Source organism: Paenibacillus sp. FSL H8-0537 (assembly GCF_038051995.1).
GTDB lineage: Bacteria > Bacillota > Bacilli > Paenibacillales > Paenibacillaceae > Pristimantibacillus.
In genome coordinates this window covers 2850405-2908075 of record NZ_CP150290.1, presented here as the reverse complement: position 1 = coordinate 2908075, position 57671 = coordinate 2850405, and the positions used below count along the sequence as shown (strand labels likewise).

The 57671-nt window shown below is 49.5% G+C and carries 50 protein-coding genes and 2 pseudogenes (2 of these 52 cut by a window edge); 7 read left to right on the top strand and 45 right to left on the bottom strand.

What is annotated here, in order from left to right:
* The 15 genes from MHB80_RS12270 to MHB80_RS12200 all read right to left on the bottom strand — a co-directional run.
* Nucleotides 1-388, bottom strand: the 5' end (the start) of a protein-coding gene (locus tag MHB80_RS12270; RefSeq protein ID WP_341282397.1) for a hypothetical protein. Its footprint begins 650 nt before the window's first position; the window shows 388 of its 1038 coding nt (coding positions 1-388); it begins with the start codon at nt 386-388; its stop codon lies beyond the left edge, outside the window.
* Between the two features lie 46 nt (nt 389-434).
* On the bottom strand, nt 435-1388 hold the full coding sequence (locus MHB80_RS12265) for a class I SAM-dependent methyltransferase (RefSeq protein ID WP_341282396.1): 954 nt from the start codon (nt 1386-1388) through the stop codon (nt 435-437).
* Between the two features lie 5 nt (nt 1389-1393).
* Nucleotides 1394-2242: an FkbM family methyltransferase gene (locus tag MHB80_RS12260; RefSeq protein WP_341282395.1), complete on the bottom strand. Its 849-nt coding sequence runs from the start codon at nt 2240-2242 to the stop codon at nt 1394-1396.
* A 40-nt stretch (nt 2243-2282) separates the two neighbouring features.
* The gene (locus tag MHB80_RS12255; RefSeq protein ID WP_341282394.1) at nt 2283-3095 is read right to left on the bottom strand and encodes an ABC-2 family transporter protein; all 813 of its coding nucleotides are present in this window, start codon (nt 3093-3095) and stop codon (nt 2283-2285) included.
* A 4-nt stretch (nt 3096-3099) separates the two neighbouring features.
* Nucleotides 3100-3909 (bottom strand): ABC-2 family transporter protein, encoded by an 810-nt coding sequence (locus MHB80_RS12250; RefSeq protein ID WP_341282393.1) that lies wholly within the window; start codon nt 3907-3909, stop codon nt 3100-3102.
* Entirely contained in the window at nt 3887-4891 is a 1005-nt protein-coding gene (locus tag MHB80_RS12245) for an ATP-binding cassette domain-containing protein (RefSeq protein ID WP_341282392.1), read from the bottom strand. The genes MHB80_RS12250 and MHB80_RS12245 overlap by 23 nt, the downstream gene beginning before the upstream one ends.
* A gap of 32 nt (nt 4892-4923) precedes the next feature.
* The gene (locus MHB80_RS12240; RefSeq protein ID WP_341282391.1) at nt 4924-6102 is read right to left on the bottom strand and encodes a radical SAM protein; all 1179 of its coding nucleotides are present in this window, start codon (nt 6100-6102) and stop codon (nt 4924-4926) included.
* Nucleotides 6103-6144: 42 nt separating this feature from the next.
* Nucleotides 6145-7233 carry a radical SAM protein gene (locus MHB80_RS12235; RefSeq protein WP_341282390.1) on the bottom strand — a complete coding sequence of 363 codons (1089 nt, stop codon included), beginning with the start codon at nt 7231-7233 and terminating at the stop codon, nt 6145-6147.
* A gap of 27 nt (nt 7234-7260) precedes the next feature.
* A complete protein-coding gene (locus MHB80_RS12230; RefSeq protein ID WP_341282389.1) occupies nt 7261-8376 on the bottom strand; it encodes a UDP-glucuronosyltransferase in 1116 nt (371 codons plus the stop codon).
* Nucleotides 8377-8420: 44 nt separating this feature from the next.
* Nucleotides 8421-9779, bottom strand: coding sequence for a hypothetical protein (locus MHB80_RS12225; protein WP_341282388.1), 1359 nt, complete (start codon nt 9777-9779; stop codon nt 8421-8423).
* Nucleotides 9776-10027: an acyl carrier protein gene (locus MHB80_RS12220; protein ID WP_341282387.1), complete on the bottom strand. Its 252-nt coding sequence runs from the start codon at nt 10025-10027 to the stop codon at nt 9776-9778. Before MHB80_RS12220 ends, MHB80_RS12225 begins: the two co-directional genes overlap by 4 nt.
* 13 nt (nt 10028-10040) lie before the next feature.
* Entirely contained in the window at nt 10041-11012 is a 972-nt protein-coding gene (locus MHB80_RS12215) for an NAD-dependent epimerase/dehydratase family protein (RefSeq protein ID WP_341282386.1), read from the bottom strand.
* A gap of 536 nt (nt 11013-11548) precedes the next feature.
* Nucleotides 11549-12604: a hypothetical protein gene (locus tag MHB80_RS12210; protein WP_341282385.1), complete on the bottom strand. Its 1056-nt coding sequence runs from the start codon at nt 12602-12604 to the stop codon at nt 11549-11551.
* A gap of 92 nt (nt 12605-12696) precedes the next feature.
* On the bottom strand, nt 12697-14187 hold the full coding sequence (locus tag MHB80_RS12205; protein WP_341282384.1) for a class I adenylate-forming enzyme family protein: 1491 nt from the start codon (nt 14185-14187) through the stop codon (nt 12697-12699).
* 40 nt (nt 14188-14227) lie between these two features.
* Nucleotides 14228-14473: a phosphopantetheine-binding protein gene (locus MHB80_RS12200; RefSeq protein ID WP_341282383.1), complete on the bottom strand. Its 246-nt coding sequence runs from the start codon at nt 14471-14473 to the stop codon at nt 14228-14230.
* Nucleotides 14474-14691: 218 nt separating this feature from the next.
* Between MHB80_RS12200 and MHB80_RS12195 the strand changes: the two are divergent.
* The 4 genes and pseudogenes from MHB80_RS12195 to MHB80_RS12180 all read left to right on the top strand — a co-directional run.
* Nucleotides 14692-14847: pseudogene (locus tag MHB80_RS12195) on the top strand (IS256 family transposase); the annotation flags it as partial.
* A 368-nt stretch (nt 14848-15215) separates the two neighbouring features.
* Nucleotides 15216-15587 carry a hypothetical protein gene (locus MHB80_RS12190; protein ID WP_341282382.1) on the top strand — a complete coding sequence of 124 codons (372 nt, stop codon included), beginning with the start codon at nt 15216-15218 and terminating at the stop codon, nt 15585-15587.
* Nucleotides 15584-16852: a DNA polymerase IV gene (locus tag MHB80_RS12185; RefSeq protein ID WP_341282381.1), complete on the top strand. Its 1269-nt coding sequence runs from the start codon at nt 15584-15586 to the stop codon at nt 16850-16852. Before MHB80_RS12190 ends, MHB80_RS12185 begins: the two co-directional genes overlap by 4 nt.
* Nucleotides 16849-17184, top strand: a complete 336-nt coding sequence (locus MHB80_RS12180) for a YolD-like family protein (RefSeq protein ID WP_341282380.1) — start codon at nt 16849-16851, stop codon at nt 17182-17184. The genes MHB80_RS12185 and MHB80_RS12180 overlap by 4 nt, the downstream gene beginning before the upstream one ends.
* An 8-nt stretch (nt 17185-17192) precedes the next feature.
* On the opposite strand, the gene MHB80_RS12175 is transcribed toward MHB80_RS12180, so the two are convergent.
* From MHB80_RS12175 to MHB80_RS12135, 9 genes and pseudogenes are all read right to left on the bottom strand, one after another.
* Nucleotides 17193-18782: an alkaline phosphatase family protein gene (locus MHB80_RS12175; protein ID WP_341282379.1), complete on the bottom strand. Its 1590-nt coding sequence runs from the start codon at nt 18780-18782 to the stop codon at nt 17193-17195.
* A gap of 219 nt (nt 18783-19001) precedes the next feature.
* A pseudogene (locus tag MHB80_RS12170) lies at nt 19002-19085 on the bottom strand (carbohydrate ABC transporter permease); the annotation flags it as partial.
* Nucleotides 19086-19259: 174 nt separating this feature from the next.
* A complete protein-coding gene (locus MHB80_RS12165) occupies nt 19260-20594 on the bottom strand; it encodes a DUF2515 domain-containing protein (protein WP_341282378.1) in 1335 nt (444 codons plus the stop codon).
* 392 nt (nt 20595-20986) lie between these two features.
* The gene (locus MHB80_RS12160; protein WP_341282377.1) at nt 20987-26326 is read right to left on the bottom strand and encodes a pectinesterase family protein; all 5340 of its coding nucleotides are present in this window, start codon (nt 26324-26326) and stop codon (nt 20987-20989) included.
* Between the two features lie 335 nt (nt 26327-26661).
* Nucleotides 26662-26949, bottom strand: coding sequence for a stage VI sporulation protein F (locus tag MHB80_RS12155; protein WP_341282376.1), 288 nt, complete (start codon nt 26947-26949; stop codon nt 26662-26664).
* A 71-nt stretch (nt 26950-27020) separates the two neighbouring features.
* Entirely contained in the window at nt 27021-29072 is a 2052-nt protein-coding gene (gene recG, locus MHB80_RS12150) for an ATP-dependent DNA helicase RecG (protein ID WP_341282948.1), read from the bottom strand.
* A gap of 12 nt (nt 29073-29084) precedes the next feature.
* Complete coding sequence (locus MHB80_RS12145) at nt 29085-29939, bottom strand: DegV family protein (RefSeq protein WP_341282375.1); 855 nt, start codon at nt 29937-29939, stop codon at nt 29085-29087.
* 55 nt (nt 29940-29994) lie between these two features.
* Nucleotides 29995-31755 (bottom strand): DAK2 domain-containing protein, encoded by a 1761-nt coding sequence (locus MHB80_RS12140; RefSeq protein WP_341282947.1) that lies wholly within the window; start codon nt 31753-31755, stop codon nt 29995-29997.
* Nucleotides 31756-31812: 57 nt separating this feature from the next.
* A complete protein-coding gene (locus MHB80_RS12135; protein ID WP_341282374.1) occupies nt 31813-32172 on the bottom strand; it encodes an Asp23/Gls24 family envelope stress response protein in 360 nt (119 codons plus the stop codon).
* A 456-nt stretch (nt 32173-32628) separates the two neighbouring features.
* Between MHB80_RS12135 and rpmB the strand changes: the two genes are divergently transcribed.
* On the top strand, nt 32629-32817 hold the full coding sequence (gene rpmB, locus MHB80_RS12130; protein WP_046230617.1) for a 50S ribosomal protein L28: 189 nt from the start codon (nt 32629-32631) through the stop codon (nt 32815-32817).
* A 107-nt stretch (nt 32818-32924) separates the two neighbouring features.
* Here the strand turns inward: rpmB and spoVM are convergent, their stop codons facing one another.
* The 12 genes from spoVM to coaBC form a co-directional block, all read right to left on the bottom strand.
* A complete protein-coding gene (gene spoVM, locus MHB80_RS12125) occupies nt 32925-33005 on the bottom strand; it encodes a stage V sporulation protein SpoVM (RefSeq protein ID WP_040711006.1) in 81 nt (26 codons plus the stop codon).
* A gap of 284 nt (nt 33006-33289) precedes the next feature.
* Nucleotides 33290-33571, bottom strand: coding sequence for a hypothetical protein (locus tag MHB80_RS12120; protein ID WP_341282373.1), 282 nt, complete (start codon nt 33569-33571; stop codon nt 33290-33292).
* 40 nt (nt 33572-33611) lie between these two features.
* Nucleotides 33612-34256: a ribulose-phosphate 3-epimerase gene (rpe, locus tag MHB80_RS12115; RefSeq protein WP_341282372.1), complete on the bottom strand. Its 645-nt coding sequence runs from the start codon at nt 34254-34256 to the stop codon at nt 33612-33614.
* A gap of 7 nt (nt 34257-34263) precedes the next feature.
* A complete protein-coding gene (rsgA, locus tag MHB80_RS12110; RefSeq protein WP_341282946.1) occupies nt 34264-35205 on the bottom strand; it encodes a ribosome small subunit-dependent GTPase A in 942 nt (313 codons plus the stop codon).
* Nucleotides 35189-37381, bottom strand: a complete 2193-nt coding sequence (gene pknB / locus MHB80_RS12105) for a Stk1 family PASTA domain-containing Ser/Thr kinase (protein ID WP_341282371.1) — start codon at nt 37379-37381, stop codon at nt 35189-35191. The genes rsgA and pknB overlap by 17 nt, the downstream gene beginning before the upstream one ends.
* Entirely contained in the window at nt 37368-38150 is a 783-nt protein-coding gene (locus tag MHB80_RS12100) for a Stp1/IreP family PP2C-type Ser/Thr phosphatase (protein WP_341282370.1), read from the bottom strand. Before MHB80_RS12100 ends, pknB begins: the two co-directional genes overlap by 14 nt.
* Nucleotides 38151-38156: 6 nt before the next feature.
* Nucleotides 38157-39203, bottom strand: a complete 1047-nt coding sequence (gene rlmN / locus MHB80_RS12095; protein WP_341282369.1) for a 23S rRNA (adenine(2503)-C(2))-methyltransferase RlmN — start codon at nt 39201-39203, stop codon at nt 38157-38159.
* A gap of 104 nt (nt 39204-39307) precedes the next feature.
* On the bottom strand, nt 39308-40912 hold the full coding sequence (gene rsmB / locus MHB80_RS12090) for a 16S rRNA (cytosine(967)-C(5))-methyltransferase RsmB (RefSeq protein WP_341282368.1): 1605 nt from the start codon (nt 40910-40912) through the stop codon (nt 39308-39310).
* On the bottom strand, nt 40909-41886 hold the full coding sequence (gene fmt / locus MHB80_RS12085; RefSeq protein WP_341282367.1) for a methionyl-tRNA formyltransferase: 978 nt from the start codon (nt 41884-41886) through the stop codon (nt 40909-40911). Before fmt ends, rsmB begins: the two co-directional genes overlap by 4 nt.
* 4 nt (nt 41887-41890) lie before the next feature.
* On the bottom strand, nt 41891-42376 hold the full coding sequence (gene def, locus MHB80_RS12080; protein ID WP_341282366.1) for a peptide deformylase: 486 nt from the start codon (nt 42374-42376) through the stop codon (nt 41891-41893).
* Nucleotides 42377-42403: 27 nt separating this feature from the next.
* Nucleotides 42404-44899 (bottom strand): primosomal protein N', encoded by a 2496-nt coding sequence (priA, locus tag MHB80_RS12075; RefSeq protein WP_341282365.1) that lies wholly within the window; start codon nt 44897-44899, stop codon nt 42404-42406.
* Nucleotides 44896-46119 carry a bifunctional phosphopantothenoylcysteine decarboxylase/phosphopantothenate--cysteine ligase CoaBC gene (coaBC, locus tag MHB80_RS12070; protein ID WP_341282364.1) on the bottom strand — a complete coding sequence of 408 codons (1224 nt, stop codon included), beginning with the start codon at nt 46117-46119 and terminating at the stop codon, nt 44896-44898. Before coaBC ends, priA begins: the two co-directional genes overlap by 4 nt.
* Before the next feature lie 340 nt (nt 46120-46459).
* Between coaBC and MHB80_RS12065 the strand changes: the two genes are divergently transcribed.
* Nucleotides 46460-47359, top strand: a complete 900-nt coding sequence (locus MHB80_RS12065; RefSeq protein WP_341282363.1) for a J domain-containing protein — start codon at nt 46460-46462, stop codon at nt 47357-47359.
* A 107-nt stretch (nt 47360-47466) separates the two neighbouring features.
* Here the strand turns inward: MHB80_RS12065 and MHB80_RS12060 are convergent, their stop codons facing one another.
* Nucleotides 47467-48447: a peptidoglycan-binding domain-containing protein gene (locus MHB80_RS12060; RefSeq protein ID WP_341282362.1), complete on the bottom strand. Its 981-nt coding sequence runs from the start codon at nt 48445-48447 to the stop codon at nt 47467-47469.
* Nucleotides 48448-49532: 1085 nt separating this feature from the next.
* Between MHB80_RS12060 and MHB80_RS12055 the strand changes: the two genes are divergently transcribed.
* Nucleotides 49533-49922 carry a GNAT family N-acetyltransferase gene (locus tag MHB80_RS12055; RefSeq protein ID WP_341282361.1) on the top strand — a complete coding sequence of 130 codons (390 nt, stop codon included), beginning with the start codon at nt 49533-49535 and terminating at the stop codon, nt 49920-49922.
* 52 nt (nt 49923-49974) lie between these two features.
* On the opposite strand, the gene MHB80_RS12050 is transcribed toward MHB80_RS12055, so the two are convergent.
* The 8 genes from MHB80_RS12050 to MHB80_RS12015 all read right to left on the bottom strand — a co-directional run.
* Nucleotides 49975-50682: a FadR/GntR family transcriptional regulator gene (locus tag MHB80_RS12050; RefSeq protein ID WP_341282360.1), complete on the bottom strand. Its 708-nt coding sequence runs from the start codon at nt 50680-50682 to the stop codon at nt 49975-49977.
* Between the two features lie 48 nt (nt 50683-50730).
* Nucleotides 50731-51459, bottom strand: a complete 729-nt coding sequence (locus tag MHB80_RS12045) for an LUD domain-containing protein (RefSeq protein WP_341282359.1) — start codon at nt 51457-51459, stop codon at nt 50731-50733.
* A complete protein-coding gene (locus MHB80_RS12040; RefSeq protein WP_341282358.1) occupies nt 51452-52978 on the bottom strand; it encodes a LutB/LldF family L-lactate oxidation iron-sulfur protein in 1527 nt (508 codons plus the stop codon). Before MHB80_RS12040 ends, MHB80_RS12045 begins: the two co-directional genes overlap by 8 nt.
* Nucleotides 52975-53703 carry a (Fe-S)-binding protein gene (locus tag MHB80_RS12035; protein WP_341282357.1) on the bottom strand — a complete coding sequence of 243 codons (729 nt, stop codon included), beginning with the start codon at nt 53701-53703 and terminating at the stop codon, nt 52975-52977. Before MHB80_RS12035 ends, MHB80_RS12040 begins: the two co-directional genes overlap by 4 nt.
* Nucleotides 53704-53865: 162 nt before the next feature.
* Nucleotides 53866-54624, bottom strand: a complete 759-nt coding sequence (locus tag MHB80_RS12030) for a DeoR/GlpR family DNA-binding transcription regulator (protein WP_341282356.1) — start codon at nt 54622-54624, stop codon at nt 53866-53868.
* A gap of 26 nt (nt 54625-54650) precedes the next feature.
* Entirely contained in the window at nt 54651-56117 is a 1467-nt protein-coding gene (locus MHB80_RS12025) for a rhamnulokinase family protein (protein ID WP_341282355.1), read from the bottom strand.
* On the bottom strand, nt 56114-57334 hold the full coding sequence (gene rhaI / locus MHB80_RS12020; protein WP_341282354.1) for an L-rhamnose isomerase: 1221 nt from the start codon (nt 57332-57334) through the stop codon (nt 56114-56116). The genes MHB80_RS12025 and rhaI overlap by 4 nt, the downstream gene beginning before the upstream one ends.
* Nucleotides 57335-57366: 32 nt before the next feature.
* Nucleotides 57367-57671: the 3' portion of a sensory rhodopsin transducer gene (locus tag MHB80_RS12015; protein ID WP_341282353.1), read on the bottom strand. The gene runs 67 nt beyond the window's last position; only the last 305 of its 372 coding nucleotides appear in the window; its start codon lies off the right edge, out of view — the gene reads right to left on this strand; it ends in the stop codon at nt 57367-57369.

Genomic DNA, 57671 nt, shown 5'->3' with positions numbered 1-57671 from the left:
AAAAGTCTCTCCCATGTTGATAAAATAAATCAATAAAAATGGAAATCGGATTACCACTAGAAATAGAGTTTATTATCTCATCTTGTAAAGTATCTAATGCAGGAGATTTTCTCCGAATAGAGATACCCATTTCCTCAAGTATCTTATCTCCATCCTCGAGATCCAACACTTCTAACTTGAAATATCCTCTTGTTTTTATTTTTTGTTTATCAAATCTATAAATACTAATGACATTATTCAAAATCGGCAGCTCATCTTTTTTAAAATAATTTGCAAGCGTTAATAGCAAATTGTAGTCGCAATTAAAATAAGGAAAATTATGATGAGGAAACATTTTCATCATTCCGTCGAATGGTTGAAAGGTATCTAGAGAAACAATTTCTTCCATAAAGTATTTCTCCTATACTAAAATTATTGTCGATATTAAAGCTATGTTACCTCTTAACAAGGTTCATCATACGGTATTGCCGCGTTCCAGCCTTCATCTCTTCATATTTCTTCGAGCCGGGCAATGCGATGAAATCATTGATATCTCCAATATTCGTGCTCGCGTTGGCGTTGTTCGCAATCCCTTGTGTGCCAGTACGTTGCTTTGCGTTCTCATCACACGATAGAAGGACATTCGAAGTCACATCCTGATTGCGGATTACAGACAGGCCTGCTTCCTCTAACAGCCTCACGTTCTGCGCTACCTGATCTTCCAGCATCAGCTCCGTATACAGAAATACACCGCCATATCTCATTATCCGGTACACCTCTTCATAGAAGCGTGATCGATTCGGATAGGCATGCGCGGATTCCATATTCAATACAACATCGAAACTCTCGTCTGCAAACGGTATATTCTCCGCATCGCCGACGATATAGAAAGATTCAACGAATCGGGATTTGGCACTGCAATACGCAATATTCGCCGGGCAGATGTCGAGACCGACAATAGACAGAGGCTTGAAATATTTATGCAAAGCTGCTATGTTCCCTCCCCTGCCGCATCCGATGTCGATAACCTGCTGCTCCCGAATCGCCGTCCTGCCCACTGCCTCGAGCAGCAGCTTGACTGAATTTCTATTCCATACATCGTCGGGCTCGATCACCGCATGTTGCTCATTCCCGTACGAGACGTAACCATAGTTTAAAAAGGTTGCGAATCGGCCTATACCGGAAAGCGCAAGGGAGTTCGAAATCTCGCTATAATCTCGAATTTCGCCCTCTTTACGATTCCAATCGGAAGGGTGGACAAACTGCTCACACCGGTCGAGCATCGATACATAACGATTATCGATCGTATATGCCGCATCGCAGTTGCGGCATTGCAGCAATGCATCCGACTGGGCCAGCTCGCCCTTGCAGCTGGAGCATACCAACCTTGCATGCAGATGCTGTAACATGACTATCACCCAGCTGACGTATGCATTTGATTCAACGCGTACACATTGTAGTAATTTGGGATATTCAAATCTTCGTAGTAATCGATCACGGCATGGAAGCCGTTGGTTCGGAAGATGTTCTCGAGCCTGCTGATCTGCTCTCCGTCCAGTCCGTGTACCTCCATTACAATTTGCTTGATTTTGCCCCAATCTTCCGGATGGATGCCTTCCAGCACCTCGAACTCACTTTTCTCCACGTCGATTTTGAGCAGATCAATTTGGTTCAGATCGTAATAGCGGATCATTTCGGAGATCGTAGTTAGCTTGCATCGATAGATTTGTTCATTCAGAAGCTTCGGCGACATAAGATGATCGACAAAGCGGTTTAGCATTCGCGGGTCAGCGAAATTATCTTCGTAATGGTTGATTAACCCGTATCGGAGATCTTGATCGTGGTTCTCCCGGTATTTGATCTGGACAGAGTCCGTGGACATCGTAGGAAAATAGGCAAACTCCGCTTCCTTGATCTCATTGGAAAGCCCGACGTTAACCGTCGTTACGCGAGGCAGCGAGCTCGTATTCATCTTCAAGAGCTTAAACGTCGGAGGCAGTGGCTCAAAGGCATATACCCTGCAGTCGCTCTTGCTGCTGACATATAGGCTGAACATGCCGATATTAGCACCGACGTCCATGACCGTGCCATTATCCGGGAGCGTAATACCGTGCTTGAAATACATCTCCTTGTGGAAAATCTCGTTGTAGAGAAACTCGGTCTCGCCTTCGTTGTTTTGATAGATTTCAATCCCGTTGTGCAGCCGTTTCTTTGTAATGGCCTCTGTCTGCAACGGATGGCGCTCATGCTCCGTCCTGCTCATTCGATTCACCTTCTCAACAATTTGTTTATAGGGCATTTCTCTAACCGCTGGCGCTTTCATAACGTTTGACGGCCAGCTTCCAGAACAGCCTGACCACTAGAAGCGATATAACGGGAGCTGCAAAAATCCATATCCCAAGGAACAAGTCCAAGCGATCGATCAAATAAACCGACGGCATGTTGGTGATGAACAAGATCGGCACGACATACAGCCCTATTCTCCGCAGCCATTTGGGGTATATATACATCGGCATATTGTTTAAGTCCCAACATTTGTCGAGTATTTCGAAGATCGAACCGGACTTCACCGTCCAGAAGGCAAGAATTTGCGGAAGTAGAAGCACCGAATAGGTCACGATCGTGCTACTCAAGATCACGCCGATATATCCGGCCAAGTGAATCAAGCTTGGCTCGATGTCAAGACGCCGCCAGGCCAGTACGATCATCGTGATCCCTGCGATCAGGTTCGGGATCGGAAACGCGAAGTTAACGTGCCGGAATGAAATCATGAACTGCAGCGATAGCGGCTTAGTCATATACAAGTCCAGCGTCCCGTTGCGGATATGGCCGGCGAATCTATAAAAGTTATCCATAAACAGTCCTGTATAGATTGCGATCATAATCGTATAGGTCCCAGTGAAGATCAACATCTGGTCAGGAGAAATTCCATTGATTTCGATCCCGAGCTGGAAAACGAACAAGATATAGATCAGCTTGGAAAACAGAAATACGGTCTCCATGATCAAACCGGAGTAAAAATTCGCTTTGTATTCCATGTAACCGACCAAGCTATTCTTTGCGAAAATAAAGAACATACGTATATGCTTCCGAATCTCCGTCAAGCTGATACTCACAGAACTAACCTCCAACGGCTACATATTTCCTCATCCCGGAATCCCACGACAACTTGGAGATTATCATAAGCACAATTACCCAGACCGCCTGTAAGAGGAGCCCACGCACGATTTCATGAATCGTCAAGCTCCCATTGATGATGTTAACCGGGAAGAATACGACATATTGAAACGGTAAATAGCTGGAGATTCTAGCAAACGTATCTCCGAAAATATTAAGCGGAAAGATGGCGCCACTGAGCAGATAGACGCCTTGGTTGAACGCGATATAAACGCCCCAAACCTCAGTAATGATGAACGCAAGAGCACTAATCGAATAAAAAAGCAGGAAGTTGATGAGCAGTCCGAACAGAATGCTGACCAAGAACATAACGATCTGCACCCCTCTAAGCTGAAACTCCCAAATCTGAGTAAAAACAATCATCAGTATGACGAATAAGACAAGGACGACCCCGGTCTGAACCGTTTTCCCACCGAAAAAATTGCATATCCGATAGCTGAAATAATGAATGGGCTGAGCGATAAACTTGCTCAGGCCACCCGTCTTGATATCATTCGCGATTTCCCCTTCGAAGCCGGCAGAAACCAGCTTGGAGACTACGCCGGACAACACGGAATAAATGATTATCTGCGAATAAGAATAGCCGTTAATGATCTCCTGCGGCGAACTGCGAAACACGGCCGTCCAGAGGAAGCATTGGACGAGAATGATGAAGCCGCCGCTGATGATACTCATCAGGAAATCGGTCCGATATTCCATCGCATTCTGAAGCGCAAGGATGTACGTCCTTTTATACTTCTGCAAGGCTTTCATGTCTGACCCCATCTTTCTGATACAAACTTTCGATGCCTCGCTCGACAGGTATATCTTCAATTGTGAAATCGAGGATCGGGAACCGGTCCAGCATCATCTTGGAAAGCCGCTGGAGGTCATGCTTATCGATCTCCATGACGGCATTCATTCCGTCATGTTGCATGATAGCGCCATAATCGCTTAGTGCTTGCCTCGGCACTTCGTCCGTAAATTGCAGCTTGATGATCTTTTTTGCATGAAACAGCTCGTTCACACGCCGAAGATCGCCGTCGTATACGATCTTCCCTTGATTGATGATGACCGTTCGTTTGCATAGATCCTCAATATCCGCCATGTAGTGGCTTGTCAGAATGACCGTTGCTTTCGTCTGCTGGTTATAATTTTTCAGGAACTCCCGAATGCGCTTCTGCGAAATCAGATCGAGTCCGATTGTAGGCTCATCCAGGAAAATCACCTTGGGCCGGTGAATGAGCGACGCAATTAGCTCCATCTTCATCCGTTCCCCCAGCGAAAGCCTCCGCACCTGAATGTTGAGCAGGTCTTTTACGTCAAGCATCTCCGTAAGCTCATCCAGGACAAGGTTGTAGGGCTTATCCTCGACCTCATAGATGCATTTGTTCAGGTACAACGATTCGTTTGCCGGTAAATCCCACCACAACTGCGATTTCTGCCCCATCACGATCGAGAACTGCATCTTGAATTCTTTCTTTCGTTCCCAAGGGACATAGCCTAATACATTCGCCTTCCCGCTTGTCGGATACAAGATGCCGGACAGCATCTTAAGCGTAGTCGTTTTGCCGGAACCGTTCGGACCTAAGAATCCGACCATCTCGCCTTGCTCGATTACAAGTGATATTTCGCTAACCGCTTCTTTGATCAGTGATTTCCGCTTCACTAAATTTTTCAGCGATTTTTTAAACCCCAATTCTTTTTCGTAGTAATTGAAGCTTTTGGATAAGCGTTCCACTTGGATAATGCTCACTGGTGCACCTCATTTATGTTAATTCAGAATAGTTAAACACCGTGCAAATGCAAGACACTGCACTTGGAACATGCCGGTGTCAGTCGTTCGTCCATCATTTCCCTTATCCTTCTGTAGGTCATGCCGTGCCATAATTCCTGTACGGACGCTTCATTTAATTTGCCGATCTCGAACTCCTTGAAAAATTTGCACGCGACAATCGTTCCATCGGGCGTAATATCCATCCGGTTCGAGAGAGCCAGGCACTTCTTGTTCATCGTGCCTTTACCCCTCACCTCTTTGCCGAGCACGAAATCTTCGATCTGATCATGATCCAGATTCGGCTGGTAGCGCAAACGCATTTTCCAGACCCGATTGTTAACCCGGTCCAACTCGCTCATCAAAGCAGGGATACGCTCCGGATCGAGCTTGTAGTTAAAGGCGTGCCAGCTTCGTTCGCCCTTGTGCTCGCTCGCCGGAAGGAAGTCGAACTTCTGGTCGAAGTAATCGTCCATTCCCTGCGAGCATTCGTCCGAGATGTACCACGGGAAGCAGACCATGACCATATCTACGCCAACGCCCTCCAGGAAGTCCAGCAGATCGTAAAGCTTGTCGGTCATAGCATCGTTAACGACGGTATGGATTGTAATTTTGCCCCTGAATCGGTTTTCCTTGCGCAGCTCGACTAGCATCCGGATAGCATCTATCGCCTTGTTGAATACCCCTTTGCCGCGAAGCGCATCATTCTGTTCTTCGAATCCATCAAGCGCAATGAGCAGCTCCAAGTTGTCGGAGATTCTCAGCAAGGCGTCCAGCTTTCGCTCAATCAGCATCGCGTTCGTGCAGATCGTCGTCTCGCGAGGATGGGCTTCAAGCAAATCGGCCAAACGGTCAAAATGGCTGTATACGAGCGGCTCTCCGCCCCAGATATAGAGTCTCGACTTGGCTGGCTCCGTCTCGAGGATCAGTTTCTCCAGCAGCCCGTAGTCGAGCTGTTCCCGCTGCTGCTCCGGTGTCATGAAGTGATGGTAGCCGGTGTCGTTCCATTGATAGCAATGCTTGCAGCGCAAGTTGCATTGGTTCGTCAGTTTAATCCCGACCGACTCTGGCAACGGTGTCGCGTAACCCGCTATTTTCTCCATGTTCCGCTTTGTTTCCACCGTATTCTTGATAGTACGTTTCAATATTTGCAAATCCTTTGGGGAATGTTTAATCTCTGATTTCGGATTCATATCAACACACCCTTCTTAAACATATTAGGTCATTCACATGAATCAATAGATATAATACCTTGAACAAGCCGTACAAATCGGAAGCATATTTTTTTTCATATACGCGCGATAATCTTTGTACTTGTCACTACTCCAGATATCCAGCAAACTCTCTTCGTTCACGTTGCCGAAGGTCAAATCATAGAAGGCATGGCAGGGCGAAACGTCGCCCCTTGCCGTAATCTCCGCATAAACCCATGGAAGGGAGCACCGATTTCGTTTATCAGCCATCTGATGGAATTGCCCCGAGAAATAGTTGCTCAAATTTTGTTCATCTATCGTCTTCGGATAGGTGATCACATGGATGCGGTTTTTCAAGCAATACTCTTTAACATTATTGAGCTGTCTCGTCAATTCCGGAATATCGATCTGGCTGAACGAACTGGTGTCCCGCCACACCATCCCCTTGGCATAAGGAGCTTCATGCACGTCGAATTTTTCACTAAGAACCTCCACATATTGGGCATACTGCTCTTCCGTTGCATAGAGCTGCACTTCCATGCTGATATGGTCCAACATCGACAAGTCGATATGCTTAAAGAAAAATTCCTCGACGTACATATAGTTCAAGGGCGTAATGATAAAGGATACACCCATCTTCGGAAATTGCTTGCCTTTGCTTTCCCGAAGCTCATAGAGCTTCTCGATCCCCTTGATTACTTTCTTGAATACGCCTTTGCCCCTCTGCCTGTCGTTGATTTCCTCAGGGCCGTCGAGCGACATCCAGATCTTATTGGGAGCAGTCTCGACGAGCATCTCGGCATGCTGCTCGAGCAATGTGCCGTTAGTGGGGAAGTCCGCTATCCCTCCATAATGATTGATCATGGCGAGAATGTCGCTCAGCCAAGGGTACATCAGCGGCTCGCCGCCGAAGAAATCGTAATACGGCTTGCCCGGGCTGCACTCGACGATGATCTTTTTGATCAGATCCGGATCCAGCTGCGCTAACGTTTTTTTGCTTTTATAGGGCCCTTCGAGTCCCCACTCATAGCACATCTTGCATCGTAAATTGCACTCCTCCAACAGCTGCAAGACGATCCATCTCGGATAGCTTGTCGTATCTTGGGCGACACTCAATTTGTTTACGCTCATCGCATAACCCCTTCTGCCATTGAAATCTTACCCCTTCGTTAACGCGACTCTCGCACAATAATGATCCACATAATTCGTCCGTTCTCCGGGTCTGTTCATGATCGCTTGATGCATCTCCTTAAGGACCTCTACGGAAAAATCCATCTCCCGCCACTTCTCGTAGCGTATTCCGAACCCAAGCGACTCCCACAATTCCAAATTGCTAAGCTCGTGACTTCCGAACGGCTCCAGCAGAATAAGAGGGGTTTCGGATGCAAGTGAGTCGATCAATGTGCCCGCTCCCGGCTTGGCCACGATAGCCATCGCCTCCGAAGCGACGTCGAATAACCAATGATGATCAACCTTAGCGGCGTATGAATTCGTATCTTCTCCCGTTATTTCGATGTATGGCGGAAACTCGTGCAGGCCGTTCGCACTCTTCACCCATGCACACCATTCCGGATCGTTCATCCAATATCGGTGATCGGGATCGGGCTTCGCTTCCTTCCAATCGTAAGCTACGATATCAAGCCCATAGTTATGGCCGACAAGCTCTGGAACTTTACTTTGATAAGTGCCCATCCCCCAGCCGCCGCCATGAACAACAAGCCGCCGCTTTCTCGATTCGAAGGGCAGTGGCGTACCATGAAGAACCGGGATTTCGCATCGAATCTCCATCTTGTTGGTGTCATAGAGACAAGCATTGTAATAATACTCGTCATAGCGAGGATGAAACTTCTTCAGGCTCTTCCAAGACGGGGCCAGATCTGAATCGACGTAGAGCAGGTCTACATGAATTTGATTCGGCAGCATCTTCTCCCTATACAAATCCAGAATATAGACCCAGTGTCCGGATAGCGATATGAATTCGTATCGCTCTTCCGCTTTCCACGCCTCCAGCAATAGCTCGACCTGGGCATAATCAATGCTGCTGCGGATATCCATCGGCATTCGGGCTGATAAATTGGCAAGTGCGAAATTATTGTGGTAAGCCTTCCTGCTGTCTGCAATATGATCCATCTTGTCTTGCTCCAAATAGCTTTCGAACACGAGCACTTCCGTCGCGATATCCCTTTTCTCGAAATCGCTTGCAGCTAACAGGCCGGGAATATAGAAACCCAAACCGAAACCCGAGCATAGAATCGTTACTTTCCGCTTACCCATAAAATTTCTTCCTCCATTCATGGCTTCAAGCGCTTCGGACTGCATCAGCCAACGATCTTGAAGGATAACGACGACAGCACCTCCTTAACCTTAGCGGTCAATCGTTCGTTATCCCATTCCCCCTCGATCAACGAATAATACAATCTGCCTTTCACCTGCTTATTCCGGATCCCCTTGCACTCGCTGATGACTTTGTTAATAAGGAGCGTATTCGCGCTTAACGGTAAAATGCCGAACCCTCGATCAGGCTTATATAGAACACCCTCGCGGTCCAGCGATTCCAGCAATTGATCGAATGGTACATCGCATGCAAACTGTAAGGTCGCATGCGTCATGCTCCCGGCCGTATCGTGCTTCTCCAGGTATCGGTCAACGTAATGCTTGATCAGACTCATCGATCTTCTTGCATTCACCTCAACGATCGGAACGATGCGGCCGTCTGTCAACAGCATAGAATCGACGCATACGTCGCCGTGATAACCCGACCGGTAAAGCTCGCGAGCCGCCAGTTTCATTACATCAAAATACTCCGCTTCCTGCAGCATATGAAGCAGCCTATCGTCGGCTGTATAGGAGCCTTGGTAAGCGAAATTGTGATTGACCAATTGCTGCACTGAGATATGTCGGTAAGTACCGTCCGGATCGATATGGAATTGGCAAGAAAAATCCAATTCCTTGCGGAGGAACGGCTCAATAATAAACCGAACCGTTCTTCCCTTGCTGCACTGATCGGCGAGATAGGATGTGACTCGCTGCAAAATCGCTTCCGACTCGATCAGCAAATTCCCCTTCCCGGATACCCCAAACTCATCTTTGATCAGGAAGGGTCCTTGATTCAGCAAAGTCAAGCCGCTTGCCAGCAGCTCTTCGTGAGAATAGACCGTCTGGCTGTCACACCGAAGATCAAGGCGACGGTTCAATTCGGTTGAATACAGCTTCGAATTGACAGTCTGAACCGTTTCGATAGCTGGAAAATCCTGTTCCAGCCCGTAACGCGCCGCAGTACGATCCACCCCCGGAATGACGGCAAAGGGCGACAACCGGGCGCCGTCCAGCCAGTGTAGATCCATGTCACCCATTCGATCGGCTGATGTGAGCAGGTCGAATATATTGGCGGTTCTGCCTGCGCTTCCTCCATCAGGACTCTCGAGATCGGTTGAATTGGAAAGAAATTTAAATCCGATCTCATGCAAATACTCTTTATGGCAAACGTTCATTCGATAGCGAGTAATGAGCCTATCCTGCGCCTCGCAAAATGGAAAGAGCAGCTCATCCATGGCCATCACGACATTCTCCATTTCAGGATCGTGAAACGACGGCAGTTTGGCTAGATTAGGGTCGCGCCAGAAGCGTTCCGCGTCAAACGTCCCGATAATGAGCTCGAACTTGCGTCTATCGTTCATACAGGTGCGGTCTTCTGCAGCTCCGAGATATAATTGCAGAAGGTCGTGACCGACTCCATAAGATTGAAGTCGAATTGTTCAAAATCGATTTCAATACCGAAACGCTCTTCCACCTTTAATACGAAAGTAATTAGCTGTAAAGAGTCCAATCCCCCGTCTTCCATGATGTTGGAATGCTCGTTCAAGCTGTTTGCCAGTTGGGCGTCGTCCTTGATTTCGCTTATCATCGCTATGATTTGTTCTTGCATAGGTACCTCCCGTTTAATGGATATATTGACCCTGATAATAATGGATCGTTCTAGCGAGTGCATCATGCAAACCGATCGCCGGTTCCCAGTCCATAATCGTCCTTGAAATGGTAATATCCGGCTTCCTTCTCCTCGGATCGTCTTCCGGCAGCGGAAGAAACTCGATCTGCGCGTTGGACTTCATTAGCTCCTTCAATATTTGGGCGACCTCAAGTATGGTGACTTCCTCCGGATTTCCCAAATTGACTGGCTGTTCATACGTGGTGCTCAGCAGTCTCACAATCCCTTCCAGCAAATCGTCGATATACTGAAAGCTTCTCGTCTGTCTGCCGTCGCCATAAATCGTAAGGTTTTGCTTTGACATGATTTCATTAATGAAATTGGTAATGACGCGTCCGTCATTTAAATCCATCTTCGGGCCGAATGTATTGAAGATCCGAATGACCCTTACCGGTATGCCGTATTTCCTGTTCATCCAGTAGGTGATCGCCTCTGCATACCGTTTCGCTTCGTTGTAGCAGCTTCTTGCTCCAACCGAATTCACGTTGCCATAGTAGCTCTCCGGCTGAGGGTGAACGGTTGGGTTACCGTAGATCTCGCTTGTTGAAGCCAAGAAGAAAGCAGCCTGCTTTTCTTTGGCCAGATGCAGCAGATGCATCGTTCCTTCGCTGTTGACCCTCATCGTTTCGATCGGATAGGACAAATATTTGGGCGGGCTGGCAGGACTTGCGAAATGCATCACCCAATCGACAGGGCCTTCAATTGCGAGCGGATAAATGACGTCATGCTCGATAAACTTGAAATTTGGCGACCGTAAGAGATTGTCCATGTTGACAGTGAACCCGGTCAGAAAATTATCGACACCGATAACGGTATGCCCTTCCCGCAGCAGCCTCTCGGCAAGGTTGGAACCGATGAAGCCTGCGACTCCTGTTAATACAATGAATATTATGATCCCCCCCTTGCTTAAGGTTTGTGAAACCACTATTTATTCAATCGGTGTTCCATCTAGATGATTGGATAATTAAAGATCAAAAACTCCTTAATAACCAATTTTTATATTCTTATACATAGATTATCATAAAAGACTTGCGTTCAGCACCCAATAAATTCATATATATTACCTTATAAATTATAGGTATTAAACAAGCAGGAACTGTGCGTTGCTCCCAAACTAGACAGGTACGCGTCTATGCATTAATCAAAACATGTCGGGTCAAATGCCAAGATGCCAAGAGAGATTCTTGAAGTGAGTGGATTCGCTGTGGAGTTGCTGGGAATAAAGCGATTGAAGCAATGCGGATCGTTGGAAAACAAGAAGAAAAAAAAGGCTGTCAGCAAACGGATAAAACCAACACAAGAGCGACTGTTTGGAGCTTATTCAATAAGCTGTATAGCAAAGCTTATACTCCCAGCATCACTCCCTCCATATATATGCCTAGATCTCCACCGGCTTCGGTTTGGCCTTCTACCCGATGCAATATGAGATATCCCCGGCTGACATCATCTACTCCCTCGACGTTACTGAATGCCTATCCGCTTCAGCCATCGTTCAAGGAATATTGATTCTTCATTTTCTATATTCGTTATCAGTGTATGTAAGCTTTCTAAAATACTCACATTCCTTGTCAAATTATATTTAAGCGCTACATTCACAAGTATCTTCGCCTTAACTTCAATTGATATGAATTCGTCTATATGCTCTTGATTTAATTTACTTAGATGCCGATTATCGTACAAATACTTGAGTCTTAACGTCATTATCTTCTTATGGTCATAAAGTAAATGAAAGGGTCTTTGATCAAGTTTAGACTTTTTTTCCGATGTCTCTTTCACATAATTTAATAGAGTTGTGTATATTCGCATGCCGAAGTCAAGATTATCCCTGTCGCCCCCATAGTTGAACATCTCCCAATATTCCGGCGTTTTGTTAGTGAAATAGTTTCTTATAGAATTTACTAAGGTTTCTGCACTGAAATTATCCTGATATTGATCATTGAATTTATACAGATAAACCATTTCTCTTAGATAATCATGATTTGTTGTTAAATGATTAGTGTTGAAAGCAAGATTGAAATCTGTAAATGATATTTCAGCTTGACTATAAACTCCGTTCTTAAAAAAATCGGAAACATACAATATCTCTCTATTTAAATCATAACCATAGACAAATATGTCATGATGCAAATGGAGTCTATTATATCGTTCGCTTAATGGCACGTAGAAATAATTCACCATTGTGTGGACATAATTATTTGAATTAATGTTTTCTATAATAAAATGAATAACAGAGTCCCATTTAGTTGTTACAGTATCTCTATGTATCTTTTGAGTAGTAATCCATTTGCATGCATCTGAAGGTCGCAGCTCATAAGTCAGAGGGAAATAAAAATCTCCCCAATTATGTTTATAATCTTTGTTAATATATAATTGAATATAATTACTAAATATCCATGGGTGTGCGCACTCATAATGGGTAAGTATGGACAAGAGATGAGCATGTTGCGTATATGTTGTAATCATCGGATAACTTATTGGCAATATTCCCCTGCCTAATGTTGGAGTTGTATTCTTCATTTTTTTCGTTCACCCCTAGTTATCTTATTAAGTTGCTTAAGGATGTCGAAGAGGCGTGTTCTCCAACATCATGGGTCCAGCTCCTTGTTTGTTCAGTATATCTCATTTAGCAATAAGCGCTTCGTGCTTGCCCTGTCCAGTTTTCCTGTTTTTGTTTTTGGAATTTCATCTATAATCCTCCATTGTCTAGGCACTTTATACGACGACAAATGCAAGTTGCAATATTTTGTAAGCGCATCCATATCAATCAGACATTCTTCAAAAACTTTCAGAAATGCGATGGGTACTTCGCCTAATAGATCATCGTGCACACCAACAACTATGACTTCCTCAACTTCTTTCAAGCCATATAAAAACTCTTCGATTTCTTCCGGATAGATATTGATACCGCCGGATATAATGATATTCTTCTTTCTGCCTGTGATTATGAGACACCGTGATTCATTCCAATATCCCAAATCTCCTGTCTTTAACCAACCATCAACAATTGTATCGTTCGTTAACTCTGGGTTTTTGTAATAACCGAGCATCACATTTGGGCCCTTGACCCAAATTTCTCCGATAGCTGCTCCTTCAACCTCATTCTCTTCTTCGTCAACAAGTCGAATAGAAACGTCACTGATGGGTGATCCACAGGATAAGCAGCGGTCTCCCCGTTCCATCATGCTCACCCGCGGAGAAGCTTCTGTCAATCCATAGGTTTGAATAATGTCCGCTTTGGGAAATACAGTCTGAAGATTGTCTACTAATTTCGCAGGAATCGCCGCACCGCTAATAACAATAAATTCAATTGAATCAAAGGCACTCCAGTTTGTTGTCTGATGAAAATCGGAAACAAAGTGCATCAATTGCGTAGGCACCGCTGAGAATGCCGTGACCGCCTTATTCTGAAACAGTTTAAACGCTGTGCGCGGCAGTAAGGGCAGGCTGATAAGTTTAATTCGGGTTCCATAAAGCATGCAAGAAATCAATTGCGTGACAATCGTAGAACTGAAATGAACGGGCATCGTTACAAGAAACGAATCTTGATCCGTATAACCCACCTTTCCGCCATGTGCCAACGCATTCGTTAATACATTCCAATGGGATAACATAACGATTTTAGATTTTCCGGTTGTGCCCGATGTAGGAAGGAGAATCGCACATTGATTGGGATCGGACTGATTCGTTAACGTGATCGATTCAAACGAAGGCATCGGTTCTTGCGATAAATCCTGAGCGGTAACCCAAGGAATGTCACAATTTAAATGCGCAGGCTGTACATATTTGCTGATAACCAGTTTGGCGTCACTGGCATTTAAAATATTTTCAATTTCAGTTTTGGATGCCGAGTAAGGAACCGGTACTAATACATAACCGCAGAACTGAATGCCAAGCGCCGCAATAATGAACAAGGGCTCATTATTTGTGTATAATGCAAGATGACTTCCGGACTCAAGATCAAAGTTCTTCTTTATATATAAAGCAATCGAGTATGCTTCTGTCATCACCTCCGCGTAAGTCCAGTGCTGCTTTATATCTTGAAGGATAATGTGTTCTTTGCGATCACAAGCTTCCATAAATAAACGCTCAATGATAGTCATAATCTTCTCCTCTATATGATCTATCTAGCTCCGTTGCAATTTATGCTATCGTTTTCTCGGTCAAATAATTAAGGATTAATCCAGCCGTGGAGAACTTTTCAAACAATAGATCCTCATCAGGGATCGCGATGTTAAACTTCGATTCCATTGAAACAATAAGCTTGATGAAGCCAACCGAATCGATCCCTTGATCCAACAAATTGGTATCGTGGTCATCTGGATACTCGATTTCAAGCTCAGCAAAAATTTCATCTCTCAATATAAATTCAATTGATCTAGACATCATGTTTCCTCCGTTCGATAATCTTTAGAAAGGCTGGTTAGAGAGGATGGCATACATGGTGATATTCAGTAATGAGCAAGTGAAAGTGAAGGAGAACAATCTCAAAACGATGGACAATGTGCATTCGCACTGAAAGAGTTGTTTGCAGAGACGCTGCAATTTATGCTGGAGGCGGAATATGACACGGTGCAGAACATGAAAAGCATGACGCGAAGAGTACAACGACGGAAATGCTCGAGGGTTACCATCGTCAACATCGCAAAGCCACTAAAGAAAAAAGCATTTTCCCAAGCGATGAAGCGCTGCTGAAAATGCTCTACATAACTACAATGAATGTCACTCGTAAATGGACAGGGCGTGTACAAAACTGGGACTAAGTACCCCATCACCTCTCCATTTTCTTCCTCGACGGGAACGAACAGTATTGCGTTAAAGTTTTGCTTCAAGAGAGTTTACACTAGTAGATTTACAGCACCTAGTGCTTACTGTATTTAATATAAATTACAAATCTACCAATTGTCAACAAGCTTGAACAATTCCGTTGATGCCCTCTAGAATTCCATTCGTCATCAAGCTCATATTCGTATTGAATACCATTTAAAAATAAGAAATTTGCAATCATCGTCTCCTCGATGCAGAATCCAAGCTGGTCGAAATTACCTGCCTGCGAAACCTTGCATAGAGAACATACATTCGGTATATAATACAGAATACGAATAAACGTTCGCGTCATGGTGGTGTAGCTATGAGTGTCCATTCAATCATCGAAACGGAAGAGGATTTGCTAATCATTAAAAAGCATACCTTGCTGCCGATCCTTCTCGAAATGTTAGCTAGAGACATCAACGAATTAAAAATGTATCGGAATAAAATTATTTATAATCATATCCTTTTTTATCTCAATGAAATGGAACAAAGCATCTATCTTGAACTGCAAAGCATTAAGAAACAAATGAAAGAACGAAATATTAAAGCGTTAAACACCGAGATGAATGCGCGAGGGGTCCATGTTGAATATAAAGTTCGCGGTTATATCCACCATTTCACCATGCTGAGAAGTTTAGTGAAAGCTGAGCTAATGACCATGCTGATGAATATGCGGAGGCGGTTGGAATGAGGGAAACAGCTGAAAGGGTTATATTGCTCGCAGATTGTCAAAGTTTTTACGCAAGTATTGAAAAAGCCAGCCATCCGGAGTGTAAAAATAAACCCGTTGTTGTGGCTGGCTCTGTTGAGCGCCGCTCGGGCATTATTTTAGCGGCTTGCCCCATTGCCAAGCAATACGGCATAACGACAGCCGAACGGCTCGGAATCGCTTTAAATAAATGTCCAGAGCTCGTCGTCCTGCGCCCCCGCATGCAGCATTATATCGATGCCTCTATAATGATTACGGGCATTTATCAGGAGTTTACGAATTTGGTTGAAATTTTCAGCATTGATGAGCAGTTTCTGGACATTACGGCAAGCCTCCCTCTTTTCGGAGACCCTGTTACGATAGCCAAAGCCCTTCAACAGAAGGTTCTCCTGCAGACAGGCGTATGGATAAGGGTAGGCATAAGCTCCAATAAAATGCTTGCTAAAATGGCCACGGACATCTGGGCAAAAAAGAATAAGGATGGCATCTTCACCCTCCCTAAAACAGAAGTCGAAGCTTTGCTGTGGCCGCAGCCGGTCCATAAAATGTTTGGAGTCGGCTCACGCATGACCACCCATTTCACTCGTCTTGGCATGCATACAATAGGCGATATTGCCAGAACGCCGCTTCCGCGTCTCAAGGATCGGCTTCGCTTTCGCTTTGGCAAGCAATCCGATATTCATGCCGAGGTGCTGTGGCGAACGGCCAACGGCATCGATGACAGTCCGGTTACACCTGAAACCTTCAACACTCCGCCAAAATCGGTTGGCCATATGATGACTTTGCCCAGAGATTATATGGAGCCATGGGAGGTAGATACCGTTTTATTAGAGCTGACCGAGGAAGTTTGCCGCGATTGCCGTCGCAAAAAATATATGGGCCATGTTGTCACGGTCAACTGCATGTGCAGTCCCTACGAAGCGCCCACCGGATTTTCGCGCCAAATGAAGCTTCTCGATCCCACAAACCATACCAAAACGGTTTTTGAAGCGGTGAAGCAGCTCTTTTATAAATATTGGGATGGCATGCCTGTACGCCGGGTCGGTGTAACCATCAGCCAGCTCATGGACGATCAAAGCTATCAGCTCACCCTCTTTGATGATCAGATCAAGCTTAGAGCGCTGGAGAAAGTGACAGACAGCATTAAAAATCGATACGGAAGCACCGCCATTGTAAGAGCTTCATCCCTTACTGCCGCAGGGCAAGCAGCGGATAGATCCATAAAAATCGGAGGGCACTACAAATGAGCAAAAAACTTGAAAAGAACGGGCTCTGGGAATCTAGCCGCATGATGCTCCCACAGCACAAGGAAGCTTACATCCTACACCAGCAGAATTTGCGAAAGAACTCACGTCCACAATTGGATGATCAAGAAACAGAACGGCTATTCAGAATCATCGCTGAATCAATGCTGTTCAGGAAGAAGGTTACCTTGGTTTTATTCGGAGAATTTGATAATTTGGAATTAACAGGAGTAGTAACAAAAATTGATCAGCAGCAAAAAAATATAAGACTCGCTCAAGGCAATGATTTTGTTTGGATAAACATGAACAATATGATTGATGCTATGTTTTATTAGTTTAAAGCTTACCCGTTCACCAATTGCAGAATCCAGTCTTTGATATCAACGATCCGCAGTGTTTTGGGCCGTGTATTCGTTCCGGAAATGATTAATGGGACAAGGGAATCTTTTTCATGCAGTGAACCATGAGATCCCCCTCCGATGTGGGTAGTGGAACTTTCACTGACGAGTTCATATCCGGGTTGGACCGTGACGACAACGTATCTTCCTTCATGAGAATGCATTGCCCCGTATAACCTCGCCAAAACGTCAGGATATATTCCATACTTGATCCGGTTATTATTTATCGTAATATCCACAAGGTTTCCCGGTTCGCCCGATAATGTCCACGACTGCCCATATTCATCGCTGAGGTTTCCTCCGGGACGATAAGAAAAAGTGTTACCATTTTTCCCCGATGTAACAAGGATATTTTTATCGTCTTTCCTTGCAATGATATCGAGTTTGTCCTCATTTTGCAAAAGCTTCACGACATCGGACAACTCCACTTTTGCATCAATCGCATAGACATAAGCCATCCGTTCATTAGTGGAAATCACAATTTGGTCCTCGGTTTTTACAGGTTGATTTAATTTTGCGATGCGGTAATCGTTCAAAAGCGGCATCAATTCAACAGTTGCTGCCTGCCGATCATTATAAACAGCGGTTTGCGCACTGTCACCCATGACGATCCATATAGCATTTTTTACAGCCTGCTCCCACGAACCGTATGCGTTAAGCACGACTTGCAGCGCTTGATCCGCTTTTTCAATTCCACCCAACTGAGCTGGGCCCTTTTTATGCACCGAATGATCATTCTCCGGAAAGTATGCGATGGTTACGTTTGGAAGTTTTTTTTGATTAATCAGAAAAGCAGTGTCTTGAGCGGAAAACTCATTATTCATCCCGTATTTTTTCCACAAAAGAGTATTCCAGCTATTGTTCGGATCCAGTTGTGCAAGAGCTGCATAGGAAAACCATTTAGGTCCTGTTACTATCAATTGTTCTGGCACACGGTTTCTGTACGTTATGAAGCGAGGCACGTTTAAGACATGCTCCGTTCTCCCTCTAAAAACAAGAGCATTGATTGACGCGGATTCTTTTCCTTTGTCGGCCAACTCTTCATGAATCGTTTTCGTTTTTTTGCTCAAGTGAACTTGGTTTAACTGATAAACAGCTTCCATAAATACTTGCAGCTGATCTATCTTCAACGCCTCTTTGGCACCATTTCCGTAGAAAATCATGCGTTTCTCTTTGTCGCTGTACCACACAAGTCCGGGCACATGATGTTGGTCTGCGTACGTTCCCGTTAATAATGTGCTGTCGACCGTCACGGACATCGTGGGAAATGAACTCACAACCTGCGGGAAATATTGCCCGTTTTTAAGGAGATATTGCATTGCGGGTGCACGGCCTTCTTGAATCGCCTCTTGCAAAGGCTTGTCCATTAAAGAATCAACCAAGATAAATATGACAGGTTTGGCATTTTGATTTTCCGTGATATGGAACTTGACACTTTGTTGATTGATCTGTCGGCTGGAGTCCGCCCTGCAACCGAGGATCAGAAAACTTAAACTTAGCACTAGCAAAATGGCAATTTTATTGTTTATTTTCATAGGTATACTCCCTCCTTTAAAAACACAATTTCCCTCATTATCTTTTTCTTATATCTAAAAAAATATTCCAGATAGAGAATTAAAAAAATGATTCGTATACAAATGAAAATCAGCCATCTGGTTCGTTATGGCTGATTTGAACTCCATCTTCTGAGCTAAGGGGATAACAGGCAAAAGGACCACCGAGCAGCAGCCTGCCGCAGTGGTCCCCCGCTTATACCCTTTGATCGAACCGATCATAACGCCCTTCTCAAAATACTTCTGCAAAAACGGATACAGCACTAATATCGGCAGCGTAGACACTGCCCGTTTTGGCGAACAGGTAGCCGCTATTTTCGACGTATAACAGCGTGTTGTAGATAAAAGCATCTCCTTGGCCGCTTTGGTGGAATAAGGATAATAGTAGAGCAGAATGCTGACGATCCTATGAACTAAACGGCTTGCTCCATTGGCTGTACCATTCGTTCACACGATGGATTATGGCTTCCACTGCTGAGAAGCCAGCACAGCCAGTTCAATTTTGTTCAGCAGCAGGCTGTATTCATTGGTCATTTCAAAAGAATGCGGCAGCGGCAGCTTTTGAAAATAGGGAAGCACCTGTGCAGCCTGCCGGAACCAATCGCCAGGCTCAGGCGCCTCAACCTCCCGATCTGGCCAGACGCTGCTTAGCTCCGGGCTGAATAATGGAGCTGCACTAGGTGCAAGCCGTCTCCCCGATAACCGCTCCTTGTAAGGCCTTTTTGGCGGATCACGCCTGATCGCTGCAAACAAATGAGAGGCATAATCCGCACGTGAACCCGTGTGACGGATGGCCTGCGCGAAAGCAAAGGCACCGCCATGCACCTCCGGCACAGCGAAAAGCAGCGCATACAGCCGTTTGCCAAACTCGATTCGTTCCTTCAGATTGTCGAAGCTTTCCAAAACAAGCCCCGCCAGCTTCATTTCCTCCCCCCCGGACCGATAGCAAAACAGAACCGCATTAAGCTGCAATAATGACTGCAAGCCGAAAAAAACCGTATCCAGCACCTCCTTGCGGAAAAAAGGATGCTGAACAATTCGGTTTTCAATGTAATTTTGCTCATTTACAATAAGTGCAACCGTCAAAACGGCGGAATCGCCGCTCTCCCAAAACATTTGCCAAACCGGAACCATAAAGCGTGACACACCCAACTGCGGCAGCAAATGAAACAAAGGACGCCCCGCCTTGCAGCTTGCCTCATACAGCAGCAGCTGCGGATAAGCATCCTGAAAGATCAACGCATTCGCGCGCTCCAAAAAGCGGAATACAGCCTCGCGGGCGGATCGGCCCAGTAAGTAAGGCAGCCACTCCCCTTGTAAATCGGTCATATTCCAGCCGCCATTGCGTGAAACCAAATGGGCAAGCAGCGCCCAGTGCAGCTCCGGCCAACGTTCATAAATCGCCAAATAAGCTTCCGTTCTCGTCACATTGTTGCGGTTCAGATGAACAGCGTCTGCTCGGATCGTGGCAAGCAGCAAATGATCGGCTGAGCCCACAACCGTAGCCGTAGCAACAGCCGTGCTCTCGGCAGCTTCAAAATTGCCATTAGCGTTAGCATTGGAGCTACCAGCTTCCTGCTTCTGCTCCAGCTCAAGCTGCGTCCATGAGGCTGCAAGTCTAGAGACGATTGCAGGCTGCATAACAAGCGGGTGCGCTTCTGCAGCCATTTTTTGCGACTCGCCAAAGCTATGCCACTTGCCAACCGCGTATTGCCAAGCATCTGCCGGCAGCTGGATGCAGCGCAGAAGCCACGCTCTAAAACCGCTCCCAAGCTTTCCGCCTGCGCCTCCCATGAACTCTCCTCCATCCTTTATCGCTAACTTCCTATTCCAAAAGCTGCAATTATGCTAAAAAGATAGTCTTGCCAGAAAAGAACAGCAGTATCCGCCAACGACTCCACCGATGATTCCGTCTTGTAGCCGGCCTCTTCCCCGCATAAAGGAGCAACGGGCTTTTCATGACTCCTTTTGAGAATGCTCGTTTATTCCAATAAACACTTCTTTGTTCCATCCGCTTCCAGGCCCGCTGGTAAGCGTTGTATTATTTTCATCAGATGATTATGTATATTTTGGTTTTGCACAAAAAAATCCATTTCTTAGAGAGAAAGAAAAAGGTACAACCTACTCCTGCTTCTTGAGTAGTTGTACCTTTAAATTAGTTTGAAGGGCAGATGCCTTCTTGGGGGTTATGACAGCCGCTCGCTTAGTCTGACTATAATCGCAATCATCTCAGCTCTTGTCAGCGCTCGGTCAGGCTCCATTGTCGACGCAGAGACGCCGTAAAGCACTCCCACCCTCACGGAATATTCAATGCCTTCCCGGTATGGCGAGCTAGCAATGTCGGCAAATGTCTGCGCATCTCTGACAGGGTCAAGACTGCCTCTGGTCGTTTCGTAGATCACCTGCGCAAGCAGCTCTCTGGTGATCGGCTCCTCTCCCAGACTGCTGGCAGCCCTCAGCGTCTGCTCGCTGAGCTTTGCGCCGATCGAGGCCGTGGCGTAGAAGGACCAGTGCGATTTATCTGTTACGTACCGCTCGACCGTACTTCTTGGCAGCGAGCTAGCGACCAGACCGCTTTTCATAAACACGCGGTCCAAGAAGGTGAAAGCATCCGCTGTCCGGAGCGGCTGGTTCGGAGCAATCGTGCCATTTGGCATGCCGCTTACTAAGCCAAGCCTAGCGGCCTCACGGATAGAGGCTAACGCCCAATGTCGATCATCTGCGTCTTTGAAGCTGGCGCTCGTTGAGGACGGGAGCTTGAGCACGCGATAGCGGCCTTCAATATGGATACCCAGCGCCTTCAGCGCTTCTACCGGATTCGCGGCAATGATCGCCAGCTCCTCGTTCGTAAACGCATGATTCGTCAACGAGGCAAGTAGCTTGATCGTTAACCCCTGCTCGGAGGACCAGGTATACGGCAGAAATTCCTCTATAGAGGTCGCCAGCTTCTGCTGCTCTGCGTCGCTCAGCTTCTCGAAAGCGGCCTTGACCTGAGCGATGGATGGCTGCTCGACGCCGCTGCTCGTGCCGACGGATGTATTGCTGCTGCCGTTTCCTTGATCATTTCCGTGTTGGCCTCCGCCTGACGACGGCGTAGTCGGCTGGGTCGGATCAGAGGAATCGTTGTAGGAGGTTTTCGCCCACTGCACCGGCAGCAGCTTCAGCTTGCCAGCTCCTGCATACGGAAGCACCAGTCTGTCCAGTTGCTCTGCTTCATACAGCTGATAATGATAAGGAAGCTTGCTCTTAAATGCGGTCGCATCCAGCGTAAGTCTGGCCTGGGACTCATCAGTTACCATCAAGCTTGCTGGAATCCCATTTAGGGTGTATAACGTGTCGACAGCGCCTATATAACCGGCTGGACTCGCCCCATTGCCGCTTAGCAGCGCTTTGACAATACCGCGAATATCGGAATTCTCAATCAGCAGAGAAGCTCCTACGGTCGAAATTGCGCCGTTGCTGACGACCTTTGGTTGCGCCTGTTCGTTCGCAAGCGACTGGCGTAGCGCCAGCAGCGCGGACGCATCCATAATTGTGTTGTATACATGGCCGGAGCCTGCACGGAGCCGTGGAATCCGGTCCATAGAGTTAAGGTAATAGTTGTTGGCCAGCGTAATTCTTAAATTCTTTTGATTGGCCTCCGTATCCGAAGCGCCGATTAGATGAGTTTTCTTCTGCGCCGCTGCAAAGGAGCGTGCTTGCTCCTTGGTCATGCCGAACTCGGTCAGCAGCTTATTGTAATAAGGGTATTGCTCCGGATTGGCCTCTAGCAGTTCCATCATATCATGGAAGAACGAGCCTTCGCTTTCAGGTAGAAACCGACTCCACGAAATCGTAACATCGGTTGTATCTGTGTCTGTGGCTTTTTTTATGTCAACGATGCCGTCATACGCTTTATAGAAGGTGCTATGATCGATCCAGATGCCTGTACTGCCTTCCTGGACAGTAATATAATCCCAATCATTGCGGTCATAGTCGCCGCCCGTCTGCTCGTCCCACTCCCACAACTCGTCGAACACTAAATTCCGAATGATGATATTGCTTGAGCCGTTGATTTCTATTTTTACGTGAGTCAGCTTTGCTCCGTTCTGGGAGAAAATCGTAAGACCGCTCAAGCCCTCAAGCCGGAGCGTAGAAATACCAGACTTTTTCAGCTTCGGATGCAGCAGCGGTTGATGCTGGGCCGGCTGAATGAGTCTGCCGTATTTCGTAATCGCATCCCCGATTTCCTCGGAACCAAGCGCAATATCGCCGAGCAGTTCAATGACTGCTGCCTTACCTGTGTCCTTTGCCCCGGCGAGCGCGCTTAGAAATTGCTCAGGTGTTGCAACCTTATGGTAGTTCGCCGATGTCTCCAGCAGCAGCCCGCCGCCCGTTACCTGCCTAGACGCTGCGTAGCCCTCCAGAGCATAGCGGCCAAGTCCGGTATCATCGGAGGAGTCGGGGCTAGCTTTGTCAAACACATAGGTGGACTCGACGAACTTCTCCTCAGCGACGGTTGTCCTATTCCCAACATAGTCGCCTTGTGATCTAGCAATAACCGTCTCATAAGGGTCCCACCCAAGGAAGGAGGGCGTGAGCATCTTCTCCGCCTGGATCTTTGAAATTTGTGGCCGTCCGCTATGAATCGCGAAGCCGTCTCCATAGGTGTAGTATTCATTGAAGCGCGCCTTTACCGCCAGGTTGCCGCTCATATCTGTATACGGCGCTTGCTTGTTCACAATCCCGCTCATATACATATTGATGAATGTTGCGGCACCATCCGGTCCCCAAGGCCGCGCGAGTAAATATTTCGTGCCGGAGGCTCCTTCCTCGGCAATAATTCGGCTATTGTTGAAAATATAACCGTATGACTTGTCGGCAGCCGTTCTCGGAGCGGTTACGTAGCCGCTGTTCCTCATGGGATGATATCGGAAGACGATATCCGAATCATTAAACAACGCCTGTGCGTCTCCGTAAATAAAGTCCACATTACCAATAATGTAGCTCTTGTAATAATATTGACGATTTTTGCTGGCATACAGCGTATCCTGATAACCGATCAGCTTCACATGGACAAAGGTGCTCTGATCCGCATCTACCCGCAGCGCATCGGCTGATTCGTTGGATTTGGAGCCATCACCCAAGTAGCGGTACGTATTCTCAAAAGTCAGATTCTCTGCGGAGAAGTTCGCAGCGCTTTCCAGAATATATACCGCATTCCTATCTGCGGTGCTGCCACCTTCCGGCGACAGAACCGGATCGTAGAAGTTGATATTGACTTGATCCCGATCCTCGCCAATCAGGCTGATGTTAGGCGCAGAAATTCTAAGGTGCTCGTCGTAGCTGCCTTCCTTGATTAAAATAACGGTACGTTCCGAATTATCGGCAGGTACGGCATCAACGGCTGCTTGCACAGTGCTGTAAAGCTTGACACCGGGCTGCTCCTCCGACAGCCCTCCTTGCAGACCCTGATAGGCGGCATCGACAATCGCATCGTAATGAGTTAAATATACAAAGTTGAAGGACGATCTGGTCGTATTCCCACTCTGATCCGTGAAGAGGAGGGTAACATCATTGCGTCCCTGCATCAGCAGGGCTCGGAAGCCGAACGCTTCCTTCGGGTTCAGCTTGAGCTGTTCCTGCTCGACACTGTTGACAAGCAGTCTCAACGTGCCGCTGCGGTCGACGACACCCTCAAGCGTTGCTTTGTCCGCAAACACCGTGTCATAAGATTTTTTCGTGATGAATAGTTCAGCCGCTGCGTCTTCATATACGTATTCTCCCGTATGCCCCGCAGAAGGCACGGACAATACCGGTACCGAGCCGTTGCTGGAATTGATCGCCGAATTCGCCACAACGTAGTAATAATATGGCATTTCATTTATGACATCTGTATCTGTATAGGTTGTTGCCATTAATTCCTTGGCCAGCAGAGCATATTCGCTCTGATCAGAAGATCTGCGGTAGATGGCGTATGTGGCGGCCTCATTCACGCTGTTCCAATGAAGCGTCAGCTTTCCGTCGCCGCTCTCGATTGTGGCGACCGGGGCCGCAAGCGGCTCGACTACCGCAACCGTGGCGGATATGACCGGCTCCGTACGGATAGCGCCTGCTATGCCGTACACTTTGAACTGATAGAAGCCGCTTGCCTCCACGGTTGCCATGTAGAATTTGTCCTTCAACTGATCGGCTATGATCTTATAGGTTGCTCCGCCGTCGGTTGACATTTCGACGACGTAAGCTGCGTCATCATCCGCACTCGGCGTATCACCGTTCCAGGATAAGGAAATTTGCGTTCTGTCTTCAGACAGCACGGGCTGTGCAATCCCGGTTGCCTTCGGAGCATCGCCGATGGCGGCATAAGCATCGTTCTGATCATACAGCACATTCCCTTGCTCATCCTTAAACACAAGATTTCGAATAACCGCCTCGACATCGGAGAATGCGAAGCCGTATTTCAGCCTTTCCTCCTCTCCGCCATCTAGCGCAATATTCCTGTATTCAATTAAAGCACTGTATGTTTGCTTGCTTAGAGTTGCCTCCGAATACCAGCCGCCAGCCTGCTTCTGATTCACCATACGAATCGTATCCCCAATTTGATAAGTAAGGTTCATGCTTCCCGCGCTTGGCGTATTCGGGCTTCCGCTCTTGCTGTACACATTTCGGAGGGTTTTGTTCCCCCTCATCCCAATGGTTGCGATTCGCGAGATGCTATTCCCGCTGTCGAACATGCCGAAGAATACGCCCTTATTGCTTGAATTGCCGACTGACTTAATCTGAATATCCGCTTCAATCGTGGCTGCATCCTCTCTCGCGTCGAAGACGTAATAGCTGATGCCGCTCAGGGAGCCGATATTCGCATTGCCGTTCGTATGCCCGACAATAAGCCGCTGTCCTTGAGGCGCAACCGTCAACGTATTGTCCGGGTCGATTTCAGCGGGCATGGCTTGCTGCACTTTCACATCAGGCGGGCTGCCCAGCGCTCCGGCATGGTCACCAGCGACCAGATCGAAGGAGTAGTCGCTGGAGCTAGACGGTGTCTCAAACACGCTCTGATCCTTCACATGAACACGGTATTCAACCGGATAAGTGCTCTGATCCGCAAACGTGGCAACAAGCTCGTTCGTGCCCGGCACGATGGCGAGCTTGGATACGACAGCTGTACTCAGATTGGTCAGGTCTGAGTCGTCTAGCTCGTTGCCGCTCAGATCCAAACTTATTGAAGCGCTTTCACTTTTGGCGTAATGCACTAGGCCCGTTGGAATTGTAAGGGATGAGGCGGATTCGGCCGACAGTGCACCAGTAACATTTACAATGACATTTCCAATTTGCAACGAGAAATCCTTTTGCGCCCAGCTCTTTAACTCGACCTCTTCGCTGGCGCTGGAAATCTCCGGTTCCGACAACGTTCCAAGGGAGACTGCTTCCTCCCATTCTTTCATATCACTGGCAGCCGCCGGCAACGGCACAGCTGCGAGTAGCATAGCACCCGCAAGTGTCAGCGCTGTCCATTTCCTGCACACGTTCCACAATCTGTTAACCATCTGATCGCCCCTTTCTCTTCCGTTTTCTGTACATGATTCCATTCTATGGGCGAATACTAATCCAACTCAACGACTGTCACCGCAAAACTCTAAAGAACCAATCTAGTGATTATCCAGACTAGCAAACGATAATCATCCAAACCTCTAAATCACCCCAAATGTGAGTTACTGATTACTATTGCAATGCAATTGGCGTCTGTCCTATAATCGTTCGCCGTAGATAGAACTAGTCATTTCAAAAAACGGAAAATATGGGGGAAATAATAGATAAATAGAGTTGCATAAGAAGCATGATCATCTCCTAAAAGCAACAAAAAAAAGCTGACCGCAGACGGTCAGCGAAACATGCCCCAAAGCTTGAGCAAGTGAAACGTATTGTTTGGGTCGATCTTCTGGGCGAGAACGAAAGCGACGATCTGCTCCTCCTGCGTATCCGTAAGCGGCTCCTGCAGGATACTGGCAGTCGATTTCACCAGCTTTCTAACTTTGACGCGATCCTGCAGGTCGAATTTAGTTACGTTAGCGAGCAGCAAGCGCACGCGATCCTTCATGAGCGGATTTTTCAGCTTGCCTTTAATACGTTCGACCAGTTGCTGGCGGATACCGTACTTTTGGTAGCTCAATGTTCCAGACACCTCCATCTTGGCATACCGTTTTCACGTTTAACTATATGCCAAAGGTTCCCGGATATTTCCTAATCGAGCTGTTCTCCTTGAAAAAGTTGATCACGATTCAGCTTCGCCTGTATTCTTGCATAGGCCGGATTGTCCCAAAAATCGTCGCGGGCGCACAGTTCAGCCGCGTCGTCCCGCGCCATTTCCAGCACTTCGAAGTCCGCCGCCATGTCCGCGACACGAAATTCTGGCAGACCGCTCTGCTTCGTTCCGAAAAAATCGCCCGGCCCCCGGATTTCGAGGTCACGGCGCGCCACCTCAAAGCCGTCATCTGTTTCCGTCATGACCTTCATGCGCTCGCGCCCTGTCTCCGACTTGGGATCAGCGACTAGCACGCAATAGGATTGATGGGCGCCACGGCCAACCCGGCCCCGCAGCTGATGCAGCTGTGACAAGCCGAACCGCTCCGCATCCATAACGATCATCAGCGTCGCATTCGGAACATCGACGCCTACCTCAACAACGGTCGTAGCTACGAGTACATGCAGCTCGTTCGTACCGAAGGAGCTCATGACCTGCTCTTTCTCCGCCGCGCTTAGGCGCCCATGCAGCAGGCCGATTTTCAGATCGGGAAAGGCTTGCTGCACCTGCATATACTGGTCAATGGCATTTTGCACATCCAGCTTCTCCGATTCCTCAATGAGCGGGCATATCATATAGGCCTGTCTGCCCTCTCCTACCTCGCGGCGAATAAAGCCAAGCACCCGGTCCATCATGCTATGCTTGACCCAATACGTTTTGATCGGCTTGCGCCCATGCGGACGCTCGCGAATTGTCGATACATCCATATCCCCGAAAGCCGTAATGGCCAGCGTTCGCGGAATCGGCGTCGCCGTCATCGTCAGCACATCGGGATTCATTCCTTTGCGCCGCAAAACGCTGCGCTGATTAACGCCAAAGCGATGCTGCTCGTCCACTACAACCAGACCGAGACTGCGGAAAAAGACCGTCTCCTGAATGAGCGCATGCGTACCAACGACAATGTCGATCAGCCCCATCTGAAGCCCCGCAAATACATCGCGGCGACGACGCTCCGTCATGCTTCCCGTCAGCAGTCCCACCTCAATGTCCATGCCCTCGAACAGCTTCGTCAAGGAACGCATATGCTGCTCCGCCAATATTTCCGTCGGAACCATTAGCGCGCCTTGATGGCCGGATTTTACCGCACCATAGAGTGCAATGGCGGCAACGACCGTTTTACCCGAGCCGACATCGCCTTGCAGCAGCCGATTCATGCTTGCAGGCTGCCGCATATCGACCAATAGTTCATTAACGACCTTCTTCTGCCCATCCGTCAGCTCGAACGGCAGCGTAGACGCGAACTGCCGAATCGTCTCCGCTTCAATGATATGGGCGATGCCATCACCCCGCTTGCGGCTGAGCATTCGGTAAGCCTGCAATTTCAGCTGAAATAGAAACAGCTCCTCATACACCATCCGCCGCCGTGCCTCGAGACCCTCCCGTATATCTCCGGGCTCGTGAATGTGCAGCACTGCATCACGGCGAGCAATGAGCCGGTGCCGCTCCATAAGCTCAAACGGCAGCACTTCCTCGATCATCGGGCCATATTGCTGCAAAGCCTGCTTGATCGTCTTGCGCATCCATGGCTGCGTAATGACCCCACCGACGGAATACACCGGCTGCAGCGTCCCTGATTTGGTAGAGCCAGCCCCTTCCGGAAACTCGGACTCCGAGACGGTCATCTGCTGGCGATGCTGCTCCCACTTGCCTGTCAAAATAATGGTACGGCCAGGCGTCAGCTGATCCCTTAAAAAATGGCGGTTAAACCATACCGCCGTAACGAGCAAAAAGTCGATCTCAATTTTACAAGTGAGCCGCGATTTATTTTTCCCGTAACGCTGCAGCACCGGCATGCCCCGCACAACCCCTTGTACGGTAGCTTTGTCTCCGTCCTTGACATCCGCTAGCGCGCGCACGCGATAATCCTCATAACGAAATGGAAAATAGTCCAGCAAATCAGCAACGGTATGAACGCCAAAGGCGTGAAGCTCTTGCTCCTTCGGAGCGCTCACGCCTTTAATTTGCCGGACGGAATATTGCTCCAGCGTCATCATAATCATTCCTCACACTTTATACATAAATACAGCCGAGGTATTTGGACCCACATGGGTACCCACCGTGGCGCCAATCGTTATAAAATCAATGAATGCCACATTCGGCTTATCTTGGAGCAGCGCCGCAAGCTCCTGCGCCGTCTGCTCGCCGTGCGTCCAGCCAATCGCAACCCCGACGCGAGCATTGCCAAAATCCTTGTCTAGCATTTCCATAATGCGCAGCATCGCTTTTTTCGTACCGCGCACCTTGTCCACGGACTGAACCGTCCCTTCCTGATCAAGGGAAAGAATCGGTTTAATGTTCAAAATCGATCCGAACAGCGCTGCCGCCTTGCCGATTCGGCCACCCTTCTGGAGGAATTCCAGCGAACCAACGAGGAAATAAAGGCTTAGCTCCTTTTGAAGGCGAGCCACCTCTGCCAAAATCGCCTCTTTAGAGGCCCCCTCGCGCGCCATTCGGGCTGCCGTCACTACCTGAACCCCATAGCCATACGAAGCCGACTTAGAATCAATGACCGTCACATCCGCCTGCTCATCGAGCATCGATTTCGCAATGACGCCCGACTGATAAGTGCCGCTGAGTACGGACGCCAAATGAATCGATATAATAATAGCTTCCGGATCGCCTAGCAAAATCCGTTCATATACTTCAAGAAACTCCGCTGGAGACGGCTGCGAGGTTGTCGGAAGAACAGGCGAAGCAATCAGCTTTTCATAAAACTGCTCCTTCCCAATCGTCACGCCATCCAAATAGGTTTCTTCACCAAACAGCACCTTTAGCGGTATAACCTGAATGCCCAGCTCTGTACATCTTTCAGCCGGGATATCCGAAGTGCTGTCGGTAATAATATGAATGTTCCTCATCTTCGCGACCCCTTTCGTACCGAATAAACAGCTGTTGAATGATTATGTCCTGTCATTATTCCACAGCGAATAAATAAGGATATAGCGGCTGTCCGCCCTCTTGAATTTCCAGCTCTGCATCGGGATAAGCCTCTGCCACCCATGCTTCCAGCGCTTCCGTATCTTCCGCTTTCGCCTCTGCTCCAGTCAGCACCGTAATCAGCTCGCCGCCGCCGGCCATAAGCTCAGTAATGAGAAGGCGGCAAGTCTCTGCCAGATCCTCATGCGCCGCGACGATGGCCTTCTCTTTAATACCGATAAAATCGCCCTCGCGAATACTTACGCCATCAATTGTCGTGTCGCGAACCGCATGCGTTACTTGGCCGGATACAACTTGCTCAGCCGCATTTTTCATCCAATCCGTATTGCGCGAAGCGCCCTCATCCTCTTTGAAAGCCAGCACTGCCGCAAGCCCTTGCGGAATCGTCTTCGTCGGGATAACCGTAACGTTGCGTTCACTAAGCTCAGCAGCCTGCTCAGCAGCAAGAATAATATTGCCGTTATTCGGCAGCAAGTAAATATGATCCGCCACAAGCGATTCAATAGCCTTGACGAAATCTTCGGTACTCGGGTTCATCGTTTGCCCGCCGGACAGCACAATATCCACTTCATTTTCCAGAAAAATGTTCGAAATGCCTTCGCCGAGAGCAACGGCAATGATGCCGAAGGGCGCCAGCTCATGAACTTGTCCAGGCGGCACGGCCGCTCCCGAAGTTCCCGCCAGCAGCTCTGGCGAGGAAATGCTTCCCGACAGCGCATAATCAGGCAGCACCGCGTAGGACGGAATCGCTGTTTCTTCCTCTAGAAGCTCACGATGCTGATCACGCATATTCAGAATATGCAGGTTCGTCAGCTCGCCGTAAGGCAGTGCCAAATTCAGCACATCACCCGGCCTGCGGGAATGCACATGAACTTTAATGATATCGTCCTCAGCGATGACAAGTATGGAATCCCCATCTTTGCCAAGCGCTTTCTTGAAAGCGTATTCATCAAAAAACGGCGCAGCTTTGCCCCCAGGCTTGCGATTTATAAAAAACTCCATATCATAGAAAAACTCAATATCCGCCGTCTCCAGACGGGATTGTGCAGCAAAATTCGTTGCCTTACGTGGAGCTGAAGCTGGCTGTGCCGTCGGAACACTTACTTCTTCAGGTGGCGCTGCTTCAGATAATAACGAATAGCTTTCATATGAACCTTCACCTTCAACTAAATAACGCACAAACCCTTCATAAATAAGCACTAGCCCTTGTCCGCCAGAATCTACAACGCCAACCTGCTTAAGCACAGGAAGCATATCCGGTGTACGCTGGAGTGTTTCATTCGCTTTTTCGTAAACCTCTTTCATCAGCTCCGTAACATCATTCGTACGGCGTGCATAAGTAACCGCATGCTTCGCTGCTTCCTTGGCTACCGTCAAAATCGTTCCTTCCACCGGCTTCACAACAGCCTTATAAGCAAGATCTACACCGTGCTGCAACGCCGCTGCAATCTGCTGAGGGCCAGCTTGCTCAGCGCTTGCAAGTCCCTTCGAAAAACCACGAAACAGCTGTGACAAAATAACGCCTGAGTTGCCTCTAGCCCCCATCAGAAGTCCTTTAGACAGCACTTCCGTCGTTTTGCCTAAATGGTCGGACGGCTTGCTGCGCAGCTCACGAATGCCCGAGGCAATCGTCAAATTCATATTCGTTCCCGTATCGCCATCAGGCACAGGGAAAACATTCAACGCATTTACCTTATCGACATTTTGATTTAACAACTCTGCGCCCAGCACGGCCATGGCGGTAAAATCGGAACCGTTAATGAAGCCCTTACTCAATGAAAATTCCCCTTCCTGCTATGTAGATACCCTTACATCCTGCACAAATATATGGACCTGGTCCACGTTAAGACCAATAACATCGCTCATCACATATTTCACCTTCGTCTGAATATTATGCGCTACTTCTGAAATTTTCGTACCGTAGCTCACAATAATATACAAATCAATATAAAGTTTATCTTGTTCTCTGCGAATTTCAACGCCGCGCGCCAAATTCTCTCTGCCCAGGAGCTCGGCAATGCCATCCTTTAATTGTTTGCGAGAAGCCATCCCGACAAGGCCATAACAATCCATCGCGGCGGAACCTGCCATAATGGCAATGCATTCCTCTGTTATGAAAATTTGGCCAAGCTCAGTGCTGAGCGTAAGTGGCATGGAAATTCACTCCTTTATCGTGTAGATCGCGTCTTTAAAGGGAATTAATAAACTGGCGTAACGGAAAGCAGCCCATTCATCTCATCATTCTCAGCTATTTGCCGTCTAGAATGATTACCCCGTTCAAAGTCAATTGCTACTGAAGCTGCAACAAAAATCTTTGACTAATTATTATTGTACTATAAACTGCTACGTTATAGAAGGGCAGACGGTGCCAACCTCAGGCAAATCGCCATAAAAAACATCAGTTTTAGTTGCTCAGACCCCACAACTATGATACGATATCAAAGTATGTTTATGTGCAGGCTTCTTCGACGCTTTTTCAAGCCAATGAAGCGGTTTTGCTCACGCAGAACTGGGAGCTTATGGCTACGATGCGGTTTTGCTTATGCAATAACTGACAGCTTATGCTAACAATGCGCTTTTAGCTCAGCACTACTTGAAGGAGGTGTACTCATGTCCCGCAAATGTTTTCTAACAGGCAAAAGCCCTGGTACAGGCAATAACGTTTCCCACGCTAACAACAAAAACCGTCGTTCTTGGGGAGTAAACGTTCAGAAAGTTCGCATTCTAGTTGACGGTAAACCGAAACGTGTTTATGTCAGCGCGCGCGCTCTGAAATCCGGTAAAGTAACTCGCGTATAATTCATCTCCTGCAGCTTTATGCTGTATGGTAGACAAAAAGCACCTGGGCTCAGGTGCTTTTTATTGTTCACATAAACCACGATCATTCGAAGGCGGCTGCAAAGGAACTAACTTTTTTGGAAGGTATTCAAAATCGCCTTTACGAACCCGCCCAAAAATTTCGGCAGCTTGATCGTGTAAAATTTCATGCCCATCCCTCCTCAGACACGCTCATCGAAATGGTGACTTACATGCTTTTTCTTCCCGCATACACATGCTATGTTTCACGCAAGGTGAAACGGCCGAAAGCCATCCTTTGGGGGCGCGGCGCGTTTCATTCTGAGAAATATAGAGAAAGGATAGTGCGGCGATATACTTCCCTATATTTCAAAAAAAATGGTTACACGAACCTGCGTTCATGTAACCATCCTATGCGCTTAACCTTTGTCCTATTCCATTTGAACGAGTATAGAAAGCCTCTCAAGCGCGATGCTCACGCCAATGGTGGCGGATTCTCATTGATAAACTGGATTGCCGTATAAACCAATACGGCCAAGAAATAAAACACCAGCCCCAGCACGATTACCGTTATTCGTGCCCATAGCTTCTCGACTCTTTTGAAAAACTGAAAAATCAAATACAAAGCAAGCAAAGAAAAAACGTATTTGATCATCCCAGTTAGAATGGAGAAAGCCGCAAGCAGCAAGCCTATACCGAGCGCAAATAGGAGCACCCACAGCCATGTCTTCCCTCGAGATGTCTCGTATTCTTCCATTACAGCCTCCCAAGTGCAAACTTAATTTAAGATATGCAGCCTAGCGTAAAACCGATATAGCTGCCGCGCGATCTGCTTGGGCAAATACTGCATTGCCAGCTACGAGTACATTCGCACCCGCCTCCGTCACAAGCTTAGCCGTTTCTTCATTGATGCCGCCATCCACCTGCACATGAACATGCTGCAGCCCGCGCTCCACTAGCAAGCTGCGGATTTGACGCAGCTTATTAAGCGAATAAGGGATAAACTTCTGTCCGCCGAAGCCCGGATTTACCGTCATAACCAGGATCAGATCCACATCGCCCAGCACAGACTCAAGTACAGATACCGGAGTTCCTGGATTGATGGCTACGCCAGCCGGAAGTCCCCGTTCCTTAATTTGATAAATCGTACGGTGCAAATGCACACATGCTTCTGCATGTACCGTAATACGATCAGCACCAGCGGCTGCGTAATTCGCGATTGACAACTCCGGACGCTCGATCATCAGATGCACATCAAAAGGCAGCTTTGTTGCTGGCCTTACAGCCGCAATGACAGGAGGACCGAAGGTTAAGTTCGGCACGAACTGTCCATCCATAACATCTACATGAATCCAGTCCGCTCCGGCCTGCTCAATACCTGAAATTTCATCTCCGAGCCGGCTGAAGTCAGCCGATAAAATAGAGGGTGCTATTATAGTCATGGGTTTGTCAGTACCTCCGTTTTTTATCTTTCATTTCATTTAAAAACTGCAAGTAATTTTCATGACGGCTTGGCGCTATTTTCCCTTCTGCCAAAGCTGCAAGGACCGCGCAGCCCGGCTCCTGCACATGCGTGCAGCCACGGAATTTGCAGTCCGGAGACAACGCGCGTATTTCTCGAAAACAGTAGCCTAAATCTTCAATGCCAAGCTCGGTGAAATCGAGCTGGCTAAAGCCAGGCGTATCGGCGACATAACCTCCGCCAATTTCAATCAGCTCCACATGCCTCGTCGTATGCTTGCCCCGTCCAAGGCGGTTGCTGATCGCATTCGTTTCAAGCTGCAGTCCAGGAACAATTGCATTAAGCAGCGATGACTTGCCTACACCCGATTGCCCGGCAAAAACCGCCAAATGCCCTTTCAGCCGCTGCCCAAGCTCCATAATGCCCTTGCCTTGTCTGGAACTTGTCCCATATATCTCGTAGCCAATAGCGGAATAAATGCGGTTGACAGAAGAGGCGGCCTCAGCAGCCGCTTCTGTCTCCTCGCCATCATGCTCCAAATCCTGCTTGCTAAGGCACAGCACCGCTTCAATCTCCGCATGCTCGATATGCACAAGAAACTTATCCAGCAGCGTCAAATTGAGCGCTGGCTCCGTTACGGAGAAAACCAGCATCGCTACATCAATATTGGCCACCGGAGGGCGTATGAGCTCGGATGAGCGAGGCAAAACCCGCTCCACTGTCCCCTCGCCGTTCTCCGTAAGGCTGTATATAACTTCGTCGCCTACTAGTGGCGTAATTCCTTTATTTTTCAAAATGCCGCGCCCACGGCATTGTACCGTTGCATCCTGAGATTCAGCCTCATCAGGCAGTACATAATAATAGCCGCTGAGCGCCTTCACAATGCGTCCACGAAGCTCAAGAGATGCGTGATTATGGCTGCTGCTCATCTTTTCCCTTGCCTTTTCCTTCCGCTTCTCCATGTTCGCTTCCTTGGTCATCGCTGTCGTTAACCTCCGATTGTTCCGGCTCCACTGTCGGTTCAGGAGCTGGCGATTCCGATACGACCGGCTCTTCTGTAACAGGCGTTACCACCTGTTCTTCCTCGCCCGGCACCGTGACGGTAGATGAACTGCTGCTTTGCGCCAGTTGATCGTAAGTGACGGATTTCGTATCGACAAACTGACTGTCCCGATAAATCGTAATCATGGCCTCAGTGTTCGGTGCTAGGATAACGGTTACGGGAAATGTCTGGGTATCTTGAATTTGGTTTCTGCCCCATTCAATGTTTTGCCCTCTAGAGTCGGTATAGACGATGCGAATTTCGCTCGTTTTTCCAGCCTTCGCTGGCGAAATGACAACATTGAACTGATGCTCCTTCGCTTCCGCAGAAGGACCGGAGCTGACTCGAATGGTGATTCTTGTTCCTTTTGGAACAGGATCATTTGGCTTGTATTGGTCCTGATTGAGCACAAGGCCCTTGGCTTGCACATAGCTCGGCTCATACAAAATATCATCGTCTGAAAGCGTCAGTCCATTTGCCTTCACCATATCTTTAGCCTCAGCTACTGTTTTACCAATCAAGTTCGGCATTTTAATCGTTTCCATGCCTTTGCTGACCATAAACTGGAGTTTCACCGTATTCGGATCAAAATCCGTTCCCGGCTCCGGCTGTTGTGTAACAACCGTATCCGCTTCCTGCTCGCTGAATACTTCTTCAACATCAATTTGCGTATCCGGATTAATGCCAAGCGCAGAAAGCTCATCCTTAACCGCCTGCAGCGTCTTGCCCCGGTAATCGCCAAGCTGCTTAAGCATCGGCCCATCACTCACAGATAGCTGTATGAACGAGCCCTGCTTGACGCGCATATTTTTCTTCGTCTGCTCAAATACCTGATTGATCGGTATATCGTCGCGGAACTCCCGTATCGTCGGTTCCTGCACCTTCAGCCCAATATCCTCAAGCTTTGCCGTCGCCTGCTCCAAGTCGAGGCCGACAACGTACGGCACATTCACTTCCTCTACATCCAGCCGATCAAGCAAAGTCACGAATCCCCATATTATGAATGCCAGGACAACCAGCGTGCTTGCCACGATTATCGTCGGTCGCTTCCAGCCCTTTGCTTTCTTATTCAGAACTTCTTTATCTCCCTGCCGACCCGTCTGATCCGAAGAAACCTCCGCCTTCTCATAGCTTGACTCGCTCTGGCGAATGGGACGGATATCACTGCCGCGAATGGCTGGCATGACACGAGTCTCATCCAGATCGTTCACATGGGCAAATGAAACCTTTTCCTCATTCCTTCGATTTGGCGCGAGGCAGGTTTCCAAATCGTTCAGCATTTCCTGAGCCGAATGGTAACGTTCCCCCGGATTTTTGCGCATCGCCCGTAAAATAACATTTTCCACACTTTGCGGAATATGAGGGTTTAGGGCGCGCGGCTCCTCAAATGTTTCCTGCAAATGCTTCAAAGCGACGCTGATTGGGCTTTCTCCCAAAAAAGGCAAATTGCCGGTAAGCATCTGATAGAGTACAATGCCCAGCGAATAAAGGTCGGATTTCTCGCCTGTACTTACCCCTTTAGCATGCTCTGGAGAAAAATAATGAACCGAGCCCAGCACTGAGCCTGTCTGGGTAATAGTAGAAGAAGTAACCGCGCGGGCAATACCGAAATCGGTTACCTTGACCCTGCCGTTTTTACCGATCAAAATATTATGTGGTTTAATATCGCGATGAATAATATGATTCTGATGGGCATGACCAAGCGCATCGCAGATTTGAATGGCAATACGAACCGATTCATCCGCCTGCAGCGGGGCACGCTCCATAATAATCTCATTAAGATTGCTGCCTTCGATATATTCCATAACGATATAATGCGTATCTTCCTCTTGTCCTACATCATAGATGCTAACGACATTGGGATGGGATAACGCAGCTGCCGACTGCGCCTCACGGCGAAATCTGCGTATAAACTCTTCATCATGCACAAACTGCTGGCGCAGCACTTTAACCGCCACATTGCGGTTCAACAGGACGTCATGGGCTTTATAGACAAGCGCCATGCCGCCTCCGCCGATGCGAGTCAGAATTTCATAGCGACCGCCTAAATTATGCCCTATCATCAGCTGTACACTCCTCTCGATCTGCGCTGGTATTTACTTGCAGCAGCACGACGGTAACGTTATCGTCCCCGCCAGCGCGCAGCGCCAAATGGATGAGATGCTCCGCTTTATCTTTCAGGCTCGCTCCACCCTTCGTTACGGTATACATAATTTGATCATCGCTGACCATGTTCGTCAGCCCATCGCTGCACAGCAGGATGAAATCATCGGCCGAGTAGGAAATCGTCTGGATATCAACCTCAACAGACGCATCGGTGCCTACCGCTCTGGTGAGCACGTTGCGCCGTGGATGGACCACCGCCTCCTTCTCGCTGATCTGCCCTGATTTCAGCAGCTCATTGACAAGCGTATGATCCTCCGTCAACTGCACAATACAGCTTTTGGATATGACATAAGCGCGGCTGTCCCCAATATGTCCGATGACGGCTTCCCGACCTTGAAACATGGCAGCGACTATCGTAGTGCCCATATTATAATATTGCTCATTGCGCGATGCCATGTCATAAACGATATCATTCGCACCTACAATGGCTTTGCGCAAAAATGCCTTGCCTTCCTCAATGGAAAAGTCAGGTTTCGCCGCAATGGGCTCCAGCATTTCACGGAATGTATTCACTGCCAGCTGGCTCGCTACATCGCCCGCCTGATGGCCGCCCATCCCGTCAGCGACTATAGCAAACGTGATGCCATTATCTAGCTGTCCTACCCATGAATGATCTTCATTGACTTGACGAACTTTTCCGATATCGCTCAGGTTTGCCGTAATCAACCGTTATCACCTCGTCGTAGACTCCATGTGCTTCGCACGAAGCTGTCCGCAAGCGGCGGCAATATCATGCCCTTGCTCCCTGCGAATCGTTGCATTTATTTTATTTTTCTCCAGTATACGCTGGAACTCAAAAATATCCTCCCGTGGCGTACGCACATAATTTCGCTCCGGCACATGGTTGACCGGAATCAAATTGACATGGCACAGCAGTCCTTTAAGGACATCCGCCAACTCCTGCGCATGCTCGGGACGGTCATTAACCCCGCCGATCAATGCGTATTCAAACGAAATCCGGCGACCTGTCTTGGCCAAATAATAGCGGCAAGCCTCCATCACATCATCAAAAGGATAACGGCGGTTAACCGGCATCAGCTTGGAGCGCAGCGTATCATTCGGCGCATGAATAGAAAGCGCCAAATTAATTTGCGTATTCTCGTCGGCAAATTTGTACATGCTCGGCACGATTCCGCTGGTCGAAACGGTAATATGGCGCTGGCCAATGTTCAGACCTTTCTCGTGAATCATCGTGCGCAAAAACATCATCGTCGCATCATAGTTCTCGAACGGCTCTCCGGAACCCATAATAACGATGCTTGATACACGCTCATTCGTAACGTCCAGCATTTGCTGTGCTACTACAACTTGAGCAATAATTTCGCCTGCGGTCAAATTCCGCTTCAAGCCGCCCAGCGTCGATGCACAGAAGGTACAGCCGATCCGGCAGCCAACCTGCGTGGTCACACAAATGCTGTTGCCATAGTTATGGCGCATAATAACGGTCTCGATTGCATGGTTGTCATGCAGCCCGAACAGAAACTTGACGGTTCCGTCCTTGGATTCGAATTTCGTTATTTCGGAAAGCGTTACAAATTGAAATTGGTCAAACAGCTTCGTTCTGAGCGATTTGGACAAATTGCTCATCTCTTCAAAGCTGTTTACACGCTTAACGTACAGCCAATCGTACAGCTGGCCAGCGCGAAACGCCGGCTCGCCATTCTCTTTCATCCAATCTTGCAGCTGCTCTAGCGTATAGTCGTAAATAAATGGTTTCATTAAATTATCACACCTGACTGTATAATAGCGCGGCAAAAGCTCTCTACCTGCGCCGCTGATGATTTATTTTACCACAAACGTCCATCATGAACCACAAGCAACGATTAGACGCGCTTCAGCAGGCGGGCAATGAAGAATCCATCGCTGCCATAATGCTGCGGAAGCAGCTGCGCATAGCCTTTAAACGCCTCATCGATCGCCCCTGCCTCCTGCAAAGCATGGAGAACAGATTCCGGCCAGTTGCGGTCCAGCTCAAATTCAGGATGCGCCTGTAGAAAATGCTCTACCTGCTCCTCATTTTCGGATCGTTCAATAGTGCATGTGCTGTAGACGAGCACACCACCCGGCTTAACGAGGCCGCTCACCGCTTCAAGCAGCTCGCGCTGAATGTCCGCTATAGCGGCTACATCAGCAGCCGTCTTCGTCCACTTGATCTCGGGCTTGCGCCGGATGACGCCAAAGCCTGAGCAAGGCGCATCCAGCAGCACAGCATCCATCGAACCGCTGGCAAACCGTTCGGACAGCTGCGCCGCATCGCTTGTTATGGCTTCCACGTTCGTCAAACCGAGCCGTGAAGACTGATCAATAATAAGCTGCCGTTTATGCGGGTGCAAATCGTTCGCCCACACTTTGCCTTTATTGCCCATGAGCTCAGCCAGATGCGTCGTTTTGCCGCCAGGAGCGGCGCAGCAATCCAGCACCTGCATGCCGGCTGCTGGTGCGACGACCTCGGCTACGAGCATGGAGCTTTCATCCTGTATCGTCCACAGCCCTTCGCGGAAGCCATCCGTATCCACCAAGCTGCCGCCGCGGCGGGTCGTAATACCTGCGGGAGCAAGCGGCGATGCTTCGGCATCAAGTCCAAGCTCAGCAAGCTGCTCAAGCGCTGCAGCCCTTGTTCCGCGGACGGAATTGACCCGTACGCTTCCATGCGGAGAATCATTGCCAGCCGCGCAAATAGCTTCAGTCGTTTGCTCGCCGTAAGCGAGCAGCCAGCGCTTAACGAGCCAGTCGGGATAGGAATGAAGGATCGCGAGCTTTTCCGCCGGTGAACCCGCTTTAATTGCCGACGGCACAAGCTCTGCACGGCTGCGATCCATACTGCGCAGCACCCCATTGACCATGCCGGAAATACCTTGATGCCCCCGCTTCTTGGCAATGGAAACCGCTTCGTTAACTGCGGCATGAACCGGAATCCGGTCCAAATACAGCAGCTGGTAAGCACTCATACGCAGCAGTTGATGAACCCACGGCTGCAGCTTATTGAAGCCCTTCGCTACGAATCGCGTAAGCCAATAATCGAGTGTGCGCTGATGCTGAATCGTCCCGTATACCAGCTCTGTAGCGAGGCCCGCATCCGCACGAGAAAGATTAGCATCCTGCAGCGACTGGTTGAGCTTGAGATTGCTGTAGGCACCAGCACCAGCAACGCTTACCAAAATATCCAGCGCCAGCTCCCTTGGCGTACGAGGAGCACGTGTCGAGCCGCTTTTGCGCGCTCCCGCTTGACCCGCCGCTCGATTGCTTCCGCTGGATGCTTGTCCTCCAACAGATCCAGCAGAGCGGGATTTGCTGCCTGATTTGCCCCCAGCCTGCGGGCGACGTCCTTGCGAAGCAGCCTTCGATGAAGGCGCCGCTGAATTTTTCTGCTGCGGCCGTCCAGACTTTACTGCTGGCTGCGCAGGCTTAACTTGCTTTTGCTCACTCATTGGTCTTCACCGCTTATCTCGTTTGCTTCGCCGAAGACAGTGCCTTCAGCCAGCCGTGAGCCTTTCAGCCAGTCAGCCGCTGACATCGCTTTTTTGCCTGCTGGCTGAATTTGCGTAAGCACGATTACGCCAGCACCCGTCTGTACGGCGATTCCCGCTCCATTTGCTTCGCGCACCGTTCCCGGCAGAGCTGCGGCAGCACTATCCGCGCTAGACGGCTCTGCGGGCTTGGCGCAAGCCCATACTTTGAACAGCTCGCCGTTCAAATAAGTAAACGCACCGGCCATCGGCGATAGGCCGCGCACTTGATTATAGATTTGGCGGGCAGATTTCGCCCAATCAATCCGTTCATCCTCACGCGACAAATTCGGCGCGTAAGTTGCCAGCTCATGCTGCTGCTCCGTTGCTGTCGCAGCGCCTGAAATAATGCCCGGCAGCGTCTGCTCCAGCAGCTCCGCTCCAGCAGCGCTCAGCTTCTCAAACAGCGAGCCCGATGTATCCTCATCGGTAATGGCGACTTCCACCTTGCTGATCATATCGCCAGTGTCCAGTCCTTCAGCCATATACATAATTGTTACGCCTGTTACCGTCTCGCCATTAATAATCGCACGTTGAATCGGCGCCCCCCCGCGATAGCGAGGCAGCAGCGAGCCATGAACGTTGATACAACCCAGACGCGGCAGCTCCAGCACACCTTTCGGCAAAATCTGCCCATAAGCTGCGGTCACAATTAAATCAGGGCGATACTGTGCCAGGGCCAGGGCCGCTTCACTGCTGCGCATGCGCTCAGGCTGCAAAACCGGCAAGCCTAAAGCCAGTGCCTCTTCTTTCACAGGCGGAGGCGTAAGCGTCCGCTTACGCCCCTTTGGACGATCCGGCTGCGTGACAACTGCCACGACCTCATAGCCGTTATTGATTAACAACTGCAAAGAAGGGACGGCGAACTCCGGCGTCCCCATAAATACAATACGCATGGCCTTATTCGCCGCCTTTTTTCTGTCTTTCGGAAATATCGTACACGCTCTCGGCGAGATCCGTGAACAAAATGCCGTTCAAATGATCAACCTCATGCTGGAACGCCCGCGAAAGGAAGCCTTCCGCTTCAACCGTAAACGTCTCACCATCGGAATTTTGGCCTTTTACGACGATGCGGTCTGAACGCATCACATCTCCGTTTAAATTCGGAATACTCAGGCAGCCCTCAGGTCCAAGCTGCTCGCCTTCTTCTTCCACGATGACCGGATTGACCATTTCGATCAGTCCTTTTTCATCCCCGATATCCACCACGATAACACGCTTGGAAATGCCGACCTGCGGAGCCGCTAGACCGACGCCATCAGCGTCATACATCGTTTCCGCCATATCTTTAAGCAGCTTTTTCAAGTTGGAATTAAATTTAGTAACTTCCATAGCTGGCTCCCGCAAAACGGGATCAGGATCTTTTACAATAATACGAATGGCCATTGCCGTTCCCTTCCTTTACAACGAAATCTATAATATGACTTGCGGATCTACATCAATGCTGAACTGCACAAGCTTCTGAGGAGAGCCTGCAATGAATGGCGCAAGCGCACCGCGAAGAAGCGCAGGCACATCAATGTTCCCCCGATATTTTATCACACATTGAAAACGGTAGCGATCTTTCATTCTCGATATAGGCGATGCGACTGGCCCAAGCACCTCCAGCGCACGCGGCAAACCCGCTCCAAGCGGACCTAATACGCCTTCATCAGCCGCCAGCTCGCGCAGCCGCTCCGCAAACTGCTCTGACACCGAGGACAGCAGCGCAAGCTGCTCATGCGACATCGTGACCAGCACCAACCGGCAATAAGGCGGATAGCCCATAACGCCGCGATGCTTGAGCTCCTCTTCGACAAACCGGATGTAGTCATGCTTTTGCGCGGTTGTAACCGCATAATGCTCGGGTGAATACGTCTGGACAACGACCTCCCCTGGCAGCTGGTGACGGCCAGCACGGCCTGCCACCTGCGTAAGCAGCTGAAACGTCCGTTCCGCTGAGCGAAAATCCGGCAAATTAAGCGACGTATCCGCTGCAATAACGCCAACTAGCGTAACGTATGGAAAATCAAGCCCCTTCGCTACCATCTGCGTGCCAAGCAGCACATCCGCCTCACGGTCGCCGAAGCGCTTCAGCAGCTTCTCATGCGCATTTTTCTCCGTCGTCGTGTCCACATCCATTCGAATAACGCGAATGCCGGGAAACAGCTTCGCAAGCTCCTCTTCTACACGCTGGGTCCCCGTACCAAAAAAGCGGATATGCTCGCTTTCGCAGGACGGACAGGTTTGCGGCGCCTGCTCGGCATGACCGCAATAATGGCAGCGCAGCAGCCGTGACTTCTGATGATACGTCAGCGAAATGTCGCAGTGCGGACAAAGCGCCGTGTAGCCACAGGAGCGGCACATGACGAAGGTAGAATAGCCGCGCCGATTGAGCAGCAGCACCGTCTGCTCGCCGCGCTCCAGCCGCTGTACGAGCCCTTCATGCAGCGTGCGGCTGAACATCGAGCGATTGCCGGCCGCAAGCTCCGCACGCATGTCAATAACCGTTACGGGCGGCAGCGGCCTTCCCCCCACGCGGTCTGGCATCGGCAGCAGCGACGATTCGCGCCCTTCTGCCGGTCGCCTGCTTGCCGCCGCATATGATTCAAGCGACGGCGTCGCCGAGCCTAATACGACAGCCGCTCCATGCTGCCTTGCGCGCTGGACAGATACATCTCTGGCATGATATTTCGGACTTTCCTCCTGCTTGTAGGAAGATTCATGCTCCTCATCAATAATGACGAGTCCGATGCGTTCAAAAGGGGCAAAAATAGCCGAGCGGGCGCCAATGGCTACCTGTACTTTGCGGCTTCTAATTTTGCGCCATTCATCGTAGCGCTCCCCATTGGACAAGCGGCTGTGCAGCACCGCTACCGCATCGCCGAAACGCCCTTTAAACCGCTCAACCATTTGCGGGGTAAGCGCAATTTCTGGGACAAGCACAATCGCCTGCTTGCCTTGCTTTAGACAATGCTGGATCGCTTGCAAATAGACCTCGGTTTTGCCGCTGCCCGTCACGCCATGCAGCAGCAATACTTGCGGCTCGCCGCGCGTGACCGCATCAGCTATGCGGGTGTATACGCTCTGCTGCCCCTCGGTGAGCGGCAGCGGAACCGTCCGCTCGAACTCGCGGCTCGCGTAAGGATCGCGCTGCTGCTCGATTTCCCGCAGCTCCAGCAGGCCTTTACCTGCAACCGCGCGCACGCTCGCCGGTGATCCGCCTGCTTCTGCGAGCAGCGCTTGCAGCGCTATAGGCTCGCCTCGCTCCAGCATAAAGGCAAGCAAGTCCCGCTGCTTGCCCGCCTTTGCCGGCCATGCCGCTAGCGCCTCGACAGCCGCTGCCTTATCTGCCGGCGGGAACACCGTCAGCACCTTGCGAATCGCCAGACGGTCGCGAATCGCTGTCTGCTCGAGCAGCACGCCTTCTTCCAGCGCTGCTTTAATATCTGGCGCGTATTGCGGGAAACGTTCCTTCAGCGATTCGAGCTTCGTCTGCCGCTGCCGCGAGAGCATATCCAGCAGCTCCTGCGGCAAGCGCCTTGCCAGCTGCTCCAACTCCTCACCCAGCGAATCGTTCAGCGACACATAACGCTCGGCCTTGCCTTTAAGCGCAGCGGGAATCATCGCTTGCAGCGCGGTTGTCCAGGAGCAGCAATATTTGTCGCTCATCCATTTGGCTAGCCCAATCAAGTCAGGAAGCAGCGGCGGCAGCGGATCAAGCAGCTCGGCAACCGCCTTGAGGCGGCGACTGTCAACTTCCGCCTCTTCCGCCAGCTCCACAACGAAGCCTTGCAGCACGCGGCCGCCGAAGGGCACGCCAACCCGGCTCCCCACCTCAATCCAGCCGGACATGTCCGCAGGAATCTCATAATCGAATGGCCGATCCGTCTGGCGGCTCGGCACGTCTACTATCACTCTGGCAATCATTCGCCAAAGCTCCTTTGGGTAGGAAGCTGTGAAAGCCGCTGCACCGCGACTTCCAAAATACGCCTTGCCGTCTCGCGTTTGGACAATAAAGGAAGCGCCTCTATCAACCCTTCCTTGCCAAACAGCTGCACAACGTTCGTATCGCCGTTGAAGCCTGCCCCTTCCGCGCTCACATCATTGGCTACGATGAGATCGCAGTGTTTGCGCGTCAGCTTATCCATCGCATAATGCGCGATCTGCTGGGTTTCGGCAGCGAATCCAACGAGCAGTTGATGCGTCTTGCGCTCGCCAAGCAGCTGCAAAATATCCGTCGTGCGCTCCAGCTCAAGTGTGAGCGTCTCGCCCGTCTTTTTCAGCTTCTGCTCCTGCTGCTGGGCTGGGCGATAATCGGCAACAGCCGCCGCTTTAACAACGATGTCAGACGTTTCAAAATACGCGGTGACCGCATCAAGCATTTGCTGAGCGGATTCAACCCGCACCAGCTTTACACCCCCAGGCGGCTCTACAGTCGTCCGCCCAGCGACAACGGTGACCTCTGCGCCCATCAGCAGCGCAGCCTCCGCGATGGCAAAGCCCATTTTGCCCGAGGAATCATTGGTCAAATACCGCACGGGATCAAGCCGCTCCACCGTTCCGCCTGCGGTAACAAGAACATGCTTGCCAGCAAGCTTGCGGCTTCGGCTGAACCATTCTTCAATCGCGTGGACGATTTCCTCCGGCTCGGCCAGCCTCCCTTTCGCCACATAACCACAGGCAAGCTGTCCCTCGCCCGGGTCCACGAACATGACGCCGCGATCCACTAATGTCTGTAAATTTTGCGCCACCGCCGGATGCTCATACATATGCACATTCATAGCTGGAGCGACAAGCACCGGGCTCGTTGCCGCCAGCAGGGTCGTGCTGAGCATATCATCTGCAAGCCCATTTGCCATTTTGCCAATCACATTTGCAGTGGCAGGAGCAACAACAATGAGATCAGCATGATCGGCCAAATGAATATGGGATACGACCGCCGGGTCCCTCTCGTCAAAGGTGTCGATATGCACCGGGTTGCGCGAAAGCGTCTGGAGCGTCAGCGGCGTGATGAAACGGGCTGCTGATTCGGTCATAATGACGTGCACCTTAGCCCCTGCCTGCACCAGCCGGCTGCAAAGCGTAGCCGCTTTATAGGCTGCGATACCACCCGTGATTCCTAGTATAATTGTTTTATTTGTAAGCATGGCCCATCCCCCATTACAACAATGCTCTTAATCTATGGTATTGACTGATTTGTGCAAGCCCATTCCTTGGATATTTGATTCCAAGCGTAAGGCAGCTGCTTATTTCCTTCAAGTATGACGGTGTTTGGCCGCACCCAAGACGCTAGTTTTGAAGCTAGCTTTTTCCTATCATACCATATGATCACTGAATTCGCAGTCTGTTCAATGCCAGCGCCTTTTCGGCCAGTATTCGCTCTCTCGTCTGCGGGCAAGCGCGAAAATTGGCATTTGTCCGCTTAAATCCGTATACTAGAGGGTAGGATTTATACTGATATTTTTAAATAATAGTCGAGGTGACCCCATGGAAGATGTAAAACAAGCCTACGCGAAGCTGGGCCTTCCCGAAAACGCTTCAAAAGAAGAGGTTGAGAAACGCTATAGCCTCTTGCTTCGCCGATCCCGGACGCAGACCACAGGTAATGGGGAGACAACGGCAGATGAATTCAGCCAAGTGACCGCCGCTTATAAACGGATACTTGAAGCAGAGGACCAGAAGTTCAAGCAAGCGTTCAATGAGAAGGAGTATGGAAAGTTTAAAAATATGGCGTCTGCCGCCGAGAAAACCGACCATTTTTGGCGCTACTATAAATACCATGTTTTCGGTGGAATTGTGGCGATTGCTCTTATCATCTACGGCGTTATCGCTTATATGGATCATCGCGAGGAACAGCGCTATCTTGCCAGCCTGCCGCCGGTTGATTTGTCAGTGATGTATTTTGGCGAATTTTTTACAGAGGACAATAAGCAGGACATGGCTGTCCTCGAGCAATCACTGCTGGACAAGTTCCCCGAGTGGAAACGGTTTAAAGTTAACTTGACCTATGTGCCGCTTGATGCTAAAGATGCAGTCGATATGGCTTCCCAGCAAAAAGCGATGGTTGTTCTGGCAACGGAGAAGCCGGATATTTATATTCTTGATTCGGCCAGCTTCGACTGGATCAGTCCGCAGGGCGTCCTTCAAAACATCGATGATGCAGTGAGCGGCGAGCTGAAATCCTCGGTTACCGAGAGCGAGCTGGTCAAAAAAACGACGAAGGATGAACCGACCGAGCATGTATACGGCATCGATATCAGCAACAGCCCGCTGGTGAAAAATCTTGCCGTGCTTACGCCGAAAAACTATATCGTTGGCGTCCGTGTGAATAGCGAGAACACAGATAAAGCGATTCAATTTATCGACAAGTTTTTGCAAGCGAAATAGTTGCCTTCCATAATCAGCTTTGAAAAATAACTATAAAAAAAACGAGCCCATAGAATCGCTTCTATGGCTCGTTTTTTTATCGGAATGATTCGCTCATCCCACATTCTTTAGTAATATGATTTTGGTTTTGGTGCTACAGTTGGCGCTGGTGTTGCCGGCGCTGGAACTGTAGTTGGCGCTGGCGTTGTCGGAGCTGGAACTGTAGTTGGCGCTGGCGTTACAATTGGAGCAGGCTTGATAGTAGGAGCTTGTCCGCCGCCGTTTCCTTGGCCTTCGCCTTGACCAGCTCCGCCGCCAATTCCTTGGCCTCCGCCTTGGCCAGCTCCGCCGCCAATTCCTTTGCCTCCGCCTTGACCAGCTCCGTCGCCAATTCCTTGGCCTCCGCCTTGGCCAGCTCCGCCGCCAATTCCTTTGCCTCCGCCTTGACCAGCTCCGTCGCCAATTCCTTGGCCTCCGCCTTGACCGGCTCCGCCACCGTTTCCTTGGCCTCCGCCTTGGCCAGCTCCGCCACCGTTTCCTTGGCCTCCGCCTTGACCGGCTCCGCCGCCAATGCCTTGGCCTCCGCCTTGACCGGCTCCGCCGCCGATACCTTTACCTCCGCCTTGACCGGCTCCGCCGCCAATTCCTTTGCCTCCGCCTTGGCCAGCTCCGCCGCCAATTCCTTTGCCTCCGCCTTGGCCAGCTCCGCCGCCAATTCCTTTGCCTCCGCCTTCACCTTTGATGCGGAAGTTGCCTTTCGCTCCGCTTTTAGCCTTTGCTCCCGAAGGATACTTTACTTGGCTATAGGCATAAGTAATAGACTGAAATGTCCGACTGTCGACTGCACCAGTAACCGGAAGCCCGTGCATTTTTTGAAAATACTTAACTCCCTTTACTGTTAAACTGTCGAATTTCCCGTTAATTGGGCCAGCATAGCTTCCCATTGATTTCAGCATCCCTTGAACGACATACACATCCGGCCCATGATCACCTTTTCCAAAAGCCATGCTCGTGCTCGGCATGCTCATCATCAAGGCAACAGCCAGAAGTAATGCCCCAATCGTTTTTCCCAATTTCCTGCGAGAGGAAATACTCCAGTCCCATTTCATGCAGTAGACACCGTCCTTCTTTATTTTTTGATTTTGTTTTGCCACAAGCCTTACTATTCCCAACTTTTAAATTTCATTCCGCGATTTGCGAAAATTGGTCATGCCATTAGGCAAGAAGGCTATACCTTCATTCATTCATTAATGGTTAAACACAAGAAAACCGCTTACTAGGGCGTGTATGCAATCATAAGCGATTCAATTCCTGATTATAGCCACCGCCATGCTCTTGGTTTCAGCGGCTGGCCCCTTGAATAAAGTTAGACTTGGCGGACACAGCAGCCGCTATTTAAGCCAAATCAAGGGTTATGGCATCGGCTGCGGACTCAGAAGCCTCTAATGTGCTTTCAAAAGCCATTTTGACGGGATAATGAGGGGAATAAAGGCGTTCCTGTCCGCGGGTGGCCTCAAATCGGAGTAAAAGCCTAAATAGCGGAACCTCAGTCCTTCAAAAAAAGCAGTGAGCTTCCGAGATGATGGCCTCAGCCGCAGCAGTCTCTGCAACAGTGCTTTTACACCCACAGTGGACTCAGCAACATTCGCATAATGGGGTTCTATAAGCCTTTAAATCGGCAGAGAAAATTGACCTCGAATAAACGCTAAACAAAGAACAGAAAGCCGACTCCGGTTTGCATACACACCCTAAAATAAAAGGCTAATCCCAACTATAATTCATCGTTAGATTTTCATTTCAAACAAACCTCTATTTATAAAATTGGCTGATATTGGTCGGCCCCTCTATCTTGCCCAAATGGACAGTTGACCAACAATTGCATTTTCTTCATTTTGAAACAAAGGTTCTTATCTATCAAAAAACAACATTGTCATTCCATCTAGCCTTTTAATAGGGAATACATAATAATTAAGACATATGCAAAAAATATTTTTTTGAAATGGGGGATTTACTTTATGTACACCTACCGCTCCTTGCAAACGAGCGATCTTTCAACCATCTCTTCTTTTCCACAAACCGAAGATGAATTATTTTAAAATATAGGAAAGTATAGCATTACGCGATACCTTCTCTATATTTCTCGGAATGAAACGCGCCGCGCCGCCAAAGGACGGCGAGATCCGTTTCACCTTGTATGTTTCCGTCAGCCTCCTACCCTTTAACGCCTGAGCAAATAGTAAAAAATCTTCCTAACCGGCTGGAGCCAACCGTCATTACACATGGGAAGAGTGTTGCCTGCTACGCCAACTTTTACAAGGATGACAACAACGACTGCTGGCTGGGCAATGTCATTGTCTCCCCTGATTATCGGGGCAAGGGAGCGGCGGGATTTTTGATCGAAACGATGGAAATGATCGCCAAAGAAAAATTAAAAATAAAGAAGCTTAACCTTTTATGCCATAACACGAATACGAGAGGAATGCTTTTTTACAAAAAGCTAGGCTATAAGCCTTTTGATATCTCTTTAAGATTCAGGCCATCTGGTGAGCATGTGGCTTGTGTGCATATGGAAAAGCAGCTTTAATGGAAAAGCGGCAATCCTTGACGATTATACTCGTCAGAACTGCCGCTGCTGGTCACACATATTTCATCAAAATGCTTTCGACGTGATGCAGATGCTGCCGCATCGACAGCGACGCCGCTTCGGCGTCCTGTACTTCAACCGCTTTATAAATGGCCAAATGCTCCTCATAAAGCTGCTCCGCAACCGAGCGGTTCGCATACAACTCCACCCTGCGAATTTCCCGAATGGCGGTTTCCACCTGATTCATGACCGTCTCAAACAGCTGCACCAAAATCGTATTATGCGTCGCCTTTACAAGCGTCAAATGGAATAGCAGGTCGGTGCGCTCCCCTTCCAGATCATTGCCTGCGGCTGCCTTCATTTGAACGACAAGCTCCCTCAATACAGCCAGATCCTCCTCCGTCCGTTTAGACGCAGCAATAGCGGCATTCGATACCTCGAAGGACTGGCGCGCCTCCAGCAGCGCCAGTAAGGTTTGGCGATTAATACGCAGCGATTGCAGCTCGGGCAGCTCAAACTCCGAGGGCAGCGTGCTTATGACCGTGCAGCCGCCACCTTGGCGAATGTCAATCAGCCCCATCGCTTTAAGCGCACTGAGCGCCTCTCTAGTCGTAGACCGCCCCACCCCAAAGCGGCCGGACATCTCCTTAGTGGAAGGCAGCTTGTCTCCGACCTTAAGCTCCCCATCTACGATCATACGTTTAATTTGCGCCGTAATTTCCTCGTAATGGTTCCGCTTTGTCAGCTTCGTTACTTGCAAGCCGCCCGCCTCCTTTTCCTAAGCTCACTTGAAAAATAGCCCAAAGTCCTATCCGACCAGCAGCGCATAAACGACGCCGGGACCGTGAACACCAATCGTCAGGTCGTTTTCAATATCGGACGATCGGCTTGGCCCTGAAATAAAATGAACGCCCGCTGGCAAGCTCTCACGACCCGCTTCATCCATCGGAATTAAAATCTCACCCAACTTCGTCTTCAGCCGCTCAAGCGGAATAATGACGATGAGAACAGTTGGGAGCAGGCTTACTGAGCGCCCCTTGTCCTTTCCAGACAAAACGGCAATAGATGACGTATAGGCAGCCGCGTAATCAGCCACAACAACCCCAAAATCCGCTTCTGCCGCGCGCGCTTTCCAATTTTCATTTTCATCGCTGTTCCATACGCTTAAGCTCACGTTAGGAAGTGCTTCTTCCAGCTTCATCCCGGCAAGCTCCGGCTGGTTTTGCCTAATGATGTAACGCGCGCCAAGCTCCGCTGCCTTATCGCTAATGAACTGCTTCGCTTCGTCCATCGTGGACAAATGGCTGACATGTCCGCCATTACTATGAAAATTCGCGGTAAAACGTTCAATACGCTCTTCCAGTGTCCATTCATACTCCTGCCAGAAGTCCGGGGCACCGCGGAACGGATGCACCGGCTTCTCTAGTACGCGCGGACGTCCCAGCTTATTTGCGATATCATTCATAAAAGCTTCCTGCTTGCGGCGGGAATCCGCCGCGAGCTCCTCCAGCCATTGCTCATGCGTCTGTTCAGCCATGTCCATGCCCTCCTCCATCTTGCTCTCTGCTGCGAACGAGCTGCTCCATCCGGCTGCGCGCATCTGGGCTTAGCTCATTCAGACCATGGCGAAGCTCCTCTTCGAGCGTGCCCCACTTATCTCGGAATGACTGCTTCGGCAGGCTTGGCGTAACACGGTAGCTGTTCCAGCCCTTCAGCGGCCCCAGCTTAAGCCGGATTTCGCCGTTGCGTGAAACGAGCTTCTGTCCCAGCTTGCCCAGCTTGACTACGCCCTTAAAGCGGCCCGAATTGCCCATAATAGCTGAAAATCCTTTCATGCCCCCCGCTTCCGCCAAATCGCGATGTCCGCCCTCTTGCTTGCGCCTGCGCAAATAAATGAGCATTTCATGCAGCGGGATTTTGACCGGGCATGCTTCATAGCAGGCGCCGCACAGGCTGGAGGCGTTGGCAATATCATCCCAATCGCCGACATTTTTTTGGAGCGCAGGCGTGAGCACTGCGCCAATCGGTCCGCTGTACGTTCCGCCATAGGCATGACCGCCAATGTGGCGGTATACCGGACAAGCATTAAGGCAGGCGCCGCAGCGAATGCAATTGAGCAGCTCCTGAAACTCGGGGTCGCCAAGCTGGTTCGAACGCCCATTATCTACAATAATAATATGCATCTCATCAGGCCCATCGGCGTCCACATCGCGGCGAGGTCCGGTAATGCCGGACATATACATCGTCAGCTTCTGCCCAGTGGCTGAACGCGGCAGCAGCGTTGCCATTACTTCAAGATCCGACCAGGAAGGAATAATCCGTTCCATGCCCATAAGTGTAATCTGCGTTTTCGGCACCGTCGTCACCATACGCGCATTGCCTTCATTTTCAAACAATACCATCGACCCGGTTTCAGCAATCGCAAAATTACAGCCCGTCATGCCGATATCCGCTTCAAGAAACTTCTCCCGCAGCTTTTTGCGGACGAAGCCCGCCAATATCGTCGTATCCGCTTCAAGCGTCTCGCCCGCTTCCTTGGACAGCAGCTCCGCAATTTGAAAGCGGTTCTTATGAATGGCTGGGATAATAATATGCGAAGGCGTCTCGCCCGCAAGCTGAATAATATACTCGCCCAAGTCGGTTTCAATCGCTTCAATTCCGAGCCCTTCCAGCGCATGATTAAGATGCAGCTCTTCCGTAACCATCGACTTGGATTTTACGACCGATTTCGCCTTTACCTGCTTGGCGATCGCAAGTGAAACCTTCACCGCCTCGGCCGCCGTCGAAGCAAAATGCACATGAACGCCATTCGCCCTTGCATTGTCAGTGAACAAATTTAAATAATAGTCTAGATGGGCGATCGTATGCAGACGAATTTGCCGTCCGCGTTCGCGCCAATCTTCCCAGTTGCCGTGCTCGGCTGTAGCCGCTTGCTTGCCGTTGCGAAGACGCTCTGTCGTAAATTTAACGGCCTTGCGCAAAAACTCGTCGTTTAACGCCAGATCTGCCCGGCCTTTGACCGTAGGCGGCACTTTCGTTCCTGCTGGTGCACTCATGCCTGCTTCACCCCTTCATACAATAGCTCAGCCAAATGCATCACTTTCACCGGTTCGTTGCGGTAACGCAAATTTCCGGCGATATTCATCAGGCAGGCAAGATCAAGACCGACGAGCACCTCTGCTTCCGTTTCCAGTACATGGTCCGCCTTCTCCGTCACCATTGCGCCAGATATATCCGCCATCTTGACGGCGAACGTTCCCCCAAACCCGCAGCAGTCCTCTGCAAACGGCAGCGGTATAAGCTCCATACCTTTGACGTGCCGCATCAGTTCCATTGGCTCTTCCTTAATGCCAAGCAGGCGGCTGCCGTGGCAGGAAGGATGATAGGTCACCTTGTGCGGGTACACCGCACCTACATCCTTCACCCCAAGCACCTGCACAAGGAACTGCGTGAATTCATAAGACTTCTGCTGGAGCTTATTCGCTCGTGCGAGCATGACAGGATCATTTTCAAACAGCTTCGGATAATGATGAATCATTCCTGTGCAGGAGCCGGATGGCGAAATGACAAAATCACTGTCTTCAAAAGCGTCCAAAATCGTCTTTGCTGATTCCCGCGCTTCCTTCCAATAGCCGCTGTTAAAAGCCGGCTGGCCGCAGCAGGTTTGCACCGTTGGAAAATCAAGCCGTACGCCGTATTTCGCCAGCAGCCGAACCATCGCTTCACCGACTCTAGGATACATCGCGTCACTCAAACATGTAATAAATAAGGATACTTTCACCTTTAGCACCTCTTTTGCTCGGATGAATAACAAATGTATAATATCAGGTTGTCAGACAAGTTGGACAAAGCAAGCGGGACTGCAAAACGTCTGGGAATAATCCGCATGCTGCAAACACTTCCCAACAGCCTTTTGACAAGTCCCGCCTGCTAGAACGCCACCTTACACTATCGTCAAATCCATTGATCTTGCCTTCAGCTCGGCAACGGTGTCCGCCCCAATCCGTTTGTCCGTAATAATGGAATGGACTTCACTCAGCTCTGCCACCTGTGTAAAAGCTTGTACGCCGAACTTGCTGGAATCAGCCAGCAGTACGACCCGATCGGCAATACCGATCATTTTCAGCTTAATGCGCGCCTGCAGCTCGCTTGACTCGCTAATTCCCCGCTCCAAATGCACGCCCTTGCACGATAAAAACAGCTTATCGACGTAATACGCATTGAGCGAGCGTTCCGCTAGCGGCCCAACGTAGGACAGCGAACGCGAAGCGAGCAGCCCGCCAGTGGAGATAACCTCAATCTTCTCCTTCGTGCTCAGCTCCAGCGCGACCTTAATGGAATTGGTCAATACCGTGAGCGGTATATCCGGCAAATGCGAAGCCATATACCAGGCCGTCGTACTGGCATCCAGTACGATCCGGTCCTTTGGCTTAATGAGCCTAATCGCTTCCTGCGCAATTTGCCGTTTTTCCTCCGCATGAGTAATTTCCCGCTCGGTAAAGGGCGTCTCCGGCTGCTGATCCTTCACGTTCACCGCTCCGCCGTGCGAACGCCGCAGCTTGCCTGCCTGCTCCAAGCGATCCAAATCGCGCCGTATCGTTTCCTCCGTTACGCCGCATAGCTCGCTGAGCTCGGACACTCTTATACTGCCTCTGTCATTCACCAGCTGTACGATTTTTTCATAACGCTCCGCAACCAGCATAAGCCGCCCTCCTTTCTTTCAAAAAACTACAGCCCCGTCACCTGTGTAAACCGGCCGTAAGCTTCCTGCCATGCTTGCTGCTCCGTCGGCTCGTAATGCTCCACCTCGAAGGAGTCCCGAATCACCTTGCGCGCTTCCCAAATATCTGCCAGCTCGCCGCGGGCAATCCATTGCACAATCATATTGCCGATTGCGCTGCCCTCAACTGGCCCTGCCCACACCGGCTTGCCGATGGCATTAGCCGTCCACTGGCATAGCAGCTTATTTTGAATGCCGCCGCCTACCATATGCAGGCCGTTGAACTGCTGCTCGGAAAGCTGCTCCGTTAATTCCAGCACATAACGATATTTTAACGCGAGGCTCTCCAATACACAACGCACAATTGCACCTGGACTGCGCTCAAGCTGCTGCCCTGTCTGCTCGCAATAGGTGCGAATACGTGCTTCCATGCCGCCTGGAGGCAAAAACACCGCTGCATCCGGATCGATGAAAGCAGTGAAAGGCTTCGCTTCTCCCGCCAGCTTGACAAGCTCAGCAAAGGATTGGCCGCGCCCCGCTTGATCCCATTCACGCTTCAGTTCCTGGACAATCCAGAGGCCCATAATGTTTTTGAGCAGGCGGTACGTACCGTCTACGCCACCTTCATTTGTAAAGTTCAAGCGATAGGCTGTCTCATTAATGACTGGACGCTCTACTTCTGTCCCCATCAGCGACCAGGTGCCGCAGCTCAAATATGCGAATGGACGCTGAAGGGCGGGCACAGCCGCAACAGCAGATCCTGTATCATGCTCAGCAACGGCGATCACCGGGATACTCCCAACGCCAAGCTCGGCGCTCACGGAGGAACGAATACGCCCGGCATCCGCTCCCGGCTGAACAACCTGCCCAAACATATTGCGATTCAGCCCAAGGCGTTCAATCAATTCGCCATCCCAATCTCCTGTTAGCGGATTAAACAGCTGAGTCGTTGTCGCATTGGAAAACTCATTAACCATATCGCCCGTCAAATAATACCGCAGCAAATCTGGAATCATAAGAAAATGCTGGGCTTCACGCAGCATCGGTGATCCATTTTGCTGCAAAGCAGCGAGCTGGTATATCGTATTAAAGCTTAAAAACTGAATGCCCGTCCGCTCGAAAATATCCGTCTGCGGAATCGCCTTAAAAACCTTCTCCATCATACCATCCGTGTGTGCGTCACGATAATGATAAGGATTTCCCAGCAGCTCGCCGCTGCTTCCAATAAGGCCAAAGTCTACAGCCCATGTATCGATGCCGATGCTTTGCGGCTCTGCCTTCAACTGCCCCGCTTTGACCAAGCCTTGTTTGATCTCAAAATACAAGCGAAGAACGTCCCAATGCAGACGCTCTCCCACTTGTACCGGATCATTCGAGAACCGATGTATTTCTTCCACTTCGATTTTGTTGTTGACGAGGCGGCCAAGCAGCGCTCTTCCGCTGCTCGCCCCTAAATCGTAAGCAAGAATGGTCACCAGCTGGCACCGCCCTTGCCTCTCGCTAAAATATCCTTGCCATAGCTGCTGTCCAAATACGCGCGCATTGGATCTAGCGGCAAGCCTTGCTCCTCGCGAACCGCGTGCAGCAGCGGCGTAACGTCGAATTCGAACGCTTTGCGAACCGCATCTTCAGCGCCAAGCACATCATCTCTATTTTGCGCATCTGTTACTTCATCATGATTGATCAGCAGCGCTTTCGCGAATTGCGTCTGTACATTCAGTACCGATCGCAGCATCGCTGGAATTTTCTGCTCAATGCTGTGTGATTGGTCAATCATATAGGCGATATTGCTGACGTTGTTGCGAATTGCCTCATCATTATCTTGGCTAGCCAGCAAAATTTGATAGAAAATCAGGAACAGCTCATAAGGATTCGTCGTTCCTACGATGAGATCATCATCCGCATATTTACGGCTGTTAAAGTGGAAGCCGCCCAGGCGCTTCTCATCAATTAGATAAGCAACGATATGCTCAATGTTCGCGCCTTGCAGATGATGCCCAGTATCCACAAGCACCTCGGCCTGAGGTCCAAGCTTCATCGCCAAGTTATACGACATGCCCCAATCTGCGAGATCGGTATGATAGAAAGCAGGCTCAAAGCATTTATATTCAATCAGCATTCGCATATGAGGATCAAGTGCACGGTACATTTCAGAAAGCGATTCCTGCATCCATGCTTTACGCTTGCGAATATCGCCTTGGCCCGGATAGTTTGTGCCGTCTGCAAACCAGAGGCTAATATCGCGCGAGCCTGTTTCTTTAGCGATTTGCACACATTCCAGCAAATGGTCTGTCGCTTTGCGGCGAATTTTTTCATTTGCATTCGTTACGCTGCCGAGCATGTACTCGTCTTCCTGGAACAAATTCGGATTAACTGCGCCGATCTTGAGGCCGAGGCTTTCCGCATGGCTTCTCAGCTTGCTGTAATCATCTACTTTATCCCAAGGAATGTGGATAGCCACCGATGGCGCAAGGCCAGTGTAACGGTGAACCTGCGCTGCATCTTCGATTTTCTCGAATGGTGTACGTGGAACGCCTTCCTTCTGATAAACCTTGAAGCGCGTACCTGAGTCGCCATAGCCCCATGAAGGCGTTTCGATTTTAAGCGTTTTCAATTGCTCTTTGACGGCATCCAGATTAATCCCTCTAGCCTTCTGCTGTTCTTCCAATAGCTGATACGCACGATCGGACATGTTCAAACACCCTTCCACTATAAAATATTATATTATTTAATGGGATAGCCCATCGTTGACATTAATGCATTTTCCGCTTGCGTGGAATCGAGTCTGCTGTACTGTACAATGACCGGAATGTCGCTTTGCAGCTCAATGGCATACGGAACGCCGATTGGAATCGGCACTCCGTTTTTGCCTAAAGAGCTCGTGCGGACATGCTTGGTACGTCTGGCAGGAATCACGACCAGAATATCGTTCATTGGGTCACGATCCTCGAAGAAGATCGTAATGCGCAGCAATGCTTCTTCTGACGAAGTATTCAGTACACAGATGGACTCATGGCTAGGCAGCGAGC

Coding starts and splice junctions, on each gene's coding strand:
- MHB80_RS12265 (WP_341282396.1), bottom strand. CDS start 1,388: ATGTTACAGCATCTGCATGCAAGGTTGGTATGCTCCAGCTGCAAGGGC.
- MHB80_RS12260 (WP_341282395.1), bottom strand. CDS start 2,242: ATGAGCAGGACGGAGCATGAGCGCCATCCGTTGCAGACAGAGGCCATT.
- MHB80_RS12250 (WP_341282393.1), bottom strand. CDS start 3,909: ATGAAAGCCTTGCAGAAGTATAAAAGGACGTACATCCTTGCGCTTCAG.
- MHB80_RS12240 (WP_341282391.1), bottom strand. CDS start 6,102: ATGAATCCGAAATCAGAGATTAAACATTCCCCAAAGGATTTGCAAATA.
- MHB80_RS12235 (WP_341282390.1), bottom strand. CDS start 7,233: ATGAGCGTAAACAAATTGAGTGTCGCCCAAGATACGACAAGCTATCCG.
- MHB80_RS12230 (WP_341282389.1), bottom strand. CDS start 8,376: ATGGGTAAGCGGAAAGTAACGATTCTATGCTCGGGTTTCGGTTTGGGT.
- MHB80_RS12225 (WP_341282388.1), bottom strand. CDS start 9,779: ATGAACGATAGACGCAAGTTCGAGCTCATTATCGGGACGTTTGACGCG.
- MHB80_RS12220 (WP_341282387.1), bottom strand. CDS start 10,027: ATGCAAGAACAAATCATAGCGATGATAAGCGAAATCAAGGACGACGCC.
- MHB80_RS12210 (WP_341282385.1), bottom strand. CDS start 12,604: ATGAAGAATACAACTCCAACATTAGGCAGGGGAATATTGCCAATAAGT.
- MHB80_RS12205 (WP_341282384.1), bottom strand. CDS start 14,187: ATGACTATCATTGAGCGTTTATTTATGGAAGCTTGTGATCGCAAAGAA.
- MHB80_RS12200 (WP_341282383.1), bottom strand. CDS start 14,473: ATGATGTCTAGATCAATTGAATTTATATTGAGAGATGAAATTTTTGCT.
- MHB80_RS12190 (WP_341282382.1), top strand. CDS start 15,216: ATGAGTGTCCATTCAATCATCGAAACGGAAGAGGATTTGCTAATCATT.
- MHB80_RS12185 (WP_341282381.1), top strand. CDS start 15,584: ATGAGGGAAACAGCTGAAAGGGTTATATTGCTCGCAGATTGTCAAAGT.
- MHB80_RS12180 (WP_341282380.1), top strand. CDS start 16,849: ATGAGCAAAAAACTTGAAAAGAACGGGCTCTGGGAATCTAGCCGCATG.
- MHB80_RS12175 (WP_341282379.1), bottom strand. CDS start 18,782: ATGAAAATAAACAATAAAATTGCCATTTTGCTAGTGCTAAGTTTAAGT.
- MHB80_RS12165 (WP_341282378.1), bottom strand. CDS start 20,594: ATGGGAGGCGCAGGCGGAAAGCTTGGGAGCGGTTTTAGAGCGTGGCTT.
- MHB80_RS12160 (WP_341282377.1), bottom strand. CDS start 26,326: ATGGTTAACAGATTGTGGAACGTGTGCAGGAAATGGACAGCGCTGACA.
- recG (WP_341282948.1), bottom strand. CDS start 29,072: ATGACGCTGGAGCAATATTCCGTCCGGCAAATTAAAGGCGTGAGCGCT.
- MHB80_RS12145 (WP_341282375.1), bottom strand. CDS start 29,939: ATGAGGAACATTCATATTATTACCGACAGCACTTCGGATATCCCGGCT.
- MHB80_RS12140 (WP_341282947.1), bottom strand. CDS start 31,755: ATGGCCGTGCTGGGCGCAGAGTTGTTAAATCAAAATGTCGATAAGGTA.
- MHB80_RS12135 (WP_341282374.1), bottom strand. CDS start 32,172: ATGCCACTTACGCTCAGCACTGAGCTTGGCCAAATTTTCATAACAGAG.
- rpmB (WP_046230617.1), top strand. CDS start 32,629: ATGTCCCGCAAATGTTTTCTAACAGGCAAAAGCCCTGGTACAGGCAAT.
- spoVM (WP_040711006.1), bottom strand. CDS start 33,005: ATGAAATTTTACACGATCAAGCTGCCGAAATTTTTGGGCGGGTTCGTA.
- MHB80_RS12120 (WP_341282373.1), bottom strand. CDS start 33,571: ATGGAAGAATACGAGACATCTCGAGGGAAGACATGGCTGTGGGTGCTC.
- rpe (WP_341282372.1), bottom strand. CDS start 34,256: ATGACTATAATAGCACCCTCTATTTTATCGGCTGACTTCAGCCGGCTC.
- rsgA (WP_341282946.1), bottom strand. CDS start 35,205: ATGAGCAGCAGCCATAATCACGCATCTCTTGAGCTTCGTGGACGCATT.
- pknB (WP_341282371.1), bottom strand. CDS start 37,381: ATGATAGGGCATAATTTAGGCGGTCGCTATGAAATTCTGACTCGCATC.
- rlmN (WP_341282369.1), bottom strand. CDS start 39,203: ATGAAACCATTTATTTACGACTATACGCTAGAGCAGCTGCAAGATTGG.
- rsmB (WP_341282368.1), bottom strand. CDS start 40,912: ATGAGTGAGCAAAAGCAAGTTAAGCCTGCGCAGCCAGCAGTAAAGTCT.
- fmt (WP_341282367.1), bottom strand. CDS start 41,886: ATGCGTATTGTATTTATGGGGACGCCGGAGTTCGCCGTCCCTTCTTTG.
- def (WP_341282366.1), bottom strand. CDS start 42,376: ATGGCCATTCGTATTATTGTAAAAGATCCTGATCCCGTTTTGCGGGAG.
- priA (WP_341282365.1), bottom strand. CDS start 44,899: ATGATTGCCAGAGTGATAGTAGACGTGCCGAGCCGCCAGACGGATCGG.
- coaBC (WP_341282364.1), bottom strand. CDS start 46,119: ATGCTTACAAATAAAACAATTATACTAGGAATCACGGGTGGTATCGCA.
- MHB80_RS12065 (WP_341282363.1), top strand. CDS start 46,460: ATGGAAGATGTAAAACAAGCCTACGCGAAGCTGGGCCTTCCCGAAAAC.
- MHB80_RS12060 (WP_341282362.1), bottom strand. CDS start 48,447: ATGAAATGGGACTGGAGTATTTCCTCTCGCAGGAAATTGGGAAAAACG.
- MHB80_RS12055 (WP_341282361.1), top strand. CDS start 49,533: ATGTTTCCGTCAGCCTCCTACCCTTTAACGCCTGAGCAAATAGTAAAA.
- MHB80_RS12045 (WP_341282359.1), bottom strand. CDS start 51,459: ATGGCTGAACAGACGCATGAGCAATGGCTGGAGGAGCTCGCGGCGGAT.
- MHB80_RS12040 (WP_341282358.1), bottom strand. CDS start 52,978: ATGAGTGCACCAGCAGGAACGAAAGTGCCGCCTACGGTCAAAGGCCGG.
- MHB80_RS12030 (WP_341282356.1), bottom strand. CDS start 54,624: ATGCTGGTTGCGGAGCGTTATGAAAAAATCGTACAGCTGGTGAATGAC.
- rhaI (WP_341282354.1), bottom strand. CDS start 57,334: ATGTCCGATCGTGCGTATCAGCTATTGGAAGAACAGCAGAAGGCTAGA.